Origin of the sequence: Streptomyces mauvecolor (assembly GCF_039532965.1) — a bacterium.
In the GTDB taxonomy this organism is placed as follows: Bacteria; Actinomycetota; Actinomycetes; order Streptomycetales; family Streptomycetaceae; genus Streptomyces; species Streptomyces violascens.
In genome coordinates, this window is sequence record NZ_BAAASQ010000012.1 from 1 (window position 1) to 57671 (window position 57671).

The 57671-nt window shown below is 71.8% G+C and carries 50 protein-coding genes (1 of these 50 running past the window's edge); 38 read left to right on the top strand and 12 right to left on the bottom strand.

Going from position 1 to position 57671, the window contains the following annotated elements; genetic code table 11:
* Nucleotides 1-56: 56 nt before the first annotated feature.
* Entirely contained in the window at nt 57-1691 is a 1635-nt protein-coding gene (locus ABD346_RS16820; RefSeq protein WP_344375630.1) for a PucR family transcriptional regulator, read from the bottom strand.
* A gap of 184 nt (nt 1692-1875) precedes the next feature.
* A complete protein-coding gene (locus ABD346_RS16825) occupies nt 1876-3681 on the bottom strand; it encodes a glycoside hydrolase family 15 protein (protein ID WP_381226281.1) in 1806 nt (601 codons plus the stop codon).
* Between the two features lie 424 nt (nt 3682-4105).
* Between ABD346_RS16825 and pyrG the strand changes: the two genes are divergently transcribed.
* The 13 genes from pyrG to ABD346_RS16890 all read left to right on the top strand — a co-directional run bounded on the left by pyrG (nt 4106) and on the right by ABD346_RS16890 (nt 18640).
* Nucleotides 4106-5782 carry a CTP synthase gene (pyrG, locus tag ABD346_RS16830; protein ID WP_344375632.1) on the top strand — a complete coding sequence of 559 codons (1677 nt, stop codon included), beginning with the start codon at nt 4106-4108 and terminating at the stop codon, nt 5780-5782.
* A 131-nt stretch (nt 5783-5913) separates the two neighbouring features.
* Nucleotides 5914-6540 (top strand): NUDIX domain-containing protein, encoded by a 627-nt coding sequence (locus ABD346_RS16835; RefSeq protein ID WP_344375633.1) that lies wholly within the window; start codon nt 5914-5916, stop codon nt 6538-6540.
* Between the two features lie 168 nt (nt 6541-6708).
* Nucleotides 6709-8736, top strand: a complete 2028-nt coding sequence (locus tag ABD346_RS16840; RefSeq protein WP_344375634.1) for a tetratricopeptide repeat protein — start codon at nt 6709-6711, stop codon at nt 8734-8736.
* A gap of 163 nt (nt 8737-8899) precedes the next feature.
* Nucleotides 8900-10015: an alanine dehydrogenase gene (gene ald / locus ABD346_RS16845; RefSeq protein ID WP_189962313.1), complete on the top strand. Its 1116-nt coding sequence runs from the start codon at nt 8900-8902 to the stop codon at nt 10013-10015.
* Nucleotides 10016-10419: 404 nt separating this feature from the next.
* A complete protein-coding gene (locus tag ABD346_RS16850; protein ID WP_053723364.1) occupies nt 10420-11538 on the top strand; it encodes a ParA family protein in 1119 nt (372 codons plus the stop codon).
* Nucleotides 11523-12068, top strand: a complete 546-nt coding sequence (locus tag ABD346_RS16855) for a hypothetical protein (RefSeq protein WP_344375636.1) — start codon at nt 11523-11525, stop codon at nt 12066-12068. Before ABD346_RS16850 ends, ABD346_RS16855 begins: the two co-directional genes overlap by 16 nt.
* A 54-nt stretch (nt 12069-12122) precedes the next feature.
* A complete protein-coding gene (locus tag ABD346_RS16860; RefSeq protein WP_344375637.1) occupies nt 12123-13208 on the top strand; it encodes a segregation and condensation protein A in 1086 nt (361 codons plus the stop codon).
* Nucleotides 13205-13825, top strand: coding sequence for an SMC-Scp complex subunit ScpB (scpB, locus tag ABD346_RS16865; protein WP_053723367.1), 621 nt, complete (start codon nt 13205-13207; stop codon nt 13823-13825). The genes ABD346_RS16860 and scpB overlap by 4 nt, the downstream gene beginning before the upstream one ends.
* Nucleotides 13825-14991: a pseudouridine synthase gene (locus ABD346_RS16870; protein WP_344375639.1), complete on the top strand. Its 1167-nt coding sequence runs from the start codon at nt 13825-13827 to the stop codon at nt 14989-14991. Before scpB ends, ABD346_RS16870 begins: the two co-directional genes overlap by 1 nt.
* Nucleotides 14992-15169: 178 nt before the next feature.
* Nucleotides 15170-15766: a nicotinamide riboside transporter PnuC gene (gene pnuC, locus ABD346_RS16875; protein ID WP_344375641.1), complete on the top strand. Its 597-nt coding sequence runs from the start codon at nt 15170-15172 to the stop codon at nt 15764-15766.
* Nucleotides 15763-16854, top strand: coding sequence for an AAA family ATPase (locus ABD346_RS16880; protein WP_344375642.1), 1092 nt, complete (start codon nt 15763-15765; stop codon nt 16852-16854). The genes pnuC and ABD346_RS16880 overlap by 4 nt, the downstream gene beginning before the upstream one ends.
* Nucleotides 16851-17630, top strand: coding sequence for an NUDIX hydrolase (locus ABD346_RS16885; RefSeq protein ID WP_344375644.1), 780 nt, complete (start codon nt 16851-16853; stop codon nt 17628-17630). Before ABD346_RS16880 ends, ABD346_RS16885 begins: the two co-directional genes overlap by 4 nt.
* On the top strand, nt 17627-18640 hold the full coding sequence (locus tag ABD346_RS16890) for an ADP-ribosylglycohydrolase family protein (protein WP_344375645.1): 1014 nt from the start codon (nt 17627-17629) through the stop codon (nt 18638-18640). The genes ABD346_RS16885 and ABD346_RS16890 overlap by 4 nt, the downstream gene beginning before the upstream one ends.
* A gap of 7 nt (nt 18641-18647) precedes the next feature.
* Here the strand turns inward: ABD346_RS16890 and ABD346_RS16895 are convergent, their stop codons facing one another.
* From ABD346_RS16895 to ABD346_RS16905, 3 genes are all read right to left on the bottom strand, one after another.
* Nucleotides 18648-19385 (bottom strand): nucleotidyltransferase domain-containing protein, encoded by a 738-nt coding sequence (locus ABD346_RS16895; protein ID WP_344375647.1) that lies wholly within the window; start codon nt 19383-19385, stop codon nt 18648-18650.
* A 17-nt stretch (nt 19386-19402) separates the two neighbouring features.
* Nucleotides 19403-19879: a Rieske (2Fe-2S) protein gene (locus ABD346_RS16900; protein ID WP_344375648.1), complete on the bottom strand. Its 477-nt coding sequence runs from the start codon at nt 19877-19879 to the stop codon at nt 19403-19405.
* 208 nt (nt 19880-20087) lie between these two features.
* Nucleotides 20088-20423 carry a DUF952 domain-containing protein gene (locus tag ABD346_RS16905; protein WP_344375650.1) on the bottom strand — a complete coding sequence of 112 codons (336 nt, stop codon included), beginning with the start codon at nt 20421-20423 and terminating at the stop codon, nt 20088-20090.
* Between the two features lie 237 nt (nt 20424-20660).
* On the opposite strand from ABD346_RS16905, the gene aroH reads away from it, so the two are divergent.
* The 5 genes from aroH (at nt 20661) to der (ending at nt 25127) form a co-directional block, all read left to right on the top strand.
* The gene (aroH, locus tag ABD346_RS16910) at nt 20661-21023 is read left to right on the top strand and encodes a chorismate mutase (RefSeq protein ID WP_053723523.1); all 363 of its coding nucleotides are present in this window, start codon (nt 20661-20663) and stop codon (nt 21021-21023) included.
* Complete coding sequence (locus ABD346_RS16915) at nt 21020-22105, top strand: prephenate dehydrogenase (protein ID WP_344375653.1); 1086 nt, start codon at nt 21020-21022, stop codon at nt 22103-22105. Before aroH ends, ABD346_RS16915 begins: the two co-directional genes overlap by 4 nt.
* A 100-nt stretch (nt 22106-22205) precedes the next feature.
* Nucleotides 22206-22913 (top strand): (d)CMP kinase, encoded by a 708-nt coding sequence (gene cmk / locus ABD346_RS16920; protein WP_344375655.1) that lies wholly within the window; start codon nt 22206-22208, stop codon nt 22911-22913.
* The gene (locus ABD346_RS16925; RefSeq protein WP_344375656.1) at nt 22871-23608 is read left to right on the top strand and encodes a lysophospholipid acyltransferase family protein; all 738 of its coding nucleotides are present in this window, start codon (nt 22871-22873) and stop codon (nt 23606-23608) included. The genes cmk and ABD346_RS16925 overlap by 43 nt, the downstream gene beginning before the upstream one ends.
* A gap of 70 nt (nt 23609-23678) precedes the next feature.
* Complete coding sequence (gene der, locus ABD346_RS16930) at nt 23679-25127, top strand: ribosome biogenesis GTPase Der (protein ID WP_344375657.1); 1449 nt, start codon at nt 23679-23681, stop codon at nt 25125-25127.
* Between the two features lie 34 nt (nt 25128-25161).
* Here the strand turns inward: der and ABD346_RS16935 are convergent, their stop codons facing one another.
* A complete protein-coding gene (locus ABD346_RS16935) occupies nt 25162-25557 on the bottom strand; it encodes a hypothetical protein (protein ID WP_344375659.1) in 396 nt (131 codons plus the stop codon).
* A 127-nt stretch (nt 25558-25684) separates the two neighbouring features.
* On the bottom strand, nt 25685-26458 hold the full coding sequence (locus ABD346_RS16940; RefSeq protein WP_344375660.1) for a hypothetical protein: 774 nt from the start codon (nt 26456-26458) through the stop codon (nt 25685-25687).
* A 505-nt stretch (nt 26459-26963) separates the two neighbouring features.
* Here ABD346_RS16940 and ABD346_RS16945 point away from each other — a divergent pair.
* The 3 genes from ABD346_RS16945 (at nt 26964) to ABD346_RS16955 (ending at nt 29994) form a co-directional block, all read left to right on the top strand.
* Entirely contained in the window at nt 26964-27647 is a 684-nt protein-coding gene (locus ABD346_RS16945; protein WP_344375662.1) for a transglycosylase family protein, read from the top strand.
* Between the two features lie 242 nt (nt 27648-27889).
* Nucleotides 27890-29170, top strand: coding sequence for a glycosyltransferase family 4 protein (locus tag ABD346_RS16950; RefSeq protein WP_344375663.1), 1281 nt, complete (start codon nt 27890-27892; stop codon nt 29168-29170).
* Nucleotides 29167-29994, top strand: a complete 828-nt coding sequence (locus ABD346_RS16955) for a transferase (protein WP_344375664.1) — start codon at nt 29167-29169, stop codon at nt 29992-29994. Before ABD346_RS16950 ends, ABD346_RS16955 begins: the two co-directional genes overlap by 4 nt.
* Here the strand turns inward: ABD346_RS16955 and ctaD are convergent.
* The gene (ctaD, locus tag ABD346_RS16960) at nt 29991-31697 is read right to left on the bottom strand and encodes an aa3-type cytochrome oxidase subunit I (RefSeq protein ID WP_344375666.1); all 1707 of its coding nucleotides are present in this window, start codon (nt 31695-31697) and stop codon (nt 29991-29993) included. The two genes, ABD346_RS16955 and ctaD, sit on opposite strands and share 4 nt — an antisense overlap.
* 459 nt (nt 31698-32156) lie before the next feature.
* Here ctaD and ABD346_RS16965 point away from each other — a divergent pair, with 459 nt between their 5' ends.
* On the top strand, nt 32157-32372 hold the full coding sequence (locus tag ABD346_RS16965; RefSeq protein WP_344375668.1) for an I78 family peptidase inhibitor: 216 nt from the start codon (nt 32157-32159) through the stop codon (nt 32370-32372).
* A gap of 93 nt (nt 32373-32465) precedes the next feature.
* Here ABD346_RS16965 and ABD346_RS16970 read toward each other — a convergent pair whose 3' ends face one another.
* Nucleotides 32466-33470 carry a phosphatase PAP2 family protein gene (locus ABD346_RS16970; RefSeq protein WP_344375670.1) on the bottom strand — a complete coding sequence of 335 codons (1005 nt, stop codon included), beginning with the start codon at nt 33468-33470 and terminating at the stop codon, nt 32466-32468.
* Nucleotides 33471-33971: 501 nt separating this feature from the next.
* Here ABD346_RS16970 and ABD346_RS16975 point away from each other — a divergent pair.
* Nucleotides 33972-35651 (top strand): MFS transporter, encoded by a 1680-nt coding sequence (locus ABD346_RS16975; protein ID WP_344375672.1) that lies wholly within the window; start codon nt 33972-33974, stop codon nt 35649-35651.
* Nucleotides 35652-35724: 73 nt separating this feature from the next.
* Nucleotides 35725-36918 (top strand): acyl-CoA dehydrogenase family protein, encoded by a 1194-nt coding sequence (locus ABD346_RS16980; RefSeq protein WP_344375674.1) that lies wholly within the window; start codon nt 35725-35727, stop codon nt 36916-36918.
* An 18-nt stretch (nt 36919-36936) separates the two neighbouring features.
* Here the strand turns inward: ABD346_RS16980 and ABD346_RS16985 are convergent, their stop codons facing one another.
* The gene (locus tag ABD346_RS16985; protein ID WP_344375676.1) at nt 36937-37374 is read right to left on the bottom strand and encodes a cell division protein SepF; all 438 of its coding nucleotides are present in this window, start codon (nt 37372-37374) and stop codon (nt 36937-36939) included.
* 323 nt (nt 37375-37697) lie between these two features.
* On the opposite strand from ABD346_RS16985, the gene ABD346_RS16990 reads away from it, so the two are divergent.
* Nucleotides 37698-38861, top strand: a complete 1164-nt coding sequence (locus ABD346_RS16990; protein WP_344375679.1) for a DUF5685 family protein — start codon at nt 37698-37700, stop codon at nt 38859-38861.
* Between the two features lie 11 nt (nt 38862-38872).
* Here ABD346_RS16990 and ABD346_RS16995 read toward each other — a convergent pair whose 3' ends face one another.
* Nucleotides 38873-39820 carry an ABC transporter substrate-binding protein gene (locus ABD346_RS16995; protein ID WP_344376252.1) on the bottom strand — a complete coding sequence of 316 codons (948 nt, stop codon included), beginning with the start codon at nt 39818-39820 and terminating at the stop codon, nt 38873-38875.
* Nucleotides 39821-40275: 455 nt separating this feature from the next.
* On the opposite strand from ABD346_RS16995, the gene ABD346_RS17000 reads away from it, so the two are divergent.
* The 8 genes from ABD346_RS17000 to ABD346_RS17035 all read left to right on the top strand — a co-directional run bounded on the left by ABD346_RS17000 (nt 40276) and on the right by ABD346_RS17035 (nt 48746).
* Nucleotides 40276-41130: an amino acid ABC transporter permease gene (locus ABD346_RS17000; RefSeq protein ID WP_344375681.1), complete on the top strand. Its 855-nt coding sequence runs from the start codon at nt 40276-40278 to the stop codon at nt 41128-41130.
* Nucleotides 41127-42920 carry an FAD/NAD(P)-binding protein gene (locus ABD346_RS17005; protein ID WP_344375682.1) on the top strand — a complete coding sequence of 598 codons (1794 nt, stop codon included), beginning with the start codon at nt 41127-41129 and terminating at the stop codon, nt 42918-42920. The genes ABD346_RS17000 and ABD346_RS17005 overlap by 4 nt, the downstream gene beginning before the upstream one ends.
* An 8-nt stretch (nt 42921-42928) precedes the next feature.
* The gene (locus tag ABD346_RS17010) at nt 42929-43762 is read left to right on the top strand and encodes an amino acid ABC transporter ATP-binding protein (protein ID WP_344376253.1); all 834 of its coding nucleotides are present in this window, start codon (nt 42929-42931) and stop codon (nt 43760-43762) included.
* An 87-nt stretch (nt 43763-43849) separates the two neighbouring features.
* Entirely contained in the window at nt 43850-44872 is a 1023-nt protein-coding gene (locus ABD346_RS17015; RefSeq protein ID WP_344375684.1) for an LLM class flavin-dependent oxidoreductase, read from the top strand.
* Nucleotides 44859-46178: an NtaA/DmoA family FMN-dependent monooxygenase gene (locus ABD346_RS17020; protein WP_344375686.1), complete on the top strand. Its 1320-nt coding sequence runs from the start codon at nt 44859-44861 to the stop codon at nt 46176-46178. The genes ABD346_RS17015 and ABD346_RS17020 overlap by 14 nt, the downstream gene beginning before the upstream one ends.
* Before the next feature lie 4 nt (nt 46179-46182).
* The gene (locus ABD346_RS17025) at nt 46183-46980 is read left to right on the top strand and encodes a DUF1684 domain-containing protein (RefSeq protein ID WP_344375688.1); all 798 of its coding nucleotides are present in this window, start codon (nt 46183-46185) and stop codon (nt 46978-46980) included.
* Between the two features lie 192 nt (nt 46981-47172).
* Nucleotides 47173-48078: a S1 family peptidase gene (locus ABD346_RS17030; RefSeq protein WP_344375689.1), complete on the top strand. Its 906-nt coding sequence runs from the start codon at nt 47173-47175 to the stop codon at nt 48076-48078.
* 188 nt (nt 48079-48266) lie between these two features.
* On the top strand, nt 48267-48746 hold the full coding sequence (locus ABD346_RS17035) for a hypothetical protein (protein ID WP_189961971.1): 480 nt from the start codon (nt 48267-48269) through the stop codon (nt 48744-48746).
* 15 nt (nt 48747-48761) lie between these two features.
* Here the strand turns inward: ABD346_RS17035 and ABD346_RS17040 are convergent, their stop codons facing one another.
* Entirely contained in the window at nt 48762-49658 is an 897-nt protein-coding gene (locus tag ABD346_RS17040; protein WP_344375691.1) for a DUF4231 domain-containing protein, read from the bottom strand.
* A 228-nt stretch (nt 49659-49886) separates the two neighbouring features.
* On the opposite strand from ABD346_RS17040, the gene ABD346_RS17045 reads away from it, so the two are divergent.
* From ABD346_RS17045 to fxsT, 5 genes are all read left to right on the top strand, one after another.
* The gene (locus tag ABD346_RS17045) at nt 49887-50051 is read left to right on the top strand and encodes an FXSXX-COOH protein (protein ID WP_344375693.1); all 165 of its coding nucleotides are present in this window, start codon (nt 49887-49889) and stop codon (nt 50049-50051) included.
* Nucleotides 50052-50190: 139 nt separating this feature from the next.
* Entirely contained in the window at nt 50191-52380 is a 2190-nt protein-coding gene (gene fxsBH, locus ABD346_RS17050; protein ID WP_344375694.1) for a radical SAM/SPASM protein FxsBH, inactivated beta-hydroxylase extension form, read from the top strand.
* Nucleotides 52361-53146 carry an AAC(3) family N-acetyltransferase gene (locus ABD346_RS17055; protein WP_344375696.1) on the top strand — a complete coding sequence of 262 codons (786 nt, stop codon included), beginning with the start codon at nt 52361-52363 and terminating at the stop codon, nt 53144-53146. Before fxsBH ends, ABD346_RS17055 begins: the two co-directional genes overlap by 20 nt.
* 3 nt (nt 53147-53149) lie before the next feature.
* A complete protein-coding gene (locus ABD346_RS17060) occupies nt 53150-54490 on the top strand; it encodes a TIR-like protein FxsC (RefSeq protein WP_344375698.1) in 1341 nt (446 codons plus the stop codon).
* Nucleotides 54474-57671, top strand: partial view of an FxSxx-COOH system tetratricopeptide repeat protein gene (fxsT, locus tag ABD346_RS17065; protein ID WP_344375699.1) — the 5' portion only. It continues 726 nt past the right edge of the window; the window shows 3198 of its 3924 coding nt (coding positions 1-3198); its start codon is at nt 54474-54476; its stop codon lies off the right edge, out of view. Before ABD346_RS17060 ends, fxsT begins: the two co-directional genes overlap by 17 nt.

Genomic DNA, 57671 nt, shown 5'->3' on the forward strand with positions numbered 1-57671 from the left:
AGGTCTTCGCCATGATCAAGACCAACCAGCGTTAACAACGCTCGTGATCAATACAGCTAGCCCGCCACGTGTCTGCGGGCCCGCAGCGCGAGCGACAGGGCGAGCACCGTCTGCGGGTCGTCCAGATCCGTGCCGAGCAGGTCCGCGATGCGGGCCAGGCGGTTGTACAGGGTCTGGCGGTTGAGATGGAGCTCGCGGGCGGTCTCCGCCTTGCGGCCCGCGTGCGCCAGATAGCTCTGCAGGGTGGGCAGCAGGGGCGGGCGTGAGGCGCGGTCGTGGGCCTGGAGCGGGCCGATCGCGCGCTCCACGAACGCCGCGAGGTCGGGGTGTTCGCGCAGCCGCCAGAGCAGCAGGTCGATGTCGAGGCGGCGGGCGTCGTACCAGCACCGCTCGGGCAGGCCCTGGGCGGCCGCCGCGGTTTCCGCCGCGTGCCTCAGGCCGGCCCCGGCCGCCGCCCAGCCGCCGGCCACCCCGACCACGACCACCGGCTGCGTCCCGGCCCGCGCGCCCATCAGCCCGGCCCGCTCGACGCCGGCCCGCAGAGCCGCCGCGACCCGGTCGGCCACCGCCGTACGTTCCGACTCCGAGCGCAGCCCGAGCAGCAGCGGCACCCGGCCCTCGACGGGGCGCACGCCGAGCAGGACCGGCACGCCGACCGAGGACAGCTCTTCGAGGACGGCGCGCGCCAGGACCGCCCAGTTGCCCGTCGGGGCGAGCTCGGAGGCCAGACGCATCACCACCGGGAGCAGCGGCCCCTCGCCGGGCTTGAAGCCGAGGACCTTGGCCTGGCCGGGCGCGTCCTCGGGGGTGATGCGGCCCTCGGCGAGGTCGGTCAGGAAGTCGCCCCGGCCGCGCGCGGCGAGCTCCTCCTCCTGGCGGGCCTGCATGAGGACGACGGCCAGAATGCCCGCGGCCCGCTCGGCCGCCATCCGGTGCACGGGAAGGAGCGGCGGGCCGACCGCGAGCAGCGCGAGGCGGGCCCGTACCGCGCCCGCGCCGTGGCCGCCGCCCGGCACGTCCACCAGGACCGCACCCGTCGGCGGCCCCGACGCGCGGGCCTCGCGCTGGCCGCGCAGCCCTTCCCAGACCTGGAGCGGGTCCGCGGCCGCCTCGCCCCCCTCGCAGGCCGCGGCGTACAGGAGCTGGCCGTCGGGGGTCTCCAGGAAGACCGGGTTGGCGGTGAAGTCGGCCAGAATGCCGAGGACTTGAGGGATCCCGCCGCCCCCGAGCAGCGCGCCCGTACACCGCTGGTGGACCTCCTCGGCGCGCTGGAGCAGGGCGTAGTGGCCGTTGACGATCTCGGTGTGGATCTCCTCGGTCACCGCGACGAACGGCACCTCGCGGTGCAGCTGGACGAGCGGGAGCCCCGCGGCCCGCGCGGTCTCGACGATGGTGGCCGGCAGCCGGGCGAAGCGCGGGCCGAGCTCGACCACCAAGGCGGCGATGCCCCGGTCCGCGAGCCTGCGCACGAAGGCGCGCTGCTCGGCGGGGCGGGTGCCGAGCCCGAGCCCGGTGGTCAGGAGGAGTTCGCCGCCCTTGAGCAGCGAGGCGATGTTGGGCACTTCGCCCGCGTGCACCCAGCGCACCGTTCGCTGGAGCCGCTCGGCGCCCGCCACGACCTCCGGGAGGCCGCCGCGCAGCCCCGGCAGCTCAAGGGCCCGCTGCACGGTGATTCCGCCCTGCGTGTCCACCGCACCCACCTCTCGTCCCGCGGGACCCGGAGCCCGACCCCGGGACGACACCGCATGCGCCGGACGCTACCTGCGGTTACGCGCCCGGACCCGCCCGTTGTGGCGTACGTCACCCCGATATGCGGACGGGCCGCCTCCGAGCACCCGTGGGAACTCGGGGACGACCCGTGGGCCGGTCCGTCCGTCAGCCGCCGTACGCGCCCGACGCGGTGAGGCGCAGGGCCGTGTCGATCAGCGGAACGTGGCTGAAGGCCTGCGGGAAGTTGCCGACCTGGCGCTGGAGGTGCGGATCCCACTCCTCCGCGAGCAGCCCGAGGTCGTTGCGCAGGGCCAGGAGCTTCTCGAAGAGCTTGCGGGCCTCGTCGACGCGGCCGATCATCGCGAGGTCGTCCGCCAGCCAGAACGAGCAGGCCAGGAACGCGCCCTCCTCGCCCAGGAGGCCGTCCAGGTTGTCCGCGTCGCCGCCCGTGGTCGGGTAGCGCAGGATGAACCCGTCCGGCGTGGACAGCTCGCGCTGGATCGCCTCGATGGTGCCGATCACGCGCTTGTCGTCCGGCGGCAGGAAGCCCATCTGCGGGATGAGCAGCAAGGAGGCGTCCAGCTCCTGCGAGCCGTAGGACTGCGTGAAGGTGTTGCGCTCCTTGTCGTAGCCCTTCTCGCAGACGTCCCGGTGGATGTCGTCGCGCAGCTCGCGCCACTTGTCGAGCGGGCCGTCCGCGTCGCCGGACTCGATGAGCTTGATCGTGCGGTCGACGGCGACCCAGGCCATCACCTTGGAGTGCACGAAGTGGCGGCGCGGGCCGCGCACCTCCCAGATGCCCTCGTCCGGCTGGTCCCAGTGGGTCTCCAGGTAGCGGATCAGCTTGAGCTGGAGCAGCGAGGCGTAGTCGTTGCGGGCCAGGCCCGTCATGTGCGCCAGGTGCAGCGCCTCGGTGACCTCGCCGTACACGTCGAGCTGGAGCTGGTGGGCGGCGCCGTTGCCGGCCCGCACCGGCGTCGAGTTCTCGTACCCCGGCAGCCAGTCGAGCTCGGTCTCGCCGAGCTCCCGCTCGCCCGCGATGCCGTACATGATCTGGAGGTTCTCGGGGTCGCCCGCGACCGAGCGGAGCAGCCACTCGCGCCAGGCGCGGGCCTCCTCGCGGTAGCCGGTGCGCAGTAGCGAGGACAGGGTGATCGCGGCGTCCCGCAGCCAGGTGTAGCGGTAGTCCCAGTTGCGCTCGCCGCCGATGTGCTCGGGCAGCGAGGTGGTGGGCGCGGCCACGATGCCGCCGGTCGGGGCGTAGGTGAGCGCCTTCAGCGTGATCAGGGAGCGGACCACGGCCTCGCGGTAGGGCCCGTGGTAGGTGCAGTGCTCCACCCACTCCCGCCAGAAGTCCTCGGTCGCCACCAGGGACGCCTCGGGCTCCGGCAGCGCGGGCTCCTCGCGGTGCGAGGGCTGCCAGCTGATGGTGAACGCGACCCGCTCGCCGGGCGAGACCGTGAAGTCGGAGTACGTGGTGAGGTCCTTGCCGTATGTCTCCGCCTCGGTGTCCAGCCACACCGAATCGGGGCCCGCCACGGCCACCGTACGGTTGTCGACCTTGTGCACCCACGGCGTGATCCGCCCGTAACTGAACCGCATGCGCAGCATGGAGCGCATCGGGACCCGGCCGGTGACGCCCTCCACGATGCGGATCAGCTGCGGGGCGCCGTCGCGCGGCGGCATGAAGTCGGTCACCCGGACCGTGCCGCGCGGGGTGTCCCACTCGGACTCCAGGATGAGCGAGTCGCCCCGGTAGCGGCGGCGGTCGGCCACCGGTGGCGTTTCATCGGCACCGTGTGCCGGGCCGACCCGCCAGAAGCCGTGTTCCTCGGTGCCGAGCAGTCCGGCGAAGACGGCGTGCGAGTCGAAGCGGGGCAGGCACAGCCAGTCCGCCGTGCCGTCCCGGCAGACCAGTGCCGCGGTCTGCATGTCTCCGATGAGTGCGTAATCCTCGATGCGCCCGGCCACGTGCAATCTCCAGTCGAACGGCCACGTCCGCCCCCTGGGGGCGCTTACAGCGACAGCGGTCAAGGGTTCGCCAACGAGCGCATGTTCCGGATGACGGACGGGGTGTTCCCGTGCTACCAGGTGGCTCGGCAAGCGAGTGTCCGAGCAGGATACGACGCACCCTGGTGATCCGCTTGAGCCTTCCTTGAACGCCGTTGGGCCGAATGGGTGAGGCTCGTACTCAGGGCTGACCGGCGCATACAGAGCGTGGCCGGACGCGGTCTCCCGTTGTCGCTGATACCCTGGTAGCCCGTGGCCGGGTGCTGAAAAAAGCCCCGAACCGCAGCGACGGCACCCCTGGAAACGCGTACGGATTCCGTACAAGATCCACACAGGGTGACCGGCACGCATTCCACACAGCGACCACGGGAGCCCCCTCTTGGCCATGCAGCCCAAGGCTTTGCGAAACAGCGCAGCCACGACGACCAAGCACATCTTCGTCACCGGGGGTGTCGCCTCTTCCCTCGGCAAGGGTCTGACTGCCTCCAGCCTGGGTGCGCTCCTCAAGGCGCGGGGCCTGCGGGTCACGATGCAGAAGCTCGACCCGTACCTGAACGTCGACCCGGGCACGATGAACCCGTTCCAGCACGGCGAGGTGTTCGTCACCAACGACGGCGCCGAGACCGACCTGGACATCGGCCACTACGAGCGCTTCCTCGACGTGGACCTCGACGGGTCCGCCAACGTGACGACCGGCCAGGTCTACTCGCAGGTCATCGCCAAGGAGCGGCGCGGCGAGTACCTGGGCGACACCGTGCAGGTCATCCCGCACATCACCAACGAGATCAAGCACCGCATCCGCCGGATGGCCACCGACGACGTCGACGTCGTCATCACCGAGGTCGGCGGCACGGTCGGCGACATCGAGTCGCTGCCGTTCCTGGAGACCGTCCGCCAGGTCCGCCACGAGGTCGGCCGCGACAACGTCTTCGTCGTGCACATCTCGCTGCTGCCCTACATCGGCCCCTCGGGCGAGCTGAAGACCAAGCCGACCCAGCACTCGGTCGCCGCCCTGCGCAACATCGGCATCCAGCCCGACGCGATCGTGCTGCGCGCCGACCGCGAGGTGCCGCTGTCCATCAAGCGCAAGATCTCGCTGATGTGCGACGTCGACGAGGCCGCCGTGGTCGCCGCCATCGACGCCAAGTCGATCTACGACATTCCCAAGGTGCTCCACACCGAGGGCCTGGACGCCTATGTCGTCCGCAAGCTGGACCTGCCGTTCCGCGACGTGGACTGGACGCAGTGGGACGACCTGCTCGACCGGGTCCACAACCCGCTGCACGAGGTGACCGTCGCGCTGGTCGGCAAGTACATCGACCTGCCCGACGCCTACCTCTCGATCACCGAGGCCATGCGGGCCGGTGGCTTCGCCAACAAGGCCCGCGTCAAGGTCAAGTGGGTCACCTCCGACGAGTGCAAGACCCCGGCCGGTGCCAAGAAGCACCTCGGCGACGTGGACGCGATCCTGGTCCCCGGCGGCTTCGGCGACCGCGGCGTCAACGGCAAGATCGGCGCGATCCAGTACGCCCGCGAGAACAAGGTGCCGCTGCTCGGCATCTGCCTCGGCCTGCAGTGCATCGTCATCGAGGCGGCCCGCAACCTGGCCGGCATCCCGGACGCCAACTCCACCGAGTTCGACGCGGCCACCGCCCACCCCGTCATCTCGACGATGGAGGAGCAGCTGGCCTACGTCGAGGGCGCGGGCGACCTGGGCGGAACGATGCGGCTCGGCCTGTACCCGGCGAAGCTCGCCGAGGGCTCCATCGTCCGCGAGGTCTACGACGACCAGCCCTACGTCGAGGAGCGCCACCGCCACCGCTACGAGGTGAACAACACCTACCGCGCGGAGCTGGAGAAGAAGGCGGGCATCGTCTTCTCGGGCACCTCCCCGGACAACAAGCTCGTCGAGTACGTCGAGTACCCGCGCGAGGTGCACCCCTACCTGGTCGCCACCCAGGCGCACCCGGAGCTGCGCTCGCGCCCGACGCGCCCGCACCCGCTCTTCGCGGGCCTGGTCAAGGCCGCCGTCGAGCGCAAGACGGGCAAGACCGGCAAGTAGTCGCCAGGATTCCCCAAGGGCTCGGCTACGCTCGACCAGGGGAGACCCCAATCGTTGCCGGGGTACGGACCCTTCCGAAGGGGCCGTACCCCGGTTCTGTTTTTGTGCGCGCACTGTGGGAGGACGCCGTCATGGCCATCGAGGACACCGCCGAACACTGGCAGGTCGTGGCGAGTGCCACCCCCTTCACCGGCCACAAGACCGGGGTGCGCACCGACGACGTCGTGATGCCCGACGGCGCGGTCCACCAGCGCGACTACCAGACCCACCCCGGCTCGGTGGCGATCGTCGCCCTGGACGACGAGGGCCGCGTCCTGGTGCTGCGCCAGTACCGCCACCCCGTACGCCAGAAGCTGTGGGAGATCCCGGCCGGGCTCCTGGACGTGCCCGGCGAGAACCCGCTGCACGCCGCCCAGCGCGAGCTGTACGAGGAGGCACACGTCAAGGCCGAGCAGTGGCACGTCCTGACCGACGTGTACACGAGCCCCGGCGGCAGCGACGAGGCCGTACGGATCTTCCTGGCGCGGGACCTGTCCGAGGCGGAGGGCGAGCGCTTCGAGGTCTCCGAGGAGGAGGCCGACATGGAGCTGGCCCGGGTCCCGGTCGCCGATCTCGTACGGGGCGCCCTCGCGGGGGAGCTGCACAACACCTGCCTGGTGGTCGGCGCCCTCGCGCTGGCAGCGGTCCTGAACGGCTACGGCGTCGACGCGCTGCGCCCGGCCGGGGCTCCCTGGCCGGCCCGCCCCTTCGAGGAGTGAGCCCGCCAGGCGGGTGACCGATCTGACAATCCGCTGATCCGATCGGGCGACATCGGACGGAAGCGGGCCCTGCTCCGCCCAAACGGTCACGAAGGGTGAACTACGCTCGGACCGACCGTGCGGAGACCCGCACGGTCTCCAGGTGCGCAGGCGGACGGAGCGTGGCCCGTGACGGATCAGGCGGTGGACGTGGGCGGCGCTGCCGCCGGGCGGCGCACGGGTCAATTCCTGGGCAGGCAGCGGGAGTTGAAGGAACTCCGGGCCGACATCGAACGGGCCGGACTCGACACCCTGTCGGGGAAGAAATCGCCCCGGGCCAGGGTCCTGCTGATCGCGGGCCGGCCCGGCTCCGGTCGCACCGCGCTCGCCTGCGAACTCGCCCGCCAGGTGGCCGGCGACTACCCCGACGGCGTCCTGCGGGCCGCGCTCACCGAACCCGGCGGGGTCCGCGTCCCGGCCGACCGGGTGGCCCGGGACCTGCTCGACGCCCTGAAGGTCCCGGCGCCGCCCGGAGCGGGCCAGGACGAGCTGACCCAACTCGTCCGCGGGGTGCTCGCGGACCGCCGCGCGATCGTGCTGCTCGACGACGCCGCCGACGCCGAACAGGTCGGCCCGCTCCTGCCCGACACCTCCCCGTCCCTGGTCGTGGCCACCGCCGAGGGGCCGCTCACCGGAATCCCGGATGTGCGCCCCTGCACGCTGGGCGGCCTCGACGTGAAGTCGGGCGTCGAACTCCTGGAGGGCTTCACCGGCGCGGTCCGCGTCACGGTGGACCCGCGCGCCGCCGAGACCCTCGTCGAGGCGTGCGGGGGACAGCCCGCGGCCCTCGTCCTGGTCGGCGGCTGGCTCCGCGCCCGCCCCAAGGCCGCCGTCGCCGACGTGGCCAAACAGCTGCGCACCATGTCCGACGACGGGGCCGAACTGCCCATCGCCGCACGGCCGTTGGCGCAGTCCTTCCGCCTCGTGTACGACTCCCTCACGCAGCCGGCCGCGCGGATGCTGCGACTGCTCTCCTTCGCCCCCGCCGGGATCGCCGACGCGCACACCGCCTCCGCGCTCGCCGGCTGCTCGGTCTCGGGGGCCCAGGCGGCTCTTGACGACTTCGTGGCGTGCGGACTGCTGCGGCGGGACCCGGACGCGCCCGAGCAGTACCGGCTGCCCGGCGCCCTGGCGCCGCTGCTGCGCGCGCTCTGCGAGAGCGTGGACCGGCCCGGCGAGATCCAGCTGGCCCGGGCCCGGATGCTGGAGCGGACCGTGCGGCTGCTCCAGTCCTGCCGGGCGGTCACCGAGCCGGAGGGCTCGCCCGCCCGCAAGAAGCTCGCGGGCCTGCCGCGCGCCCTGCGCTTCCCCAGTGCGGCCGTCGCCGACGCCTGGCTGAGCGGCCGCAGGCCCGCGCTGCTCGCGGCCGCCCGGCTCGCGGTGGAGGACGGCGAGCTCGACACCCTGGCCCGGCGCCTGGTGGCCGCGCTGGTCCGCGCGCTCGCCGCACACCGGGGCGCCGAGGCCGCGGCCCCCGACCTGTACGGCCTGCACCAGCTCGTCCTGGACGTCGCCGAGCGCCGCACACTGCACCGCGAGAAGGCCGCGGCCCTGCTCAACCTGGGCGACCTGGACGCCGAGGCCGGGCGGACGACCGGCGCCCTGGCCCGCTACCGGGCCGCCCTGGACGCGGGCCGCGCCGCGAACGACCCGTACGCGACCGGCCGGGCGATGGAATCCGTAGGCGGCGCCCACCAGGAGCTGGGCGACTGGCACCGGGCCGCCGACTGGTACGGGCGGGCCCTGTCCCAGCGGCTCGCGCGCGGCGAGCGGGCGGACCAGGCCCGCCTCTACGGGCGGCTCGCCACCGTGCACACGTACGCGGGCCGCTACGGCGAGGCGCTGCGCGGCTGGCGGGCCGCGGTGGCCGGATACCGGCGGCTCGGCGATCTCCCCAGCCAGGCAAGGGCGTTGAGCGAGGCGGCCCGGGTCCAGGAGTACGCGGGGCGCCCCGAGGAGTCGCTGCGCACCTGCCGCGAGGCGGTCGAGTCGGCGCGCAAGGCCGGTGATCTGCGTCTCGAGGCCGCGCTCCAGCTCAGGCTGGCCGACACCCTGGACCGGCTCGGCGACCCGGCCGCGGCCCGGCTGCACCGGGCCTCGGCCGACAGATTGCTGGAAGATGAGCCGTCAAGGGCAGGGGACCTGCGAAATCCGTAGTCCTTCGGCCAAAGATTGAAGCTTTGTAAGGGTAGACAGCGGGAAGACCTTCATTAGACTGGGTGAGCCGCAACTTCCTGCGGTGTCTCCCGGTGCGCCCGTGTGCGTCCGGGTATGCATGGCATTGCCCCCGTTTTCCCCTGAGTCAAGGACCGTGATCGACGTGAAGGTCGGTATCCCCCGCGAGGTCAAGAACAACGAGTTCCGGGTGGCCATCACCCCCGCCGGTGTGCACGAGCTCGTGCGCCACGGCCACCAGGTCTTCGTCGAGCAGAACGCCGGCGTCGGCTCCTCGATCACGGACGCCGAGTACGTCTCGGCCGGCGCGGAGATCCTCGCCACCGCTGACGAGGTCTGGGCCACCGCCGACCTGCTGCTGAAGGTCAAGGAGCCCATCGCGGAGGAGTACCACCGCCTCCGCAAGGACCAGACGCTCTTCACCTACCTGCACCTCGCCGCCTCCCGCGAGTGCACGGACGCCCTCCTGGAGTCCGGCACCACCGCGATCGCGTACGAGACCGTCGAGACGGCCAACCGCCAGCTGCCGCTGCTCGCCCCGATGTCCGAGGTCGCGGGCCGCCTGGCCCCGCAGGTCGGCGCCTACCACCTGATGCGCTCGGCCGGCGGCCGCGGCGTCCTGCCCGGCGGCGTCCCCGGCACCCACGCCGGCCGTGCCGTGGTCATCGGCGGCGGCGTCTCCGGCTGGAACGCGGCGCAGATCGCCGTCGGCATGGGCTTCCACGTGACCCTGCTCGACAAGGACATCAACAAGCTCCGCGAGGCCGACAAGATCTTCGGCACCAAGGTGCAGACGATCGTCTCCAACGCCTACGAGCTGGAGAAGGCCGTCATCGAGGCCGACCTCGTCATCGGCGCGGTGCTCATCCCCGGCGCCAAGGCCCCGAAGCTGGTCACCAACGAGCTCGTCGCCAAGATGAAGCCCGGAAGTGTCCTTGTCGACATTGCGATCGACCAGGGCGGCTGCTTCGAGGACTCGCGTCCGACCACCCACGCCGAGCCGACCTTCATGGTCCACAACTCGGTCTTCTACTGCGTCGCCAACATGCCGGGCGCGGTGCCGAACACCTCCACCTACGCCCTCACCAACGCCACGCTGCCCTACATCGTGTCGCTGGCGAACAACGGCTGGGTCGAGGCGCTGCGCCGCGACGCCGCGCTCGCGCTCGGCCTCAACACCCATGACGGCCAGGTCGTTTACGGCCCGGTCGCCGAGGCCCACGGCCTCGACCAGGTCGAGCTGCACGCGCTGCTCGGCTAGCGGAACGCCGGTCCGTCAACCCGGACCGTCAACCTCGTACATCCGGCCGGACCTTGTCGACCAAGGTCCGGCCGGATGTGTATCGCGACACTTCCGCCCACCTGTGCCAGGCTCGCTCAACTCGCCTCGAACGTAACCCTTTAACCGTTTCGCGCACCGGTGAAACGCGCGTCTGAGTGCCCGTACGCCCTTGACAGAGTGGTGTTCGGTTGCCGACACATCGGGCCGGGTCCGGCGGATTGTGTTGCTGCGGACCGGTGACACGCCATAGAGTCGCCAACCGTCGGCATGGTGCCACGCTGACCTATCGATAAAGTTTCCTGGTCACGTCCAAGGAGGTAAGACGACTTGTGAATGAGTCGACATTTACTCCCGGAGGTGGTCAGTCAGGAATCCCTGCGGGGATGTCCGTACGGGGCCAGAGCCCTTCGGGGCCCGAGGCTGTCGGCTCCGTCGCGGTCCGCACCTTCGAAACCACCCAGCACATGACGACAGCCCCACGGATGATGGACGGCCTACACGTGAACGCCACGGCCGGCAACGAGAGCGGCCGGGAGACCGCCGCTCTCGCCGACTTTGACGAAGTGCCCCAGGGGCACTTCTACGACCCCGACGCCGAGTACGAGCCCGACCCCGAGTACGCGGCCACCCTCGCACCCGACGCTGCCCGCCAGCGCCGCGAGCGGATCGGCCCGACCGGACGGCCGCTGCCGTACTTCCCGATCCCGGGTCCGCTGACCGACCACGGTCCCGCGAAGATCATCGCGATGTGCAACCAGAAGGGCGGCGTCGGCAAGACGACGTCGACCATCAACCTGGGTGCCGCGCTCGCGGAGTACGGACGCCGCGTGCTGCTCGTCGACTTCGACCCGCAGGGTGCCCTGTCGGTCGGCCTCGGCGTGAACCCGATGGAACTCGACCTCACCGTCTACAACCTGCTCATGGAGCGGGGCATGTCGGCCGACGAGGTGCTGCTCAAGACCGCGGTCCCCAACATGGACCTGCTGCCGAGCAACATCGACCTGTCCGCCGCCGAGGTGCAGTTGGTGAGCGAGGTCGCGCGCGAGTCCACGCTCCAGCGGGCGCTGAAGCCGCTGATGCAGGACTACGACTACATCGTGATCGACTGTCAGCCCTCTCTCGGCCTGCTCACCGTCAACGCCCTGACGGCGGCTCACAAGGTGATCGTGCCGCTGGAGTGCGAGTTCTTCGCGCTGCGCGGTGTCGCGCTGCTCACCGAGACGATCGAGAAGGTGCAGGAACGCCTCAACCCCGACCTGGAGTTGGACGGCATCCTCGCCACGATGTACGACTCCCGCACGGTGCACAGCCGGGAGGTCCTGGCCCGCGTGGTCGAGGCCTTCGACGACCACGTCTACCACACGGTCATCGGCCGGACCGTGCGCTTCCCGGAGACCACCGTCGCCGGTGAGCCGATCACGACGTACGCCTCCAACTCCGTCGGCGCGGCCGCCTACCGTCAGCTCGCCAGGGAGGTGCTCGCCCGGTGTCACGCCGAGTGAGTCTGCCCGGGGCCGACGAACTGTTCCGTACGACCGGGGGGATGGCGCTCTCGCCGTCCGCCCCGAGGCGAGGGGCCAACGGCGAGGCGAGGGTGCCGGCTCCGGCGGGCGAGAGCGAGCCCGTCGCGGACGCGCCCGCGCCCGAGGCGGAGCACACCGCCGCCGAGGAGGACTCCGGCTCGGCCGAACCGCGCAGCCGTGGCGCCGCCGACGCGGAGACCGCCAAGGCCCGGCGCACCCCCGCGCAGGGCGGCTCCTCCTCCGGCTCCGGCACCGCCCAGCAGCGGCGCCGCCAGCGGGCGGCCAACCGGCGGCCCAGCGGGCGCGAGCGGCACGACGAGAAGATCACCGTGTACGTCTCCGCGGAGGAGCTCATGGACCTGGAGCATGCGCGCCTGGTCCTGCGGGGGGAGCACGGGCTCGCGGTCGACCGCGGGCGGATCGTCCGCGAGGCCGTCGCCGTCGTCCTCGCCGACCTGGAGTCGCGCGGCGACGCGAGCATTCTCGTACGGCGTCTTCGGGGGCGGTAGCCGTTAGCCTGCGGCGGAGCCGCACCGCCCGCCTCTCCACCCCCTGGACCCCTCTTGCCGACTGCTGACGAGCCCCCTGCCCCCGCTGCGCGTGCGGGGCGCCGTGCGCTGGGGCGGGGGCCGGGTGAGCCCTTCCCCGCCCCGCCCCTTCCCGCTGTGACACTCAGCGGCTCCGCCGAGGGCCTCCGGGGGCAGGAAGAGTGCGCCGCCGCTGCGCCTTCGTCGGCGGCTGCGGACCGTCCTGGGCCGGTCGCGCGGTTTTCCGCGCCCCTCGCGGTGCAGCCCGAGGCCCCTGAGACCCCAGGGGCGCAGCCCGAGGCCGACGGTTCGGCAGCCGGTGACGGTCGGTTCACCGTTCGGCTGGCCAACTTCGAAGGGCCCTTCGACCTCCTGCTTCAGCTGATCTCCAAGCACAAGATGGACGTCACCGAGGTCGCCCTCTCCAAGGTCACCGACGAGTTCATGGCGCACATCCGGGGCATGGGGCCCGACTGGGATCTGGATCAGACCACCGAGTTCCTCGTGGTCGCCGCCACCCTGCTCGACCTCAAGGCCGCCCGGCTGCTGCCCGCCGCCGAAGTGGAGGACGAGGCCGATCTCGCGCTCCTGGAGGCGCGGGACCTGCTGTTCGCGCGGCTGCTGCAGTACCGGGCGTACAAGCGGATCGCCGACATCTTCAGTGAGCGGCTGGACGGGGAAGCGCGCCGCTACCCCCGTACCGTCGGCCTGGAGGCGCATCTCGCCGAGCTCCTGCCCGAGGTCGTCATCAGCATCGGTGCCGAGGGATTCGCCAAGCTGGCCGTGAAGGCCATGCAGCCCAAGGCCAAGCCGCAGGTGTACGTCGATCACATCCATGCCCCGCTGGTGTCCGTGCGGGAGCAGGCCGAGATCGTGGTGGCCCGGCTGCGGGAGGCCGGGGAGGTCAGCTTCCGGGTGCTGGCCGAGGACGCGCCGGACACGCTCACCGTGGTCGCCCGGTTCCTGGCCCTCCTGGAGCTGTACCGCGAGAAGGCCGTAGTCCTGGACCAGGACGAGGCACTGGGGGAGCTCATGGTGCGCTGGAGCGGCGGGGACGGGGACGGGGCGCCGACGGTGACCGACGAGTTCGACCAAGTGGTGACGGAGGAGGAGAACGCGTGACGGAGGAGCTGGAGCTGAAACCCGCCCTGGAAGCCGTCCTCATGGTCGTCGACGAGCCCGCCACCGAGGAGCACCTCGCGAAGGTCCTGGAGCGGCCCAGGCGAGCCGTGGCGGACGCCCTGCGGGAGCTGGCCGACGAGTACACCGTCCAGGGCCGCGGATTCGAGCTGAGGCTCGTGGCGGGCGGCTGGCGGTTCTACAGCCGGGCCGCCTACGCCGACGCCGTCGAGGGCTTCGTCCTGGACGGTCAGCAGGCCCGGCTCACCCAGGCGGCCCTGGAGACCCTGGCGGTCGTCGCGTACCGACAGCCGGTGAGCCGCTCGCGGGTCTCCGCGGTGCGCGGAGTCAACTGTGACGGGGTCATGCGGACCCTGCTCCAGCGGGGTCTGGTCGACGAGGCGGGCACGGAACCCGAAACAGGTGCGATCCTGTACAGGACGACGAACTACTTTCTGGAGCGGATGGGCCTGCGCGGCCTGGACGAGCTCCCGGAGCTGGCGCCCTTCCTCCCCGAGGCGGACGCGATCGAGGCCGAGACGCTGGAGGGTGTGCCGTCGTTCGACCCGGACGCGCCCGACGCGCCGGAAACCCCCGCAGACGACAAGACGGAAATGTGATGCGAAGCAGCAGCGGCAGGAACAGCAGCGGAAACAACGGCGGGAGCCGTGGTGGCAACAGCGGCGGCCGCGGCAGCAGCAGTGGCGGCGGCGGTGGCCGGGGCGGCAACCGCGGCGCCGGTGGCGGGCGCGACGACCAGCGCAAGGGCGGCGGCCCGCGCCAGAGCGGCAGCGGCAAGACCCCCCGCCCCCGCCCCGAGGAGCGCACCTACGACGTGGGCGGCGACGCCCCCCGCAGCGGCCGTGGCGCCGCCGCGCGCGGCGGCGCCAAGGGCGGCCCGAAGTCGCCCCAGGGCGGTACCCCGGTGCGCCGCGGCCCGCACGGCCAGCGTCTGGGCCAGGCCCGTCCGCGCGAGCTCGACGCCAAGATCGAGCAGCGCAACCGCGACCGGTACGCCGACAAGCCGGACGTGAAGATCCCCAAGACCTTCCCGGGCGCCGAGCAGGAGGGCGAGCGGCTGCAGAAGGTCCTCGCCCGGGCCGGCATGGGTTCGCGCCGCGCCTGCGAGGAGCTGATCGAGCAGGCCCGCGTCGAGGTCAACGGCGAGATCGTGCTCGAACAGGGCAAGCGCGTCGACCCCGAGAAGGACGAGATCAAGGTGGACGGCCTGACCGTCGCCACCCAGTCGTACCTGTTCTTCGCGCTGAACAAGCCGGCCGGCGTCGTCTCCACCATGGAGGACCCGGACGGCCGCCAGTGCCTCGGTGACTACGTCACCAACCGCGAGACCCGGCTCTTCCACGTCGGCCGGCTCGACACCGAGACCGAGGGCATCATCCTGCTCACCAACCACGGCGAGCTGGCCCACCGTCTGACCCACCCCAAGTACGGCGTGAAGAAGACCTACCTGGCCGCCATCACGGGCCCGCTGCCGCGCGAGATCGGCAAGCGCCTCAAGGAGGGCATCCAGCTGGAGGACGGCTACGCGCGGGCCGACGCCTTCCGCGTCGTCCAGCAGACCGGCAAGAACTACCTCGTCGAGATCGAGCTCCACGAGGGCCGCAAGCACATCGTGCGCCGCATGATGGCCGAGGCCGGCTTCCCGGTCGAGAAGCTGGTGCGGGTCTCCTTCGGCCCGATCGGGCTCGGCGACCAGAAGTCCGGCTGGCTGCGCCGCCTCACCAACACCGAGGTCGGCATGCTGATGCGCGAGGTCGACCTCTAGCCACCGCCAACACCCGCTGACAGAGCCCGGTTTCCCGTTGCGTACGGGGAGCCGGGCTCTTGCGTTGCGTGCGCCCCCGACCCTGCGGGGCCGCAAACCCCGTGCGCCCGCCCGAACAGCCTTGTGCGGTCGGCCGGAACACCTTTATAGTCAGAGTGACCATTAAGGGGGTACGGGCGTGAGCCTCACCTGGACCGAGATCCTCGGCTTCGCGACCGGCGCGCTGTGCGTCTGGCTGGTGGCCCGGCAGCACATCGCCAACTGGCCGGTGGGACTCGCCAACAACGTGTTCTTCATCGTGCTGTTCCTCCAGGCGGGCCTGTACGCGGACGCCGGACTCCAGGTCGTCTTCATCGCCCTCGCCGTGTACGGCTGGTGGACCTGGGCCCACGGGGGTGGATCAGGTTCCGGTGCGCTTCCGGTCCGGCGGACGACCCGCGCCGAGTGGCTGTGGCTGCTCGCGGCGGGGGCGGTGGGGACCGTCGCGCTCACCTTCCTGCTCGGCGCGGCCACCGATTCGACCGTCCCGTTCTGGGACGCGCTCACCACCGCCCTGTCGTTGACGGCGACGTACGGGCAGTGCAGGAAGCTCGTCGAGTCCTGGTGGCTGTGGATCGCGGCGGACGTGGTCTACATCCCGCTCTACGCCTACAAGGAGCTCTACCTGACCTCGCTCCTGTACGCCGGGTTCCTGACGCTGTGCCTGGTCGGACTGCGCGGCTGGCGGCGCGAGCTCGGCGCGCGCCCGGCCCGGCTCGCGGAGGTGGCGGCATGAAAGCCCGCGAACGCTACGAACACGGCCTGGTCCTCGGCAAGTTCTATCCGCCGCACGCCGGCCACCACCACCTCGTCCGCACCGCCGCCGACCGCTGCGAGCGGCTCACCGTGCTGGTGTGCGCGGCCTCCGTCGAGACGATTGGGCTGGCCGAGCGGGTCCAGTGGATGCGCGAGGTGCACCCGCAGGCCCGGGTCCTGGGTGCCGTCGACGACGTGGAGATGGACCTCGGCGACCCGGCGATATGGGACGCGCACATGGCCGTCTTCCGGGACGCCGTGCCCGAACGCGTCGACGCGGTCTTCACCTCCGAGCCGTACGGCGACGAACTCGCCCGGCGCTTCGGCGCCGAGCACGTCCTGGTCGACCTCGACCGCACCCTGTTCCCGGTCTCCGGCACGGCCGTGCGCAAGGACCCGGTGGGCACCTGGGACTTCCTCGCGCAGCCGGTACGGGCCGGGCTCGCCCGGCGCGTGGTCGTGCTCGGCGCCGAGTCGACCGGCACCACCACCATGGCCCGTGCGCTCGCCGGGCACTACCGGGAGCGTGGCGGCCCCTGGGCGGGCACCAGGTGGGTCGAGGAGTACGGGCGCGAATACAGCGAGGGCAAGCTAGCCGCGCTGCGCTCCCGCTACCCGCAGGCGCAGTGGGAGGACGTCGAGTTCGGCTCGGACGAGTTCCCGGTGATCGCCGAGCGGCAGAACGAGCGCGAGAACACCGCGGCCGGGCTCGGCTCGCCCGTGCTGTTCTGCGACACCGACTCCTTCGCCACCACCGTGTGGCACGAGCGCTACATGGGCCGCCGCAACCCGCGCGTCGAAGCCGTCGCCGAACGGGCCGCCGCCCACCACCTGTGGCTGCTCACCGACCACGAGGGCGTGCCCTTCGAGGACGACGGACTGCGCGACGGCGAGGAGCTGCGGCCCTGGATGACCGACCGGTTCCGGGCCGAACTGGCGCGTACCGGGCGGGAGTTCATCGAGCTGCGCGGCCCGCACGAGGAGCGGCTCGCCACCGCCGTGGCCGCTGTCGACGCACTCCTTGAGCGGGGCTGGGACCTCGCCGACCCGCTCCCGGAGCGACGATGACCGCCGTCGGCCCCCGGGCCCGGGAGGGGGGCGCCCGGGGGCCGGCGGGAAACGTGCCCGAGGGGTACGACCCGCACGCCTTCGAACCGTTCGCCGTCACCGTGGACCTCGCCGTCTTCACGGTCCGGGGCGGCGCCCTGCACGCGCTGCTCATCCGGCGCGGCCAGGAGCCGTACGCGGGGGCGTGGGCGCTGCCCGGCGGGTTCGTGCTGCCGCGCGAGTCCGCCGAGCTCGCGGCCCGGCGCGAACTGGCCGAGGAGACCGGCCTGCCCGACGACGTCGTGGCCGGGCTGCACCTGGAACAGCTGCGCACCTACAGCGAGCCGGACCGCGACCCCCGCATGCGGGTGGTGTCGGTGGCCTACACCGCGCTCGTGCCCGACCTGCCCGAACCGCGCGGCGGAGGCGACGCTGCGCACGCCGAGTGGATCGCCTTCGGCACCCGCGGACAGCTCGCCTTCGACCACGCCGACATCCTCGCCGACGCCCGCGAACGCGTCGGCGCCAAGCTCGAATACACCTGCCTCGCGACGTCGTTCTGCCCGCCCGAGTTCACCCTCGGCGAGCTGCGTCAGGTCTACGAGACGGTCTGGGGCACCGCCCTCGACCGCCCCAACTTCCGCCGCAAGGTCCTTGCCACGCCCGGCTTCGTCGAGCAGGTGGCAGGCGCCTCACGGCTGACCGGCGGCCGGGGCAAACCGGCCGCGCTCTACCGGGCGGGTCCGGCCACCGCGCTGCATCCGCCCCTTCTGCGCCCGGAGGGACGACAGACATGAACCGTGCTGCGAAACAGACGGCGACCGGTGCCTTGATCGGCCTCGCGCTGGGGGACGCCCTCGGCTTCCCGACCGAGTTCAGCGATGTGCCCGCGATCCTCGCCAAGTGCGGGCCGTGGCGCGAGATGGCGCTGCCGACCCCGGCGTTCGTCACCGACGACACCCAGATGACGCTCGCGCTCGGCCGCGGCATCCGCACCGCCATGGACCGCGGGCTGCTCGGCCCGGACCGGCTCGAAGGCCCGGTCCGCGCGGAGTTCGTCGACTGGTACCACTCGCCCGAGAACAACCGGGCCCCCGGCCGCACCTGCCTGGTGGCGTGCGCGAAGCTCGACAGCGGGCTGCCCTGGCAGCAGGCAAGCCAGCTCGGCTCCAAGGGCTGCGGCGCCAACATGCGGGTCGCTCCGATCGGGCTCGTGCCGGGTCTGAGCGAGGAACAGCGGGCGGGCGCCGCCCAGTTGCAGTCCGCCCTCACCCACGGCCACCCGACCGCGCTGGCCGCCAGTGACCTCACCGCGCGGGCGGTGTACCTGCTCGCCCAGGGCGCCGACCCGACGGGCCTGGTCGGCCAGCTGCGCTCGTACGCGTACGAGAACCGCAACCGGTATCACGACCGCTGGCTGGGCGACCTGTGGACGCACGCGCAGGACCCGACGCCCGGCCACTTCATCGCGCGCGGCTGGGACGAGTGCCTCGACGCGCTCGACCGGGTGCTCAAGGCGCTGCGCAACCCCTCGCCCGAGACCGACCCCTGCCTGGAGACCGGCGACGGCTGGATCGCCGAGGAGGCCTTCGCCACGGGCCTGCTCTGCTTCCTGCTCTTCCCCGACGAACCGCTCACGGCGCTGCGCCGGGCCGCCTGCACCCAGGGCGACTCGGACTCCATCGCCTGCCTGACCGGCGCATTCGCGGGCGCCCACCTGGGAGCCACGGCCTGGCCCAAGGAGTGGGCCGAACGCATCGAATACCGCAGCGAACTCCTGACCCTGGGGGCGCTCTGGGATGCCTGAGCCCGCGCTACCGCCCGGCGCCACCGGGCACGACGCGCTGCACGACTTCGTCGTACGCGTCCGCCTTCAGGGCTGAGTCACGGCGTACCCGGAACAGGAACTCCGCCACCCGGGCCCGGTCGGGCTCGGGTGGCAGGGGAGAGGTGGCGGCCGCCTCGTCGGACTCGGTGGCCAGGCGGGTCATCCAGGACTCCACCTGCGGCCAGGAGAACTCGCCCCGCCTGACCGCGAGCAGCCGCTCGCGCTCGGCGCCGACACCGATGGTGAGCTCGCCGGTGCGCAGCAGATCGCGGCAGCTCGTCAGCAGCCGCAGCAGATGCATGGCGTGCTTCCACCGCGGCGCGCCGTGCTGTCGCACATCCGCGTCGAGCTTCTTGCGCTGGCTCAGCGCGTACCGGGCGAATGTCACATGAGCCTGCCGGGAGAGGAACGCCTCGCGCAGGGCCAGGAGTTCCCGCCCGGTGTCGTCGATGTGCTCGACGAGCGGGGAGTGCAGGCACTCCAGGATGTTCGGATTGGGGCGCAGGGCCAGCTCGCAGAACCGCTCCAGCTCCCAGCTGAACTGCTCGTCGGCGGGGCCCTCGACATGCGTCGGGGGCTTCTCGAAGCGCCAGAACAGCGGGGTCGGCGCCAGGTAGATCCCGCGCACGTCGGTGTCGCTGCCCTCGGTCGCGAGGCCGAAGGCGCGCGAGCCCATGACGCATGAGTAGACGGTGTGGCCGGCGACGAGTTCCTCTGGCGTCATGGCTCCATGATCGCTGGTCAGGGCATCAGGATCGAACCGTTTTCGACGGTGATCTGCTGCCCGGGCAGCGGACGCGTGGCGGGCCCGTTGGCGACGGAGGCGTCCGCGATCCGGAACTTGCTGCCGTGGCAGGGGCAGTTGATGGTGCCCCCGGACACGCTGGAGACCGTGCAGCCCTGATGGGTGCAGATCGCCGAGAAGCCCTTGAAGGTGCCCGCCTCCGGCTGGGTGACGACGACCTTCTGGTCCGCGAAGACCGTGCCGCCGCCGACCGGGATGTCCGAGGTCTGGGCGAGGACCTTGCCGCCCTGGGCGGGCGGGCTCGACTGTGCGACGGGGGTGGCGGGCGGGTTCTGCCGGCCCGCGGCGGCCGAACCGGTGGCCGCCGGCGGGGGCGTCGAACCGCCGCCGTCCCCGGAGTTCGAACAGCCCGCCAGGGCCGCCGCTCCGGCCGCGGCCACGAGTACCGTTCTGCGGCTGTTGACTGCGTCCATCGTGTGCTCCTCAAGTCGTCACGCCGAATGTGAAGCCGTCATGCGGACGCCCGGAGGGCCGGGAGGTCTTCCTCCCGTCCGCCCGGAAGCATGTGCGGCAGGAGCATCCTGACGTCGAATGACGCCGGGACGAAGCACCGACGGCCCGGATGTTCCCGCGCGCACTCACTCAGCCCCCACCCCCGGGCCGGGAACAGGCCCGCCGGGGTCACATCCGGGTCGTGAGGCCCAGCGCGCGCCCCTCGGCGTCCCGGCGCACTTCGAGGACCGCCGTCACGGCCGCCCGCTCGACGGGCCCGTACACATGCGGGAACAGGACGTCCCCGGTGCCCTCCCAGCGGACCTCCGCGGCCAGCGCCGATTCGTCGATGCGCAGGACCAGGAGCGGGCCGGGCACCTCGCGGTAGTGGGCGTCGGCGACGGACAGCGCGGAGGCCTCGTCGGCCGAGCAGTGCACAAAGCCCTCGGCGGTCAGCGAGGGCGGGGCGTAGGGCAGGCCGGGGGCGGCCGACCACTCGTCCAGGGGAACCACGTGCAGGATCATCCGTCGGTTCTACCGCAGACCCGCCCCGGACGGCTCCCCGGGACGCGGTTCGCCCAAGTGGCGGAGCCGAGCCGACGAGGTCCCCGGACGGCCCGATCCGGCAGCGGAACCCGTGGCGCGGACGGCACGCGGCGGCCGTCCCCGTCTCGCAGTGCGGCCGCCGCGTCCGCGATGTCGGTGGCGCTGACTACGCTGAACGGGAACGAAGGTCGAAGGCTGAAGTCCGAGGAGTACGTCGTGGCGGTACGAGCGGTCCGCGGGGCCGTCCAGCTGGAGCGGGACGAGGCCGGGCACATGGACGAGCAGGTCGGCGCGCTGCTCACCGAGATCCTGGAGCGCAACGGGCTGACTCCGGACGACCTCATCAGCATCTGGTTCACGGCCACCCCGGATCTGCACAGCGACTTCCCGGCCGCCGCCGCGCGCCAGCTGGGCATCACCGACGTCCCGCTGATCTGTGCGCAGGAGCTCGACATAGCCGGGGCCATGCCCCGCGTGGTGCGGATCCTCGCGCACGTCGAGACCTACCTCGACAAGGCCGAGATCGCCCACGTCTACCTCGGCTCCGCCGCCGCCCTGCGCAAGGACATCGCCCAGTGAGAACCGCCCTCGTCATCGGTACCGGCCTGATCGGCACCTCCGCCGCCCTGGCGCTCGCGAGCCGCGGGATCACCGTGCACCTCGCCGACCACGACCCGGGCCAGGCCCGTACCGCCGCCGCGCTCGGCGCCGGCACGGACGAGCCGCCCGAGGGCCGGGTCGACCTCGCGGTCGTGGCCGTGCCGCCCGCACACGTGGCCGAGACCCTGGCCGGGGCGATACGGGACGGGATCGCCCGCGCGTACATCGACGTGGCCAGCGTCAAGGGCGGCCCGCGCCGCGAGCTGCTCGCGCTCGGCTGCGACCTGAGCGCGTACATCGGCACGCACCCCATGGCGGGCAAGGAGCGCTCGGGCCCGCTCGCCGCCACCGCCGACCTCTTCGAGGGCCGGCCCTGGGTGCTCACGCCGACCCGGGACACCGACACCGAGGTGCTCAACCTGGCGCTCGAACTGGTCGCGCTCTGCCGCGCCGTGCCGGTCGTCATGGACGCCGACGCCCACGACCGGGCCGTGGCCCTGGTCTCGCACACCCCGCAGCTGGTCTCCTCCATGGTCGCCGCCCGCCTCGAAGAGGCCGACGAGACGGCGGTACGGCTGTGCGGCCAGGGCATTCGGGACGTGACCCGCATCGCGGCCTCCGATCCCGGGATGTGGGTCGAGATCCTCTCCGCCAACCCGGGCCCGGTCGCCGACGTCCTGTCCGGGATCGCCGCCGACCTCGACGAGACGGTGCGCGCCCTGCGCTCCCTGGAGTCCGCCGACGAGGACAAGCGGCGCGGCGGCGCCGCCGGCATCGAGGACGTGCTGCGCCGCGGCAACGCGGGCCGCGTCAGGGTGCCGGGCAAGCACGGCGCGGCGCCCGCCACGTACGAGATCGTCGCCGTGCTCCTGAGCGACGAGCCGGGCGGTCTCGCGCGGCTGTTCGCGGACGCGGGCCGGGCCGGGGTCAACATCGAGGACGTCCGCATCGAGCACGCCACCGGCCAGCAGGCGGGTCTGGTCCAGCTCATGGTCGAGCCGGCCGCGGCCCCCGGCCTGACCGCCGCGCTGAGGGAGCGGGGCTGGTCGATCCGGCAGTGAGGCGATGGGGCACCCGGGCGGGACGGGGGGCTCGCACGAGCCAGTAACCTTGTACGGGGCGGATTTGCGCCCCGAGCAAACCCCGCCCCGTACCAGGAAGGTGTCCGTCACCGTGGAAAGCGCCGCCCGGACCGCTCCGGCAGCAGTGATTGTCGCCATCGACGGCCCCTCCGGCACCGGCAAGTCCAGCACCTCCAAGGCGGTCGCCGCCAAGCTGGGGCTGAGCTACCTGGACACCGGAGCCCAGTACCGGGCGATCACCTGGTGGATGATCAGCAACGGGATCGACATCGACGACCCGGCGGAGATCGCCGTCGCGGCCGCCAAGCCCGTGATCGTCTCCGGCACCGACCCGTCGGCGCCGACCATCACCGTCGACGGCGAGGACGCCTCCGGGCCGATCCGCACCCAGGACGTCACGTCCAAGGTGAGCGCGGTCAGCGCCGTCCCCGAGGTGCGGGCCCTGATCACGCAGCTCCAGCGCGACATCGCGGCGGGCGCCGGGCAGGGCATCGTGGTCGAGGGCCGTGACATCGGCACGACCGTGCTGCCCGACGCCGACCTGAAGGTGTTCCTCACCGCCTCCCCCGAGGCGCGCGCGGCCCGCCGCAGCGGCGAGATCAAGGGCTCCGACGTGGCGGCCACCCGGGAAGCCCTGATCAAGCGGGACGCGGCCGACTCCGGCCGCAAGACGTCCCCGCTGGCCAAGGCCGACGACGCGGTCGAGGTGGACACCACCGAGCTCACCCTGGACCAGGTCATCGAGTGCGTGGTCACCCTCATCGAGGAGAAGCAGGCCACCAAGTGAGTGCCCTCCCGTCGCCCGGCCGCCACCCCTCATCGAGACGCTTCGCGCCGCAGCGGCCCGTCTCGGAGCGTGGCGCCGACATCGGGCGCCGGATCGGTGTCGGCCTGATGTACGGGCTGTGGAAGCCGCGGGTGCTCGGCGCCTGGCGGGTTCCGGCGAGCGGTCCGGTGATCCTCGCCGTCAACCACTCCCACAACATCGACGGCCCGATGGTCATGGGCACCGCCCCCCGCGGCACCCATTTCCTGATCAAGAAGGAAGCCTTCGTCGGGCCGCTCGGCCGGTTCCTCGAAGGCATCGGGCAGCTCAAGGTGGACCGGGCGGTCGCCGACCGCACCGCGATCACCGACGCGCTGGCCGTGCTCGACCAGGGCGGCGTCCTCGGGATCTTCCCCGAGGGCACCCGGGGCGACGGCGACTTCGCCTCGCTGCGGGCGGGCCTCGCCTACTTCGCCGTACGGTCGGGTGCGCCCATCGTCCCGGTCGCGGTGCTGGGAAGCACCGAGCGCCGCGGACGGTTGATAAAGGGGCTGCCGCCGCTGCGCAGCCGCGTCGACGTCGTCTTCGGGGACGCGTTCACGGCCGGCGACGGCAGCGGACGGCGCACCCGCAAAGCCCTGGACGAGGCCACCGTCCGCATCCAGGACCGGCTCACCGGCCACCTGGAGAACGCCAGGCGCCTGACCGGGCGCTAGGCCAGACTTTCAGTAGTGGACCGCCCGATCGCGATCCACCGATCACCACGATGAACGAGGTACGGACTTCATGAACGACCAGCACGAACACGGAGCGCTCGGCGACGCCGAGTACGCGGAGTTCATGGAGCTCGCCGCCGAAGAGGGCTTCGACGTCGAGGACGTCGAGGCCGCCATCGACGAGGCCGGCCACGGCCCGCTGCCGGCCCTCGCCGTCGTCGGCCGCCCGAACGTCGGCAAGTCGACTCTGGTGAACCGCATCATCGGCCGCCGCGAGGCCGTCGTCCAGGACAAGCCCGGCGTCACCCGTGACCGCGTCACCTACGAGGCCGAGTGGGCCGGCCGCCGCTTCAAGGTCGTCGACACCGGCGGCTGGGAGCAGGACGTCCTCGGCCTCGACGCCTCCGTCGCCGCCCAGGCCGAGTACGCCATCGAGGCCGCCGACGCCGTCGTCTTCGTCGTCGACGCCACCGTGGGTGCCACCGACACCGACGAAGCCGTCGTCAAGCTGCTTCGCCGGGCCGGCAAGCCCGTCGTGCTCGCCGCGAACAAGGTCGACGGCATGTCCGGCGAGTCCGACGCCGCCGTCCTGTGGTCGCTCGGCCTCGGCGAGCCCTTCCCGATCTCCGCGCTGCACGGCCGCGGCACCGGCGACCTGCTCGACGAGATCCTCAAGGCGCTGCCCGAGGCCCCGCCGCAGCGCTTCGGCACCGCGGTGGGCGGCCCGCGCCGCATCGCCCTCATCGGCCGTCCGAACGTCGGCAAGTCCTCGCTCCTGAACCAGGTCGCGAAGGAGGAGCGGGTCGTCGTCAACGAGCTGTCCGGCACCACCCGCGACCCGGTCGACGAACTCATCGAACTCGGCGGAATCACCTGGAAGTTCGTCGACACGGCCGGCATCCGCCGCCGCGTCCACCTCCAGGAGGGCGCCGACTACTACGCCTCGCTGCGTACCGCCGCCGCCGTCGAGAAGGCGGAGGTCGCGGTCGTCCTCATCGACACCAGCGAGTCGATCTCCGTGCAGGACCAGCGGATCATCACGATGGCCGTCGACGCCGGGCGCGCGCTGGTCATCGCGTACAACAAGTGGGACACCCTCGACGAGGAGCGGCGCTACTACCTGGAGCGCGAGATCGAGACGGAGATGCAGCAGGTCGCCTGGGCGCCCCGGGTCAACGTCTCCGCCCTGACCGGCCGCCACATGGAGAAGCTGGTCCCGGCGATCGAGACGGCGCTCGCGGGCTGGGAGACCCGGATCCCGACCGGGCGTCTCAACGCCTTCCTGGGCGAGCTCGTGGCCGGCCACCCGCACCCGATCCGCGGCGGAAAGCAGCCGCGCATCCTGTTCGGTACGCAGGCGGGCACCAAGCCGCCCCGGTTCGTGCTCTTCGCCTCCGGCTTCATCGAGGCCGGCTACCGGCGCTTCATCGAGCGCCGGCTGCGCGAGGAGTTCGGCTTCGAGGGCACCCCGATCCACATCTCGGTGCGGGTGCGCGAGAAGCGCGGCCGTAAGAAGTAACCCCCTTGCGGGAGCGGGCCCTTCGCGAGGAGGGCTAGAGGCCCCTTCGGGGGCCGGGCGGCAGTGCTGCCGGGACCTGGTGCCCGGCGTACTGCCGCCCGTGTGCGTTCATGGCGGGGTGCAGATGCCAGTTCCCGGCGTATGTGACGGGGAAGTGCTGGGTCTGGTGGCCGGTCTGCTGGCCGGCGCGGTTGCCGCCGTGCACCGCGGTGAACCCGCCGCCGAGCGCTCCGAACGCGGTGAACCCGAGATCCTCCTCGCCCGACCGGTCACCGGGGAGGGTGCGGAAGGACCTGAGGTACTCCGAGTACAGCGCGTCGTAGATCGGCGTGGGGGACGTGGGGGAGTGGGCTCCCGATGCGTCGCCCGAGGGGCGCATCGCAGGGATCTGGGCCTGGTACGGCTGGCGGGGCGGGTCATATGTGTGCACGTATGTGCCAACGACCCCGTACGGCCGGGGATGCGGGGTGTTTCGGCTTATCGGTAGCGCGGGGCCGGATGGCCCACGCCCCTTCCGCGCCCACCCCGTACCGGCCGGGGCGGGCGCGCGGGACGTCTCAGGTGCCGGCCAGCGGCATCGCGGCGGCCACCAGGCGGCCGTCGGCGGCGGCTTTCTCCAGGGCGTCCCTGAGCAGGTCCTCGCGCGGCTGCTGGCCGATCATGCCGACCGGGGCCGCGAAGACGAGGACGCGCTGGGACTTGTTGGCGGCGGCCCGCCAGCCGTCCGTCACCTGGAGCGGCTGGTGCGCCTGCCACCACGAGACCGAGCTGCTGCCGCCGCCGGTGCCGGGCTGCAGGACCGCGTGCAGCTGGCCCATCGCGAGCAGCACGGACCAGCCCGGAAGGACCGAGGGCAGCCGCCCCATGTCGGTCACCGGCACGAAGCCCTGCTCGATGAGGAGCGGGAGGAACTCGTCGGTGGTGCCGCCGGAGCCCGGCCGGGCGATCGGGCCCGTCGGCTCGACGACGAGCGCGGGGTGCAGATCGCCCTCGATCAGCACCAGACCGCTGGTGATGCCGAGGACCGCCTGCTCGGGCGCCCCGCCGGCCGGCTCCGCGCCCGTGATGGAGCGTACGGCGCCCTGGAGCTGCTCCTCGGCGACCTGGACGACCTGGGAGGGGATGCAGCTGGCGTGGGCGAACGCGAGGACGGCGGTCTCCTCGCCGACGAACAGGACGGTGCTGGTGCGCTCCTGCTCGGAGTCGCCCGGCGTGCGGCAGGAGGTGCAGTCGTAGCTGCCCGGGGCGTTCTCGCCGGCGAGCAGCCGCTCGGCTTCTTCGTCGCCGATCTCGGCGCGGACGTCCTCACTGACGTCGAGCATGCGCGGCACGGGTGGCTCCTAGGAACTGAGTGGATGCGCCGGGCGGTTCCCGGCTTCTCTCGTACAAACGACAACGGGCGATCTGTGGCCGGGGTCACGCGCGAAGGCGAACGGAATCGAACCGTCCCCAGCGGAGGGTGAATTCACCCGCGGAACCCTTCACTCCCTGTCAACACCTGTGGGTCGCATGGAAGTTGACCCGGTGAGCTGAGTCACAGATCACTTCAATGACAGGTCGACAAATGGCGATATCCGCGCATCAAGTGGGTGTCCGGAAATCGCCGATACTCCCGGTAACTGGCAACTGGCCTCGAATGACGAGGCGTTGGTTGATGCCGGAGCGTGCGGGTCCCTAGATTCCACCGCCGTGTGCATCGAGCACCGCCCGGGAACGCCCGCCGGCCGCACAGCCAGCTATGACCTTCCGGTGGGCGGGGGCGGCACGGAACGAGGCGCCGGACGCGCCGGAGGCCGCGCCGCCCAGGGGGACCCCGGGTCCTTCGAGAGGGATTTCATGTCTGTTGGTACCAGTGGTTCCAGCTCCATACGCAGGCGTGGGACGGCAGTGCTGATCGGGGCCGCAGCCGTGGCACCGCTCGCCCTGCTCGGCGTCGCCGGTCCGGCCTCCGCGGCGGACAGCGGTGTGTGGGACCGCATCGCCCAGTGCGAAAGCGGTGGAAACTGGCACATCAACACCGGAAACGGCTACTACGGCGGGCTCCAGTTCGCCGCCGGGACGTGGCGGGCGCACGGCGGCGGGGCGTACGCCTCCACCGCCGACAAGGCCAGCAGGGCCCAGCAGATCGCCATCGCCACCAAGGTCCAGCGCTCGCAGGGCTGGGGTGCCTGGCCGGCCTGCTCGCGCCAGGCGGGGGCGTACGGCAGCGCCCCCGCGGCGGGCGAGCCCGCCCAGAAGCCCGCCCACAAGCCCGCACAGAAGAAGGCCGGGAGCAGCCCGCAGCAGGCCGCCCCGAAGCCGCACAAGGCGCCCGCGCCACAGCCGCGTACCGCCCCGCTCCGCACCGAGAGCGCGCCCGCCGCCCCGGCCGGCGGCTCCTACACGGTCAGGAGCGGCGACACCCTGTCCGCCATCGCGGCGGCGCACGGCACCGGGTGGGAGGCGCTGTACGCGGCCAACAGGGCCGTCATCGGGGGTGACCCGGATCTCATCCTCCCGGGGCAGCAGCTGAAGATCTGAGGCCCAGAGCCCCGTCCGGCCGCCCGGACGGGGCTCGCCGCTGCCCGGAAAGCGCCCCCGCCGCCGCCCTCCGCCCGTCACCGGGTGGACCTGCGGTGACCAAGCCTTGGAGTACAGGTGACGGTCAACCCAAGTACAGTCCGTTCGTGACCAAAGGGTTTCGGTCCCGACCGACCCGACCGGTCGAATGATCAAGAGCATGATCGACCGATCGATCGAACGACCAAGGGGACGCGTAGCGCATGCACATCTCATTCCTGCTGCACAACGCGTACAGCCTGGGCGGCACCATACGGTCGACCTTCAACCTCGCCGGTGAGCTCGCCCGGCGGCACGACGTCGAGATCGTCTCCGTCTTCCGCCACCACGACGAGCCCACCCTGCCCGCGCCCGAGGGCGTGCGCCTGCGGCACCTCGTCGATCTGCGCAAGAACAGCCCGGGATACGAGGGCGACCACCCCCAGCACCACCGGCCGGCCAAGGTCTTCCCGCGCGGCGACGGCCGCCACAGCCAGTACAGCCGGCTCACCGACGCCCGGATCGGCGACCACCTGCGGACGGTCGAGGCCGACGTCGTCGTCGGCACCCGGCCGGGCCTCAACGTGCACATCGCCCGCGAGACCCGGCCCGGCGTGGTCCGCGTCGGCCAGGAACACCTGACCCTCCCCGGACACAGCTACCGCCTGCGCAGCGAGATCGCCCACTCCTATCCGCTGCTCGACGCGATCACCACCGTCACCCGGGCCGACGCGGCGGCCTACCGGGAGCTGCGGCTGGCGGACGTACGCATCGACGCGGTGCCCAACGGCATACCCGCGCCCCGTGTCGAGCCCGCCTCCGGCGACGGCAAGCTGGTCGTGGCGGCCGGGCGGCTCACCCCGGTCAAGCGGTACGACCTGCTGGTGAAGGCGTTCGCGCAGGTCGTCGCGGTACGGCCGGACTGGAAGCTGCGCATCTACGGCTCCGGCGACGCCTTCGGCAACGAACGCGAAGCCCTGCGGAACCTCATCGACGATCTTGACCTCTACAACCATGTGTTCCTCATGGGCCTGGCAGGCGATCTCGACAGCGAGTGGGTCAAGGGTTCCCTCGCGGCCGTCACCTCCAGCCACGAGTCCTTCGGCATGACCATCGTCGAGGCGATGCGCTGTGGACTCCCCGTCGTCTCCACGGACTGCCCACAGGGACCACGCGAAATCATCGACGACGGGGTGGACGGCCGGCTCGTGGAGACCGGCAACACCGACGCGGTGGCCGCGGCCCTGCTCGAACTGATCCAGGACGACGGACTGCGCCACCGCATGGCCAAGGCGGCCCTGGAGAGCTCCGAGCGCTTCGACCCGGCCAGGATCGCCGAACGCCACGAGGCGATCTTCGACGAACTGCACGCCCAGGGCGGCGGCAGCCGCTCCGCCGGGGCGCTGCGCGGCTCGCTGCACCGGGCCCGCAGCACCGCCCTCGACGGGGCCTACGCCCTGCGTCACAAGGCCGCCTCCGTGCTCCGGAAAGGGCAGACCGCATGACCACCACCGCCGAGTCACCGGACACGGGCAGCGCCTCCGCGGCCCCGCGTGCCGACTGCATAGCCGACTCCGCGGGCGGGGTGACCTTCGACATCACGGGCGCCGGAGAGCCGGGTGCCGCGCTCGTCCTGCGCCGCCGCGGCACGAACCCCGGACCTGATGTGCTGCTGCCCCTCACCCCGGCGGCCGAGGGTCTGCTCCGGGCGGTGCTGCCCAGCACGGTCGACCTCGCCGAGGGCGTGTGGGACGCCCACCTGCGCTTCGGTGAGGGCGCCGAGCAGCGCCTCGAACCGGGCACCCGGGATCTGCGCGCCCTCGTGGACCGCGAGCCGGGACCGGACGCCGACCGGGTCGCGGTGCGCATCCCCTACCCGGGCCGCTCCGGCGAGCTCGTGGTCCGCAGCTGGCTGCGCAGACCGCACGCCGAGACCGGCACGATCGGCTTCGGTGCGGGTGGCGTCACGGTGCACGGGCGGCTGTACGGAGTGGAGCTCGGCCCCGGCGCGACCGTCGAGGCGCGGCTGCGCGGCGGGGGCGGCCGCGTCCACCGGGTCCCCGCGACCGCGGACGGCAACGGCTTCGCCTTCACGCTTCCGTACGCCCCGCTCGCGGAGGGCCTGGACGCCAAGGAATGGCTCTGGGACCTGTGGCTGCTCACCGGCGACGGCCGCCCCGCCGTGCGCCTGGCCCGCATCCTGGACGACGTCCCGCTGAAGCAGGCGATCTTCGTGTACCCGGGGTCGACGGTCGGCGCCGGAGTGGTCCGCCCGTACTACACGGGCGCGAACGACCTGAGCGTCCGCGTGGACGCGGTACGGGGCTAGGCCTCGGGCTCCCTCGTGGAGGGCACCGCCACCGGCTCCTCCCCGGGCGGCAGGTCGTCGCGGAACGGGGCGAACTCCGGGTGGTGCAGGTCGAAGGCCGGGGACTCGGTACGGATGCGCGGGATGGTCACGAAGTTGTGCCGGGGCGGCGGGCAGGACGTGGCCCACTCCAGCGAGCGGCCGAACCCCCACGGGTCGTCGACCTCCACCTTCTTGCCGTACCGCGCGGTCTTCCAGACGTTGTAGAAGAAGGGCAGCGTGGACATGCCGAGCAGGAACGCGCCGATCGACGAGATCATGTTGAGCGCCGTGAAGCCGTCCGCCGCCAGGTAGTCCGCGTACCGCCGGGGCATGCCCTCCGCGCCCAGCCAGTGCTGGACCAGGAACGTGATGTGGAAGCCGATGAACAGCGTCCAGAAGTGGATCTTGCCGAGCCGCTCGTCGAGCATCCTGCCGGTCAGTTTCGGCCACCAGAAGTAGAAGCCGCCGAACGTCGCGAAGACCACCGTGCCGAACACCACGTAGTGGAAGTGCGCCACCACGAAGTACGAGTCGGTGACGTGGAAGTCCAGCGGGGGCGAGGCCAGGATGACGCCCGTGAGGCCGCCGAACAGGAAGCTCACCAGGAAGCCGACCGCCCACAGCATGGGTGTCTCGAAGCTCAGTGAGCCCTTGAGCATGGTGCCGGTCCAGTTGAAGAACTTCACCCCGGTGGGCACCGCGATCAGGAAGGACATGAACGAGAAGAACGGAAGCAACACCGCTCCGGTCGCGAACATGTGGTGGGCCCACACCACGATGGACAGGCCGGTGATGGCCGCCGTCGCCCCGACCAGGGTCATGTAGCCGAAGATCGGCTTGCGCGAGAAGACCGGGATGATCTCCGTGATGATGCCGAAGAACGGCAGCGCGATGATGTAGACCTCGGGATGGCCGAAGAACCAGAAGAGGTGCTGCCACAGCAGCGCTCCTCCGTTCTGCGCCTCGAAGACCACCGAGCCGAACCTGCGGTCCGCCTCCAGGACGAGCAGCGCGGCCGCCAGCACCGGGAACGCGATGAGCACCAGGATCGAGGTGAACAGGACGTTCCAGGTGAAGACCGGCATCCGGAACATCGTCATGCCGGGGGCGCGCATCCCGATGATGGTGGTCACGAAGTTGACCGAGCCCAGGATGGTGCCGAAGCCGGAGAGCGCGAGCCCCATGATCCAGAGGTCGGCGCCCGCACCGGGGGAGCGGGTCAGCGAGTTGAGCGGGGCGTAGGCGAACCAGCCGAAGCTCGCGGGCCCGGTCGGCAGCAGCACCGAGCCGAGCACGATGAGACCGCCGAAGAGGAACAGCCAGTACGCGAGCATGTTCAGGCGCGGGAAGGCCACGTCGGGGGAGCCGATCTGCAACGGCATGATCGCGTTGGCGAACCCCGCGAAGGTCGGCGTCGCGAAGAGCAGCAGCATGATCGTGCCGTGCATGGTGAAGAGCTGGTTGTACTCCTCGTTCGTCATGATCTGCAGTCCCGGGCGGGCCAGTTCCGCCCGCATCAGGAGGGCCATCACACCCGCGACGAGGAAGAAGACGAACGACGTGATCAGGTAGAGGTGCCCGATCTTCTTGTGGTCGGTGGTGGTCAGCCAGTCCACGATCACCGCGCCCGGCCGGGCGGCCCGCGCGGGCTTTGCCGCCGGGGTCATCGTCTCCGTACCCATTGCACCCCCAGAGGTGTCTGGCGTCAGGCCAGGGGCCATGATGCTCGCGGTCGGGCCCGCCGCAACAGGGGGCGTACGCCATCCGGCCGAGCTTCGAAGGGCCCCGGTCACGGGTTGCGGGTAGGGATTGTGTAAGGGTGCGGTGAATTACCTATGCGCCGTCAATTCCCTTCCCGTCGGACTGCCGGGCGGGAATTCCCCCCGTGTCCGGCGTAAGAATTCTGTCAATTCCAGTAATGCGTTCGACCGGCCGGAAGTGTGGCGTGCGATAACCGGGCAAGGGGTCAGGAACTGCCCGTACGAGTGACAGAGTTCGAAGCGCACCCGAGCCCGGATCCTGTGACAGAAGTGTGACTGGCGGGGTACCGGGGGCGGACAACGGGCGGGTTCCCACCCGGCCCACGGGCCTCTGCGGCCCCCCGCTTCCGTCGTCGGGGCGGCACGCCTACGGTGGGTGGCATGGCACCGATACCGTCCCACCCCGCACATCCCGACGACGCCCCCGAGTCCTACGTCGGCCTAGACGCCGAGGGCGCCGAGCGGCTCGCCAGGTCGCGCGGCTGGTCCACCGTCAGGTCGCTTCCGCCGGGCTCGATCATCACCATGGAGTATCTGGCGGGGCGGCTGAACTTCGAGGTCGAGGACGGCACCGTGACCCGCTGCTGGCACGGCTGAGCCCGCCCCTGGGCGCGCGTACGACGAAGGCCCCCGGTGAACCACCGGGGGCCTTCGCGCTGTGTGCGTACCGTGCGGGTCGTCCGCGGGGCCTCAGCCGCCCAGGGGGCGGGCCGGGGCGGTGCGCGGCGTCCGCTCGGTGTGCGGGGGGCGCCGGGTGCCTGCCGGGACGACCGGGGGCCGCTCCGAACGGGCCGGCTGGTAGGGCCTGGCGGGGAGCGGCCGGCCGGGACCGCGCCCGCTCGCGACGCCGACCGGCTCGCGCACGGGGGCGTCGTCCTCCTCGTGCCCGCGCTGGGGCGGCATGGCCGGCACCGCGGGGACCGGCACCGGGGCCGGGGCCGGGGCGCTCGCGCGGGACCGCCTGCGCTCGCGCACCTTCTCGCGCACGGCGAAGACGAAGGCCTCCGCGCGGGCGATCAGCGGCTCGAACCAGGGCAGGGCGAGCAGGATCAGCAGCCCGGCCGCCCAGCCGAGGAGCACGTCGCTCACCCAGTGCGTGCCGAGGTAGACCGTGGTCGCCCCGACGCCCAGGGCCACCATGGCCGAAATGACCGAGAGCCAGCGCCGGGCGCGCGGCGTGGTGGCGAGGTAGGCGAGGATGCCCCAGGTCACGACCGCGTTGGCGGTGTGCCCCGAGGGAAATATGTCGCCGCCGGCGAACAGCTCGGCGGACCCGATCTGCGTCGCGTAGTGCGGGCCGAGCCGGCCGAGGCCGAGCTTGACCGAACCGACCGTCATGTTGAGCAGCAGAAGGGCCGCCCCGAGGGTCAGGAGCGGCCGGAGTGTGTGCTGGCGCCAGGAGCGCCAGCCGAGCCAGGCCATCACCATCACCGCGGTGGGTCCGCGCTGGCCGAGGACCACGAAGTAGTCCAGGAAGGCGTGCAGCTGCGGCCACTGCTCGTACGGCCGGTACAGCATGACCTTCCAGTCCAGCTCGACGAGCCAGGAGGAGCCCAGCACAGCAACGACGATGGCGAGGTAGAACGCCATCGTCGCGCCGAAGAGGACCACGCGGTGACGGCTCATCCGCGGGATCTCTATCTTCGGTGGCTCGGGCTCCCGGTCCAGGCGGGCGAAGATTCGGTCAGTACGCACTCAATCGACGTTACAGCGAGTGAGTGAGCGCCCAGGCCGATCCGGGGCCTTTGTGATGACGATGTGATGTGGAGTATGTCTCACGCCCACCTTTATTCCCGGGCGCCATGGAATACCCCGGGGCCTTGTCCTCTATTCATTCGACTCGGCGCAGGAAGGCTTGTTTGTATCCGTCGGAATTCTGTTTGCCGGGTGGGGGAGCGGAATTAATGCTTCAGTCACCGGTCGAGTACGGAGCGTAAAGATCACCCCATGGGTGGAACCCGCGTGGCACACGCCACACCTCGGCGGGGTTCGCCGTGAGAGGTGGACCACGCGCCACTCGGGTGAACTCGCGTAGTCTGACGAATCACTCGCCCGTCGATGCCGGGCCTCGGGGATCCCGATCAGGGCTGGTCACTGGTCCACCGGGCCCACCGACCGCGAGAGTGGTGACGGCATGGTCCGTTGCGACCGCACCGTCCCGGACCCGGAGGGTCCGCAGTACTGGGAGGTACGTACATGACAGGGACGACCATGACCGGTGCGCGACCCGGTGTTCGCGCCGGCGGCGCCAACCGCTGGGTCATCCTCGTCGTCCTCTGTGTGAGCCTGCTGTTCGTGGCGCTCGACGCCACCGTCCTGCATGTCGCGATTCCTTCGGTCACCGAGGACCTGCGGCCCGGCTCCGTGGAACTCCTCTGGATCGTCGACGCCTACCCGCTGGTCTGCGCCGCCCTCCTCATCCTCTTCGGCACCCTGGGCGACCGGGTCGGCCGGCGCCGGGTGCTGCTGCTCGGCTACGCGATCTTCGGCGCCGCCTCCGCGGTCGCGGCGCTCGCCGAATCGGCGCCCGTGCTGATCGCGGCCCGCGCGCTGCTCGGCATCGGCGGCGCGATGATCATGCCCGCCACGCTGTCCATCCTGCGCGTCGTCTTCCCCGACCGCCGCGAGCGGGCCACCGCCATCGGCATCTGGACGGCGGTCGCCGCGATCGGTGCCGCCGTCGGACCGGTTCTCGGCGGCTTCCTCGTCCAGCACTTCTGGTGGGGCTCGGTCTTCCTGATCAACATCCCGCTGATGGCGCTGATCCTGCCGATCGGGCGCTGGATCGTGCCCGAGTCCAAGGGCAGCTCCGACGGGCCCTGGGACGTGCTCGGCGCGCTGATGGCGGCCGGCGGCATACTCGCCGTGGTGTTCGGCGTGAAGCGGCTCGGCGCCGGACACGGCATATTCGACGGCCGCACCCTGGCCGCCCTCTGCCTCGGCACCGCCCTGCTCATCGTCTTCGTCCGCAGGCAGCGCCGCCGCGCGCACCCGCTCATCGACATCAGGCTGTTCTCCCGGCCCGCCTTCGCCACCTCGGTCGGCTGCATCATCGTCGCCATGCTGGCCCTGGTGGGCCTGGAGCTCATAGCCGTCCAGTACCTCCAGCTGGTACTCGGCCTCTCCCCGCTCGAGACCGGCATGCGCATGCTGCCGCTCACCTTCGCCGCGATGGCGGCGGGCGCGACCGGCTCGTACACCCTGCGCAGGCTCGGCCCGCGCCGCATGGTGTGTACGGGCTTCGTCCTGACCGCGGGCGCGGTGCTGCTGCTCGTCCTCATGGGGCAGACCGACTGGCCGTCGCTGATGTTCGTCTCGTTCGTCATGCTCGGCTTCGGGCTCCAGACCACGCTCTTCGCGGCGTACGAATCGATGCTCAGCGAGGCCCCGCCCGAGCGGGCCGGCGGCGCCGCGGCCATCGGCGAGACCTCCTACCAGCTCGGCGCCGGCATGGGCATCGCGCTGCTCGGCAGCGTCATGAACGCCGCCTACGCGCCGGGCCTCGCATCGGTCGGCGGGGTCCCCGCCAAGGCGTCGGCCGCCGCCTCCAACTCGCTCGGCGAGGCCTACGACGTCGCCGGCCGCCTCGGCGGCCCGGCCGGCGAGGCGCTGCGCACCGCCGCCCGGAACTCCTTCGTGCACGGCCTGCACGTCACGCTGTTCGTCAGCGCCGGGCTGCTGCTCCTCGGTGCGGTGGCCGGGCTGCGGCTGCCGCGGATCATGGACTGCTCGGTGGCCGGGCAGGAGCGGGAACCCGAGCCGGAGGCCGCGTTCGAGCCCGAGCCGCGCAAGGCGCAGCAACTGAGCGTCAAGCTGCCGTCCCCGGCGCGGCCCGGAGATGTGGCGACCGTGGAGTCTGGACGCACGGGACACTGACCCGTAACGTCAGCGCTCAGGTAATAACTAACACTGCTAGTTTTAGTTGAGCGAGAGCCGCGGAGGCGCCCTCATGTCCGCTCCTTCCTCCAAGCTGCCCCCCTTCGACCCGGCCGACCCGCTCGGCATCGACGACCTGCTGAGCCCCGAGGACCTCGCGATCCGCGACACGGTCCGCTCCTGGGCCGCCGACCGGGTCCTGCCGCACATCGCCGAGTGGTACGAGAACGGCGAGCTGCCCGGCATCCGTGAACTGGCCCGCGAACTCGGCTCGATCGGCGCCCTCGGCATGTCCCTGACCGGCTACGGCTGCGCGGGCGCAACCGCCGTCCAGTACGGGCTCGCCTGTCTGGAGCTGGAGGCCGCCGACTCCGGCATCCGCTCCCTCGTCTCCGTGCAGGGTTCGCTCGCCATGTACGCGATCCGGCGGTTCGGCTCCGAGGAGCAGAAGCAGCGCTGGCTGCCGGGGATGGCGGCGGGCGAGATCATCGGCTGCTTCGGCCTCACCGAACCCGACCACGGCTCCGACCCGGCCGGCATGCGTACGTACGCCAAGAAGGACGGCACCGACTGGGTGCTGAACGGCCGCAAGATGTGGATCACCAACGGCTCGGTGGCGGGCGTCGCGGTGATCTGGGCCCAGACCGACGACGGCATCCGCGGCTTCGCCGTGCCGACCGACACCCCCGGCTTCTCCGCCCCCGAGATCAAGCACAAGTGGTCGCTGCGGGCCAGCGTCACCAGCGAGCTGGTCATGGACGAGGTGCGGCTGCCCGCCGACGCCGTACTCCCGGACGTCACCGGCCTCAAGGGCCCGCTCAGCTGCCTCTCGCACGCGCGGTACGGAATCGTGTGGGGCGCGATGGGCGCGGCCCGCGCCTCGTTCGAAGCGGCGGTCGACTACGCCAGGACCCGGGAACAGTTCGGAAAGCCCATCGGCGGCTTCCAGTTGACCCAGGCCAAGCTCGCCGACATGGCGCTCGAACTGCACAAGGGGATCCTGCTCGCCCACCATCTCGGCCGCCGCATGGACGCGGGGCGGCTCCGCCCGGAACAGGTCAGCTTCGGCAAGCTCAACAACGTACGGGAGGCGATCGAGATCTGCCGCACCTCGCGCACGATCCTCGGCGCCAACGGGATCTCCCTCGAATACCCCGTGATGCGGCACGCCACCAACCTGGAATCGGTGCTGACCTACGAGGGCACCGTCGAAATGCACCAGCTGGTGCTGGGCAAGGCGCTCACCGGACTCGACGCGTTCAGGTAATCCGGCGAGCGCCCTGCCTCAGCTCTGATTGAAGAAGCCACCGGTCCGGCGGCCGGCGGGCTCGCCGTTGACGATCTGAGTGTCGACGGGGGTCAGCAGGAAGACCCTCGTCGCCACGCGCTCGATGGAGCCGCGCAGACCGAAGGTGAGTCCGGCCGCGAAGTCGACGACGCGCTTGGCGTCACCGGCGTCCATGGACGTCAGGTTCACGATGACCGGCACGCCCTCACGGAACAGCTCCCCGATGCCCCGCGCGTCCCGGAAGCCGTCCGGCGTGACGGTGGCGATGCGGCGGCCCTGGTCCTCGGCTGTCTCGGAGGCCACCCGCACACGAGGGTCGGTCACCCAGGCCTCGCCGGACTCGGCGGCACCTTCGGTGTACTCGTCGTCGTAGTAGCGGTCGTCGTTGTCCTCGACAAGTCCCAGCCAGGCACTCGCCTTGCGCACCGATCCCATGGACGCCTCCTCTCACAGCGGTCTTCTTCATGCCACGTCTTCAGTTCCGCATCCCTATGGTCGTCCATGATGCGGATACCGCGCCAAGTGGATAGTCGCCGCGCAGGTGATTCGTGACGGTACTGGCACAGATCATGTGGCGATTCGTCAGGAATCCTCCGGGATGGGCACGGTACGCGAAACCGGGCGTAACAAAATTATGTATGTCCCTCCACATGAGTGACACAGGGCTCGTACGGGTGAACGGATCACTCGATACGATGCCTGCCGCACTGAAGAACGATGCGTTGGGCGGGGTGCTCAACGTCACTCGGGGGAGAGCTGTGTTCGGAATCGTCAGGCCCTGTTCGCACCGGCTCACCGAGGGCCTGAAGACCGAGTGGATGGCCCATCTCTGCGGGCTCTGCCTGGCACTTCGCTCCGACCACGGGCAGCTCGCCCGGGTCGTGACCAACTACGACGGCCTGATCGTCTCGGTTCTGACGGAGGCTCAGGCCGAGCGGAGCACCGGCCGGCGGCGCACCGCCGGGCCCTGTCCGCTGCGCGCGATGCGGACCGCGCCCGTCGCCCAGGGCGAGGGCGCCCGGCTCGCCGCGGCCGTCTCGCTCGTCCTCGCCTCGGCGAAGGTCCGCGACCACGTGGCCGACAGGGACGGCCTGTTGGGGCGCAAGCCGGTCGCGGTGGCGGCCCGCCGCATAGCCAGGAGCTGGGACCGGGCGGGCGCGCGCACCGGCGCCTCGCTCGGCTTCGACACGGCCGTGCTCGTGGACGCCGTCGACCGGCAGGGCGGCATCGAGGCGCTCGCCGGGCCCGGCACCTCGCTCCTCACCGTCACCGAGCCCACCGAGACGGCCACCGCGGCCGCCTTCGCGCACACCGCCGTACTCGCCGGGAAACCGCACAACATGGCGCCGCTCGCCGAGGCCGGCCGGCTCTTCGGCCGGCTCGCGCATCTCCTGGACGCCGTGGAGGACCGGGAAACAGACGCCGCGGCAGGTGCCTGGAACCCGCTCGCGGCCACCGGCACCGATCTCGTCGAAGCACGCAGGCTCGCCGACGACGCGGTGCACGGCATCCGGCTCGCCCTGCGCGAGGTCGACTTCGTCGACAGCAAACTCGTCCACGTCCTGCTCGCCCACGAGCTGACCCGGTCCGTGAACCGCTCGTTCCGCACGACGGAGTGCGGGCACGCCCATGACGCGGCCGGGCCGCAGGCGTCGTACGGCCCCTACGGCCCGCCGCCCCAGCACGGCGGCAACCCGTACGGCTTTCCTCCGGAGCCCCCGCGCCCTCAGCCGCGCGGCTTCTTCGCGGGCTGCGCCGCGTTCCTCGGGCTCTGCTGCACCTGCAAGATGTGCTGCGCGGACGAGTACGAGGGGCCCTGGTCGCGCAAGAAGCGCGAGGGGTGCTGCAGCGACTGCGACTGTGACTGCTGCGATTGCTGTGACGCATGCGAGTGCTGCGAGTGCTGCAGCTGCGACTGCTGACGGACCGCCGGTTATGTGTGCTCCGGCGGTGAGATCTCCGACCGCTCTATGCCCGACTCCGTCGTGCCCCACTTCGCCAGGATTCTGTCGTACGTCCCGTCCTTCTTCAGCTTGTTCACCGCGGCCTGGAAGGCGGGGGCCAAAGGGGTGCCCTTCTTGAAGGCGAAGCCCACGTCCAGGCGGTGGAACTCGTTGAGGAACTTCAGTCCCTCCTGCCGGTCCACCGCGTACCGCAGGCCGTTGATCGTCGACATGACGACATCGCTGCGGCCCTGCCGGAGCGAGATCCACAGCGCACCCTGGTCGCTGTAGGTCTGCACCGCGTACGGTTTCTTGCCGGCGGCCCCGCACTTGGGCTTGTTCTTCTCCAGGGTCGCCTCGAACGTGGTGCCCGCACTGGTCGCCACGTTCAGCCCGCAGAGCTGGGCGAGATCGGTGACGTTGCCGAGCCTGCTGTCCTTGCGGACGGCGAAACCCTGGCCGTCGTTGATGTATGTGACGAAGTCGATCGTCCGGCGGCGCTCGTCGGTGACGCCGAAGTTTCCGGTGCCCAGGTCGTACTTGCCGCTGTCGAGCGCGGGCAGGATCACCTCGAAGGAGGCCACCTCGCGCTTCAGCCTCAGGCCGAGCACCCTGGCGGCGGCGTCCGCGAAGTCGACGTCCTGCCCGGCCACCGTCTTCCCGTCCTCCAGGTAGGTGGCCCCCGGAGGAGTCCCGACGCTGGTGGCGACGGTGAGGGTGCCCGCCTTGCGGACGCTCTCGGGCAGCAGCGCCGCGGCGGCCTCGTCCTTCCGGACGGCCGACACCACATCGGCGGTGGGGACCTTTCCCTTCTGGCCGGCGGGCGCGGCATTGCCGGCCGCCCCCACGTCCGCCGGGTCCCCGGACCCGCACGCGGTGAGGCCGAGTGCCGCCGCGGTGATCAGGGCGAACGCGGCGTAGTTGCGCGATCTGCTCAGGCTTCGGGACCTGCTCATGACGGGGTGCGCTCCAGAGATTTCGGGCAGGCGGAAGTGCCAGGAGTGATACGAGGCATGACGAGGGGAGGGGTGCGCGAGTGATCAGTGAGGTGAAGGCGCGAGGAAGCGGCGCGAAGGCGCACGCAGGACGCGGAAGAAGCAGCCGTGCGGGGGGTCAGCTCAACAGGAGGAGGACCACACTCGACCGAAGTCGATGTGGGAGCGCGTGACCAGCCACTGCTGCGGATGCATGGCCCAAGTGGAACAGGCATCCGTTTCCGCGTCAACTGCGCTGAGACGTAACGCTCACAGTGCGGACAAGCTTGACAACCTCCAGCATGCAGCGCATAGCCTCGGAGACGGAAACCGTGCTGAGGGGCTCGGTTCCGCACCGCGCGCCATGTGTTCGTGAAGGCCAATCCCGTGTTCGATCCCTGTATCCACGGAGCCTTCGCATGTCCCTCACCCTGTCCGAAAGCCCGTCCATAGCTCCCGAGGACGGCACCCCCGACACCCCGCGCATCGTCCCCCTGCGCCGAACCGGCCAGCGGGCAGCGGCCGTTGTCGTGCTCGTGCTGCTCGGCCTCGTGCTCACCTCCGTCGCGCGCAACGATGCCTTCCAGTGGGGCGTGGTCGCCGACTACTTCGCCACCACCGCCGTACTGCGCGGACTCTGGCTCACCCTGTGGCTCACCGCCGCCGTGATGGCGCTCGGGTTCGCGCTCGGCACGCTGCTCGCCGTCATGAGGCTGTCCGCCAACCCCGTTCTGAGGGCGGTGAGCTGGGGCTACGTCTGGCTGTTCCGGTCGACGCCGATCCTGGTGCAGCTGCTGTTCTGGTTCAACATCGGAGCGCTGTACCCGCAGATCCTCGGCGTCCGCACGGTCGACCTGATGGGCCCGGTCACCGTCGCCGTCGTCGGGCTCACCCTGCACGAGGCCGCGTACGCCGCCGAAGTCGTGCGCGGCGGCATCCTCTCCGTCGAGCGCGGCCAGATCGAGGCCGCCCAGTCGCTCGGCCTCGGACCCTGGCGCCGGCTGCGCCGCATCGTCCTGCCGCAGGCCATGCGCTCCATCGTGCCGCCCGCCGGGAACATGCTGATCGGCACCCTCAAGGGCACCTCGATCGTCTCCATCATCGCCGTCAACGACCTGTTGTACTCCGTGCAGTTGGTCTACCACCGCACCTACCAGGTGGTCCCGCTGCTCCTCGTCGCCACCCTCTGGTACGTCGTGGTGACCTCACTCCTGTCCATCGGCCAGTACTACGTCGAGCGGTACTACGCACGCGGCCAGGCGGGTGCCCGGTGAGCGCGTCGGTCGTGGTGGTGGGAGCCGGTCCGCGAGGGACCGGTTTCCTGGAGCGGCTCGCCGCCAACATCCCTTCCCTGTACGGGGACCGGGCCCTGGACGTCCATCTGGTGGACCCGCATCCCGCGGGCGCCGGACGGATCTGGCGGGCCGACCAGTCGCCGCTGCTCTTGATGAACTCCATGGCCGAGGACGTCACCATGTTCACCGACGACACCGTCCAGCAGGACGGCCCGGTGCGGCCGGGGCCCACCCTCGCCGAATGGTCCGGCCTGGACGCCCGCACCTTCCCCAGCCGGCGGGCGCAGGGCGAGTACCTGCGCTGGGTGTACGAGGACGCCGTGGCCGCGCTGCCGCCCACCGTCACCGTGCACGAGCACCGCACCCGGGCCACCCGGGTCGGCGGGCCGCGCGAGGGGCGGCAGCGGGTGTGGCTGGAGGGCCGCACGCAGCCGCTCGTCGCCGACCTGGTGGTGCTCGCCCTCGGCCACCTGGATGCCGAACCCGACGAAGAACAGAGGGAGTTGGCCGACTTCGCCGACCGGCACGGACTGGTGCACCTGCCGCCCGCCTTCACCGCCGACAGCGACCTGTCGGCCCTGCACCCCGGCGAACCCGTCATCGTCCGCGGCTTCGGACTCGCCTTCGTCGACCTCATGGCCCTGCTCACCGAGGGCCGCGGCGGCCGCTACGACGCGGACGGCGCCTACCACCCCTCGGGCCGGGAACCCGTCCTGCACGTCGGATCCCGGCGCGGGGTGCCCTACCGCTCCAAGATCGGCTACACCTGGACCGGCGAACGCCCGCCGCTGCCCCGCTTCTTCGGGCCCGCCGAGGTCGACGCACTCCTGAGCCGCCCGCACCGGCCCGACTTCCGGCGCGACCTCTGGCCCCTGATCGACAAGGAGCTGGGCTTCGCCCACTACCACCGCCTGTTCACCGCCCACCCCGAGCGCACCGCCGTCGACTGGCCCGGCTTCGAGGAGAAGTACGCCGCCGCCGACCCCGGCAGCCCCGCCTTACAGGCCCTGATCGCAGCCTCCGTCCCCGACCCCGCCGACCGCCTCGACCTCGAAGCCCTGGACCACCCGCTCGACGGGCTCCGCTTCACCTCGTACGAGAGCCTCCAGGGCGGCCTCCGCTCGTACATCCGGGCTGATCTCACGAGACGCCATGATGCGCGTCACAGTGAGGACTTGGGGGTGTTTCTCGGGCTCCTCTCGGTCTACGGGCAGCTGCTGCGCGTCGGGGACGTGGGCGGCTGGTGGCACGGGTTCTTCAGCTTTCTCGCCTCCGGGCCGCCCGGGCCCCGGCTGCGCCAACTGCTCGCGCTGTCCGACGCGGGCGTCGTGCGCTTCCTCGGGGCGGGCGTCACCGTCGAGGCCGACGAAACCAGGGGCGTCTTCCGGGCGGGCAGTGCCAGCGTGCCCGGGCGGTGGATCGAGGCGGCGGCCCTCGTCGAGGCCCGGCTGCCCGAGCCCAGCGCGGACCGGCCCGGCAGCCCGCTGCTGCGCGCGCTGTACGAGGAGGGGGCGGGCGCGGCCGACACCGGGCTGCTCCAGGTGGACCCCGCCGACGGCCGCATCACCGGACGCGACGGCCGGGCCCATCCGCGCCGGTTCGCGCTGGGCCCCTTCACCGTCGCCCGCGCGTCGGGGGCGTTCACCAGGCCCCGCACCGGAGGCGCCGCCTTCCGGCAGAACGACGCCACGGCGCGCGCCGCGCTGACCTTCCTGCGCGACCTCGCGCCCGCCGACGAACGCCACTATGCGAAGGGAGGCGTGCGGTGAGCACGTCCATGGTCGAAGTCCGCTCCGTGCACAAGAGCTTCGGCTCCCTCGACGTCCTGCGGGGCATCGACCTGGACGTCCGGGCCGGCGAGGTCACCGTCGTGCTCGGGCCGTCCGGCTCCGGCAAGTCGACGCTGCTGCGCACCATCAACCACCTGGAGAAGGTGGACAGCGGATCGATCACCGTCGACGGCACGCTCATCGGCTACCGGCGCGAGAACAAGGCTTCGGCCCGAAGGGCCTTTGGCAAGGGCGGCGGCGGGCGACGGGCGGGCAAGCTGTACGAGCTGCGGGAACGCGATGTCCTCAGGCAGCGCACCCGGATCGGCTTCGTCTTCCAGAACTTCAACCTCTTCCCGCACCTGACCGTCCTCGACAACGTCGTCGAGGCGCCGGTCGCGGCACTGAAGCGGCCCCGGAAGGACGCGGTGGCCGCGGCGCGGAAGCTGCTCGCCCGGGTCGGTCTGGCCGACAAGACGGACGCGTACCCCAGGCAGCTCTCCGGCGGACAGCAGCAGCGCGTCGCCATCGCCCGCGCGCTCGCCCTCGAACCCAAGCTGCTGCTCTTCGACGAGCCGACATCGGCGCTCGACCCCGAGCTGGTGGGCGAAGTCCTCGACGTCATGCAGGACTTGGCGGCCTCGGGCACCACCATGATCGTCGTCACGCACGAGATCGGCTTCGCGCGCGAGGTCGCGGACACGGTGGTGTTCATGGACGGCGGGGTGATCGTCGAGCAGGGCCCGCCCGCCGAGGTGCTGGATGCGCCGCGGCACGAGCGGACGCGGGCGTTTCTCTCCAGAGGGGCCGACTCTCCGGTCCTGCCAAGTCCAGAGAAATGACCCGGGATCCGTGGGGGCCCTGCCTCCGGACCCGCCGCTCCTCACACGCCCAAGGGGCCGACCGGCACCCTCCAGAAAGGTTCACCCATGTCCGCACCCCTGGTCCGCAGTCCCGTGCACCTCGCTGTCTCTCTCGACGGGGCGGGGCGCTACGACCCCGGGTATTTCGTTCAGCTCGCGCGCCTCGCCGAGCAGGGGACGCTCGACTTCGTCACGCTCGGGGACTCCTTCGCGAAGGCGGGACTCGACGCGCTCGCCGTGCTGTCCCGGGTCGCGCCCGCCACCGGGCGGATCGGGCTCGTGCCGGTGGTGAACACCACGCACACCGAGCCGTTCCACGTGTCCTCGGCCGTGGCCACCCTCGACTGGGTGAGCCGCGGCCGGGCCGGGTGGAGTCCCGGGGTGTCCACCTCCGAGGCCGAGGCACGGCTCTTCGGGCGGCGGCCGGCCGCCCGCGCCGCCGAGGTGTGGCACGAGGCACGCGAAGTCGCCGATGTGGCGGCCAGGTTGTGGGACTCCTGGGAGGACGACGCCGAGATACGCGACGAGCCGACCGGGCGGTTCATCGACCGAGACAAGCTGCACTACGTCGATTTCGAGGGGCGCACCTTCTCGGTGCGCGGGCCGGCCATCGTGCCCCGGCCGCCCCAGGGGCACCCCGTCACCGTGGTCGACGCGACCGCCGCCGAGCCGAGGGCCGCCGCCGTACGGCACGCCGATGTCGCGCTCGTCCGCACCCAGGATCCGCTCGCCGCCCGCACCGCCCGCGGGGAGCTGCGCGACCGGGCCCGTGCGCACAGCAGGGACCCCGAGCGGCTGCGGGTGCTCGGCTCGGTCCCGGTGGCGCTGTCCACCACCGCCGACGCCGTGGAGCTGGCCGGTCTCATCGGCGACTGGCACGAGGAGGGCGCCGTCGACGGCTTCCACCTGCGCCTCGCCGACCCCGAGCGCGATCTCGCGCTCCTCGTGAAGGCCACCGTCCCGGTCCTCCAGCACCGCGGTCTGCTGCGGCGCTTCTATCCCGGCGCCACCCTTCGCGAACACCTGGGCCTGGCGCGGCCCGTCAACCAGTACGCCACCGCAGGGGGAGGCCGCCATGAGCGCGACTGAGAACACGAGCGCGACCAAGAAGCAGATCCACCTCGCCGCCCATTTCCCCGGCGTCAACAACACCACCGTGTGGGCCGACCCGCGCTCCAGGTCGCAGATCGACTTCTCCTCCTTCGAGCACCTCGCCCGGACCGCCGAACGCGGCAAGTTCGACTTCTTCTTCCTGGCCGAAGGGCTCCGGCTGCGCGAGCACAAGGGACGTATCCACGACCTCGACGTCGTCGGGCGGCCCGAGTCGATCACCCTGCTCAACGCGCTCGCCGCCGTCACCGACCGGCTCGGGCTCGCCGCCACCGTGAACGCGACCTTCAACGAGCCGTACGAGACTGCCCGCCGCTTCGCCTCGCTCGACCACCTCAGCGGCGGCCGGGCGGCCTGGAACGTGGTCACCTCGCCCGACGCCTTCACCGGCGAGAACTTCCGCCGCGGCGGCTTCCTCGACCGGGGGGACCGGTACACCCGTGCTTCCGAATTCGTCGCCACGGCGCGGGAGTTGTGGGATTCCTGGGGGCCGGACGGGGTGCCGCGGCCGTTCGCCCACCATGGGCAGCACTTCTCCATCGAGGGGAAGTTCGGGGTGCCGCGCTCCCCGCAGGGGCACCCGGTCGTCATCCAGGCCGGCGACTCCGGCGAGGGACGCGAGTTCGCGGCCTCGGCCGCCGACGTCATCTTCACCCGGCACGGCACCCTGGAGGCGGGCCGGGCCTTCTACGCCGATGTGAAGGGGCGTCTCGCCCAGTACGGCAGGGAGCCCGACGACCTCAAGATCATGCCCGGGGTCACCTTCGTGCTCGGCGACACCGCGGCCGAGGCCCAGGAGAAGGCCGCCGAGATCCGCCACCAGCAGGTCTCGCCGCAGAACGCGATCCTCGCCCTCGAACAGATCTGGGGCCGCGACCTGTCCGCCCACGACCCCGACGGCCCGCTGCCCGCCATCGACCCCGATCCGGACTCCCAGCTCGTCCAGGGCCGGGTGAAGATCACCAACGCCTTGGAGATCGCCGCCAAGTGGCGGGCCCTGTCCGAGGCCAAGGGGCTCTCCATCCGGCAGACCGTCATCGAGACCACCGGCCGCCAGTCCTTCATCGGCACCCCGGACACGGTCGCCGCGGAGCTCGACGCGTTCGTGCAGGGCGGCGCCGCCGACGGCTTCATCCTCGTCCCCCATCTCACCCCCGGCGGCCTGGACGACTTCGTCGACCAGGTGGTGCCACGGCTCCAGGAACGCGGCGCGTTCCGCACGGAATACACCGGGTCCACGCTGCGCTCGCACCTCGGACTGCGTACCCCGGTATGGAAAGGTTGATCACATGAGCACGCAAGCACCGCAGGATCCCCGGTCCGACCACGCCCTCGACTGGAAGAAGTGGCACGAGCACCGCATCGCCTCGGTCTCCGCGCCCTACGGACCGCTCGCCCTGACCGGCACCCACTGGCTCGCGGACGGCGTGCCCGAGGAGCTCGGCCGGTGGCGCGAGGACGGCGACGAGGTGGTGATCACCGCGGGCGGGGAGCACCGACTCGGCCTGGACGGCGCTCCGTTGACCGGTGAGGTGCGGCTCGGCGCGGATGTCGGTCCAGCCGGCGAGTCCCGGCTCGCGCAGGGCGACCGCAGGCTCGTCGTGCTGCGCCGCGAGGGGCTGTGGGCGGTACGGGTGTGGGACCCGGCGTCCCCCGCGCGCCAGGCCTTCGCGGGCATCGACGCCACCCCGTACGAGGAGCGGTTCCGGCTGCCCGGCACGTTCCGCCCGTACGAGCGGCAGCGGGTGAAGGTTCCCAACGCCGACGGGGTCGAGCGCGGGCTCGAACTCGCCGGGGAGATCGCCTTCACGCTCGGCGGGCAGGAGCACACCCTCCAGGTCTCGGTCGAAGCCGACGGTTCGCTGTGGGCCGTGTTCGCCGACGGGACCAGTGGGAAGTCCACCTTCCGGTTCCGCTTCCTGCGGCCCGAGGCACCGGCTCCCGATGGTGCGGTGACCGTCGACTTCAACCGGGCGCAGCTGCCGCCCTGTGCCTTCGCCGACCACTTCATCTGCCCCTTCCCGCCCCCGGGCAACACCCTTCCCATCGACATCCCGGCGGGGGAGCGGAACATCCGCACCAACTGACCCCGGCGCGCGCATCCTCGCGGAGCCCGGCCTGAAGGCGCCCTTGCGCGCACCGGCCGGGCCCCCGAATACTCCTCCGCAGCGCTTGTCAGGATCACGGCTTGCGCCTACTTGTGCTGCCGTCGTCCTTGGCTGCGCCTCACGGGGCCCCTCCTTTCACGGGCCCCTCGATTCCCCTCGGGAGGAAAAGAAGTGAGGATCAAGCGCACCACCCCCACACGCCCCACCGGTCTCGCGAGACGCACCAGGCTCGCGGCCGTCGCCACCGGCCTGCTCGCCGCGGTGGCCATAGCCGTCCCCCACGCGAGTGCCACCCCGTCCCACTCCTTCGGCGTCGCCGCCCTGACCGCCGCCAGCGACGCCGTGCGCGGAGCGGACGTCACCGGAACCGCCTGGAGCGTCGACAGCGCCACCGGCAAGGTCGTCGTCACCGCGGACTCGACCGTCTCGGCGGCGGATCTGGCCAAGATCGAGCGCGCGGCCGGGGCCAACGCGGGCGCCCTGCGCATCGAGCGGACCCCCGGCAGGTTCACCAAGCTGCTCTCCGGCGGTGACGCCATCTACACCACCAGCTGGCGCTGCTCGCTGGGCTTCAACGTCAAGAAGGGCTCCACGTACTACTTCCTGACGGCCGGTCACTGCACCCAGGGCAAGCCGAACTACTACACCAGCTCGTCGCACTCGACGAGCATCGGCCCGACCGTGGGCACCAGCTTCCCGGGCAACGACTACGGCCTCGTGCAGTACACCAACACCTCGCTCGCGCACCCGAGCGCGGTGGGCAGCCAGCGCATCACCAGCGCCGCCAACCCGACGGTCGGCCAGACGGTCACCCGGCGCGGCTCGACCACCGGCATCCACAGCGGCAAGGTCACCGCGCTCAACCAGACGGTCAACTACGGCAACGGCGACATCGTCTCCGGCCTCATCCGGACCACCGTGTGCGCCGAGCCCGGCGACTCCGGCGGCCCGCTCTACGCCGGCTCCACCGCGCTCGGCCTCACCTCGGGCGGCAGCGGCAACTGCACCTCCGGCGGAACGACCTTCTTCCAGCCGGTGGTCGAAGCCATGAACGCCTATGGCGTGAGCCTTTTCTGACGCTACGTCACTGAAATTGTGGCGGTACATCACCGAACGCCGGCCGACCACAGGCCAAGGCCCCCGTCCCGGACAACCGGACGGGGGCTTCCGGCTGGACGCGATGCGCTGTTTTGAGAGGATGTGCAGGGGCACGACGTAGAACAGGTCCGTCAGTGACCGGCGCCGGACACACGGGGTGAGACGCATTGAAGCGCATCGGAGTGACCGGTCACCGCGACATCCCGCCCGACGCCTTCGAGGAGATCCGCGACCGGCTGCGCGCCCTGCTCTGCGGCCACGACGGCTCCCTGGAGGCGCTCTCCAGCCTGGCCACCGGCGCGGACCAGCTCTTCGCCGACATCGCCCTGGACTGCGGGGCCGCGCTCACCGTGGTGATCCCGAGCGGCGACTACGAGGCGGGCTTCGCGGACGCGGCCGAACTGGCCCGCTACCGGGGCCTGAAGCGGCGCGCCAGCCAGGAGATCGCGCTCGGCTACCCGCACTCCACGGACGAGGCCTACTACGCCGCCGGGGCCTACATCGCGGACAACTGCGACCGGCTCGTCGCCGTCTGGGACGGCCTGCCGGCCCGCGGTCTCGGCGGCACCGGCGACATCGTGCAGTACGCCCGGGGCCTCGGCCGGCCCGTCACCGTCATCTGGCGGGACGGCAGCCGCAGGGCGTAGCGGGGGTGGCGGGGCTCAGCTGCGCAGCCGGGCGAGCCAGTCGGTGTGCTGGGGCGAGACGATGCGCTCGGTCTCGTACACGGCCTGCGGCCACTGCCGTTCGGTCACCATGTTCTCCATCGCCACATGCATCTCCATGAGGTCCTGCTCGACCAGCGAGTGTGCCGAGATCAGCGGCTGGTGGCGGCGGATCTCGCTCCAGGCGAGACAGGCCGCGGCCGATGCCGACAGAACACCTGCCATGTTTACGTTCTCCGCGACCGAGAAGGTTTGGAGAGTGGCGAAAAAAAGAGCGAGGAGGGTCAACAGTGTGATCGCTGTCGACCAGAGCCTGGTCGCGCGCCGCGAGGTCTCCTGGCGGCGCCGGTACCAGTTGCGCTGCTCGATGAGCCGGTCGCGTACGTATGTCTCCTTGCGTACGTTGAACGACTTGCCGCGTAACTCCCGCATGCTCGGGGTCACCAGGCCTCCCGGGGCGAGCCCGCCGTCGTCGCGGGGGTCGCGCCAGCCGACCTTCTTCAGCTCCCGCAGGCCCTCCTCGACGCGGGTCACGAACAGGGCGTCCGGGTCGGAGGCGCCCAGGTCGAAGGGGGCTCCGTGAACGGCGTAGCGCCAGCACATCGACTTGATGAACTCGGCGGCGGAACGGTTGAGCTGCCAGTGCGAGGCGGCGTGCCGCCGGGCCGCCCCGAAGCTCGCGAGCAGCACTCCCGCGTAGGCGAGCGCACTCAGCGCGCTGAGTACCTGGAAGTCCTCGCCGATTCTGACCTGCGGCAGCGCCGCCGCGAGGGCGCCGACGACGAGGAGCGAGAGCTGGGTGCGGGTCAGCTTGACCGCCGACTGCTGTCGGCCGATCGCCAGCGCGTCCGCGTGGTGGAAGAGGCCCGGCAGATCCGCGTTCCGGAAGACCATGCTCTGCAATGGGCCGGGAATCGCCGTCACATGCACCCCCGTCTGCGATTTTGCCTTCATTCTTTCGTAGGGATGGCAGGTGTGCGCTCTGTTTGCGTGCTCCATCCACTGGTGGGGATGAGAGTAAAGTCGTCCCGCCGGTACTGCAACGGTGCATGTGCCGGTACCACTGTCCACGTGCGGTTATCACTCACCCCAGGGACGAACGTGAACCCCTCCGTAAACTCAGTGAATTCAGCCTCATTCGCCGCTGCGAAGAAGGACCGGGTACCGCTGGCCGAACTGGCCGAGAAGGCCGCGGGCCGGGTCCGGGGGAGGAGCCTCGGCAGGGTCCCGGCCGCCCGGGAAGGCCACCGCCCGATCGCGGCCCCCACCTTCAACTCCTCGCTCTGACACGGGAGTTGACGAGTCCACCCCGCCGGGTGCGCCCGGCGGGGGCCATGGGGCACCAGGGGAGGTCGGGGGCTCCGGGACATGTCCGGAGAACTCCCGGGCCGGGCCCCGGAATTCCCGTCCTCGCTAAACTGGCGGAATGACAGGACCGCTGGTCCCATTCCGCGAGATCGTGCTCAAGGTGCACAGCAGGTGCGACCTGGCCTGTGACCATTGTTATGTGTACGAAGCCGCAGACCAGAGCTGGCGCAAGCAGCCCCGGGCGGTCTCCGACGACGTCATTTCGGGCACTGCCCGACGGCTGGCCGAGCACGCCGAAAAGCACCGCCTGAGTTCCGTTTCGGTGATTCTGCACGGCGGCGAACCGCTGCTCGCCGGGCCCGAACGGCTGCGCCGGGTCTGCGAGGTGCTGACCGCCGCCGTCGCACCGGTCGCGGAGCTCGAACTGCGCATCCACACCAACGGCGTGCTGCTCGGCCCGCGCCACCTCGACCTGTTCGAGGAGTTCGGCGTGAAGGTCGGCATCTCGCTCGACGGCGACCGCGCCGCCAACGACCGCCACCGGCGCTACGCCGACGGCCGCAGCAGCCATGCGCAGGTCCTGGCCGCCGTCGAGCTGCTCCAGCAGCCGCGCCACCGGAAGCTGTTCGCCGGTCTGCTCTGCACCGTCGACCTCGCCAACGACCCGGTCGCCGTGCACGACGCGCTCGTGGCGCTCGACCCGCCCCGCATCGACTACCTCCTGCCGCACGCCACCTGGGAGACCCCGCCCGCGCGCCCCGACGCGATCTCGGCCCCGTACGCCGACTGGCTGCTCGCCGTCTTCGACCGCTGGGACGAGCAGGGCCGGACCGTGCCGGTGCGGCTCTTCGACTCGGTGCTCTCCACCCTGCACGGCGGCCCCAGCCTCACCGAGTCCCTGGGGCTCGCCCCCACCGACATCGTCGTGGTCGAGACCGACGGCTCGCTCGAACAGGTCGACTCGCTGAAGTCCGCCTACGAAGGCGCCGCCGCCACCGGATTCTCGGTGTTCCGGGACGACTTCGACGCGGTCGCCGCCCACCCGGGAGTGCGCGCCCGCCAGCGCGGCCTCGCCGGGGTCGGCGAACAGTGCCGCCGCTGCCCGGTCGTCCGCTCCTGCGGAGGCGGCCACTACACCCACCGCTACCGAGCGGGCCACGGCTTCGCCAACCCGTCGGTGTACTGCCCCGATCTGATGGCGCTGGTACGCGGCATCGAGGCCCGCACGCCGGTCCCCGAACTCCCCACGCCTCACCGACTCGCCGACGCCGGCCTGGAGTCGAACCGCCTCCTGCTCGCCGAACTGCATACCGCGCTCGGCGGGCGGGGCGGCGCCGAGTGGGCCCGCATCTGGGAGCTCACCACCGCCGTCGACGGGCCGGGGCTCGACACGGTCCTGGCCCACCCCTACGCCCGCGGCCGGCTCCTCGCCGCGCTGGAGGCGCTCGACGCGGGACGCCCCGACGCGGTGACAAGAGCCCTGCGGCTGGCCGCGCACATGGCGGCCGCGGCCGTGCACGACGGCGCCGGCCCCACCGTCCCCGTCCGCTGGTCCGACGGCCGGCTCCACCTGCCGACCCTGGGCGAACTGCGCCTGCCCGCCGCCGAGGGCGTGGCCGAGGTCGCCGCCGCGGGGAGCGGCTTCCGGGTGCGGCACGCGAGCGGCGAGCGTCACATCGTCCACCTGGCCGAACCGGCCCCGGACTGGCTTCCGTTGAGGAGGGTCGACGGCCTGGTCCTGGACGACCTCGACCCGTACCGCGACTGCTTCGACAGCCCCGTACTGCCCCGATTGGGGCCGCGCGAGGCGGCGGAGTGGGGCCGCGGAGTGGCGCGAGCCCGGGCGCGCCTCGCCGAGACCGTCCCGCGGTACGCCGACGTGCTTGACGCGATCACCACGCTCACCCCGCTCGCTCAAGGAGCGGGACCGGTGGTCGGGCGGCACGGTTTCGGCGCGCTCGGCCTTCCCCTCGGTCTCGCGGGCGAACCGCTCGCCCTGGCCCTGCTGCGCGGGGGGCGCAGGGCGGCCCTGCGCGCCCTCCTCGACGTCGAGGACCTGTACGACATGGACGGGGCGTGGCAGCATCCGACGCCCTGGGGACCGCTCCCGGTCTCCCGGCTGCTCGCCGAGACGTACGAAGGGGTCGCGGTCGCCGCGTACGGCGGTGGTGCGCCGGCCCTGGCGGAGCTCGGCCGGGCGCTGGAAGCTCTGGAGCGGGCCGCCGAACTCACCATCACCGGAAAGCATCTGGTGCGCACCCTGCGCCAGGAATGGGAAGAGGCATCGCGTGGGCGAGAACACCACTGAGGTCCCGGCGGAGCCCGGCCCGGCCGGGCAACTGCGCGCCCTCGGCGTGGAGGAGGGCGGCGTCCTGCTCGTGCACGCCTCGCTGCGCGGCACCGGGCTCCGTGCCGAGGAACTCCTGGACGCGCTGCGCACGGTGCTCGGACCCGAAGGGACGCTGGTGGTCCCCGCGTTCACCCCGGAGAACTCCGACACCTCGCCCGCCCACCTCGCCCTGGTGAGCCGGGCCCCCGACCCGGCCGCGTTCCGGGCCGCGATGCCCCCCTTCGACCCGGACCGCACCCCGTGCCCGCGCATGGGGCGGTTCGCCGAGCGGGTCAGGACCACCGAGGGCGCCGCCCGCAGCGACCACCCGCAGACCTCCTTCGCGGCGCTCGGCGCCCGGGCCGCCGACCTCATTAAGGGCCATGCGCTCGACTGCCACTTCGGCGAGGAGTCGCCGCTGCCCAAGCTGATCGCCGCCGGGGCGCAGGTCCTGATGGTCAACGTCGGCTTCGCCGTGTGCACCGCCTTCCACTTCGCCGAATACCTGGTGCCGCCGCGCCCGGTGCGCACCTACCGGGCGGTGATCAGGGACGAGCGGGGCGGGTCCACCTGGTTCGCGTACCAGGACGCCGTGCTCGACGACAGCGACTTCGCCCGGATCGGCGCCGACTTCCCCGCCGAGCACGTGCGCGGCGGACCGCTGGGGCGGCGCGGAGCGCGGCTCTTCCCGATCAGGGCGGCGGTCGAGCACGCGACCGCCTGGATGGCCGAGAAACGGTACTGACCGATGACCGGGAAGGAGGGTGAGGCTCCCGTGCCCGACGGGCCGTACTTCTTTCTCAGTTACGCTCCCGCCACGGGCCGCGGCGGGAGCGGGCCCGACCCCGACATGTGGGTGGGACGGCTCTTCGAGGACCTGTGCCGGGGCGTGGCGGAGCTGACCGCGCTGCCCGCCGGCACACCCCCCGGCTTCATGGACCGCGGGCCGCGCCCGGGCGGCGCCTGGTCCGAACAGCTCGGCCGCAGCCTCGCCTCCTGCCGGGTGTTCGTGCCGCTCTTCTCGCCCCGCTACTTCGCGAGCGAGTGGTGCGGCAAGGAGTGGTACGCCTTCGCGCAGCGCGCCATCCGTCACCGGGCGGCCACCAACCGGCCCGCCGACGCCATCGTCCCGGCACTGTGGATACCCGTTCCGCCCCGCCAACTCCCGTTACCCGCCGAACAGTTGGGGTTCGACCATCGCGACGTGGGGGAGCGGTACGCCGCCGACGGGCTCTACGGTCTGATCAAACTCCGGCTGTTCGCCGAGGAGTACCGGCGGGCGGTGCACTGCCTCGCCCGGCACATCGTCGGCGCGGCCCACACCGGCCGCGTCGGCCCCGGCCGCCCTCTCGACCACCGCACGCTCCCCAGCGCCTTCGGCACCGCCGCGGGCCCCCGCGCGCTGCGGGTCACCGTCGCCGCCCCCACCCGCGACGAGCTCCCCGAGGGGCGCGACGGCGTCTACTACGGGCAGAGCCCGCTCGACTGGAACCCCTACCACCCGGACACACAGCGGCCGTTGGCCCTGGTCGCGGACGACATCGCGGGCTCGCTCAACTACCGGCCCACCGTCGCCTCCTTCGACGACGAGAGCCCGCCGGGCGAGGAGAGCGGGCCCCCGAGCGGCCCCGAGGTCCTGCTCGTCGACCGCTGGGCACTCCTGGACGAGAACCGGCGCGCCCGGCTCGCCGCCCTCGACGCGGCGGACCGGCCCTGGATCAGCGTGGTGGTCCCGTGGAACCGGGACGACCCGCAGAGCCGGGCCGCGGCGGACGAGCTCACCGCCCGCACGGCGGCTACGCTGCCCAGCAGAGTGAGCCACGGGCGGCCCGCCTGCCGGGCCGCGGCCCGGGGCGTGGAGTCCATCGACGCCTTCGAGGAGCTGCTGCCGCACGTGGTCGAGGCGGCCGCCCAGCAATACCTGAGACACGCACCGGCCCACCCCCCGGCCGGCCGCGCACCCACCCAACGGCCGCGCCTGATCGGCCCGATGGACCACGGCCCCCAGGCCGGGCACCGCACCGTACAACCGCACGACGCCCTCGATGGGGCACCCGATGTGGAGGACACGGATGACAGCCAGCCGTGACGGACGTGTCGTCACGTTCTACTCGTACAAGGGCGGTACCGGGCGCACCATGGCGCTCGCCAACACCGCCCTGATCCTCGCCGCGAACGGCAAGCGGGTGCTCGCGGTGGACTGGGACCTGGAGGCGCCGGGCCTGCACCGCTTCTTCCACCCCTTCCTCGACCCGGCCACCCTCGGCGCCACCAGCGGCGTCATCGACCTGGTCAGCGAGTACGCCTGGGCCGCCACCAACCCCGAACACCCCGACAAGGACTGGTACGTGGCGCTGGCCCGCATCCAGCCGCACGCCGTGTCCCTGGTGCCGGACCACCTGGGCTGGCAGTTCCCCGACGGCGGCACCCTCGACTTCGTGTCGGCGGGCCGGCAGAACCGCGAGTACTCCGCGACCGTCTCCACCTTCGACTGGGACAACCTCTACGGCCGGCTCGGCGGCGGCACCTTCTTCGACGCCCTCCAGGCCGACATGAAGGCCAACTACGACTACATCCTGATCGACAGCCGCACCGGACTCAGCGACGTCGCCGACATCTGCACCGTCCACCTGCCCGACATCCTCGTCGACTGCTTCACCCTCAGCGACCAGTCCATCGACGGCGCCGCCGCCGTCGCCCGCCAGATCGCCGAGGGCTACGGCGCCCGCAGCATCCGCGTACTGCCCGTGCCCATGCGCATCGACGAGGGCGAGAAGGAGAAGGCGGACGCCGGACGGGCGCTGGCCCGGCTCAAGTTCGACGGCTTCCCCGCCGGGCTCGCGGGCGACCGGCTCGCCGCGTACTGGGGCTCGGTGGAGATCCCGTACCGCCCCTACTACGCGTACGAGGAATCGCTCGCCACCTTCGGTGACGAGGCCGGGCTCTCCAACTCGCTGCTCTCCGCCTTCGAACGGCTCACCGCGGTCATCACCGACGGCGAGGTCACCTCCATGCCCGGCGTGGGCGACGAGGCCCGGCTGCGGATCAAGGAGGCCTTCACCCGCCGCCGCCCCGCACAGCCCGTCGACGTCCACCTCTCGTACGCGGCCGAGAACCGGATGTGGGCGGACTGGATCGAGGCGGTCCTGAGCCGGGCCGGCTTCCGGGTCCACCCGCGCGACGTCGCCGACCCGGCGCCCGACCGCGCCGAACCCGCCGCCGACAACGGGCGGACCGTGGTGGTGCTCTCGGCCGCCTACCTCAAGTCGGCCCGGGCGATGGGCGTCTGGCAGGAGGCGGCCTCCGCCGACCCGACCGGGCTTCGCCGCACGATGCTGTCGCTGCGCGTCGACGACGTACGCCTGCCGGGTGCCTACCTGGACCGCAACCCGGTGGACCTGTTCCGGCTCGACCAGGCGCACGCCACCGAGGCCCTGCTGCGCGCCCTGGACCGGCCGGGCCAGAGCGGCGGCGAGAGCGGCGGCCCGCGGTTCCCGGGCACCGTGCCGCGGATCTGGAACGCGCCGCCGCGCAACCCCGAGTTCACCGGCCGCTCCGAGGCCCTGGAGCGGATGCGCGACCAGCTCGGCAGCGGCCTCGCGGTCGTCCTGCCGCAGCCGCAGACCCTGTACGGACTCGGCGGCGTCGGCAAGACCCAGGTGGCGCTCGAATACGCGCACCGGTTCATGGCCGACTACGACCTGGTCTGGTGGATCAACTGCGCCCGCCCCGGCGACGTGGCCGCGGGCCTCGCCGAACTGGGCGGGCGCCTCGGCGGCCAGGGCGGCGACGACATCGGGGTGGCCTCCCGCGAGGCCGTCGACCTGCTGCGGCGCGGGGTGCCCACCGAACGCTGGCTGCTGGTCTTCGACAACGCGGACGACCCCGAGGCGCTCAGGCGGTTCATCCCGCCGGGCGGCCCCGGCCACATCCTGGTCACCTCGCGCAACCAGGACTGGTCGCAGTACGGCGACGCGCTGTCCGTCGACGTGTTCCGGCGCGAGGAGTCCGTCGAGCACCTCCGGCGGCGGGCGCCCGGCCTGTCCGTCGACGAGGCGGACCGGGTCGCGGCCGCGCTCGGCGACCTGCCGCTGGCCGTCGAACAGGCGGCCGCCTGGATCGCGGAGACCGCCACCCCGGTCGCCGACTACCTCGACCAGCTCGCCGAGCAGACGGCCGGCGTCCTGTCGCTCAACCAGCCGGTCGGCTACCCCGAACCGGTCGCCGCCACCTGGAACGTCTCCATCGAACTCCTCAAGGAGCGCTCGCCGGCCGCGGTGCGCCTCCTCCAGCTCTGCGCCTTCTTCGCCCCCGAGCCGATCTCGGCCGGCCTCCTCTACAGCCAGGAGATGATCGACGCGCTCAAGCCGTACGACCCCTCGCTCCAGGAGAAGCTGGTGCTCGGCCGCATCATCCGCGAGATCGGCCGGTTCGCGCTCGCCAAGGTCGACCCGGTCAAGGGCTCCATCCAGGTGCACCGGCTCGTCCAGGCCGTGGTCCGCTCGCAGCTGAGCGAACAGGAGCGGCACAAGGCGCAGCACACCGTCCACCGGATCCTGGCCGGCGCCCGCCCCGACGCCGACGAGCCGATCGACGACCCGGACACCTGGCCGCGGTTCGCCGGCATCTGGCCGCACCTGGGCCCCTCCGAGGCCCGCCGGTGCACCGAGCCCGAACCCCGCAGGCTTTTGATCGACCGGATGCGGTACCTGTGGAAGCGCGGGGAGTTCACCGCGGCCTCCGCGCTCGGCGAAGAGCTGCGCGAACAGTGGCGCGAAGAACTCGGCTGCAACGACATCCAGTACCTCTACCTGCGCTTCCACATCTCCAACGTCTGCCGCTCGCAAGGGCGTTACGCCGCGGCCCTCGAACTGGACGAGGAGACCCTGGAGCGCCAGCGCGCCACGCTGGGGCCCGAGCACCCGCACACGTACATGACCACCAGCGCGCTGGCCATGGACCTCGGCGCGCTGGGCCGGTACGCCCGGGCCATGGACCTGGCGACCGAGGCGTACGACGGCTTCCGCACGATCTTCGACGACTCGCACCCGAGAACGCTGGCCGCGGCCAACAACCTGGCCCTCACCCTGCGCATGACCGGCCAGTACGCCAGTGCCAGGGCGCTCGACCAGGAGGTGTACGACCGCCGCACCGACGTCCTCGGCCCGGAGCACCCCTACACGCTCTCCTCGGCGATATGCCTGGCCCGCGACCTGCGGGAGGTCGGCCGGTACGAGGACTCGGTGATGCTCCTGGAGCGTACGTACGCG

What these genes read in the sequence shown, in the direction of transcription:
- pyrG (WP_344375632.1), top strand. Translation starts at nt 4,106, where the DNA reads ATGCAGCCCAAGGCTTTGCGAAACAGCGCAGCCACGACGACCAAGCAC.
- ABD346_RS16835 (WP_344375633.1), top strand. Translation starts at nt 5,914, where the DNA reads ATGGCCATCGAGGACACCGCCGAACACTGGCAGGTCGTGGCGAGTGCC.
- ABD346_RS16850 (WP_053723364.1), top strand. Translation starts at nt 10,420, where the DNA reads ATGTCCGTACGGGGCCAGAGCCCTTCGGGGCCCGAGGCTGTCGGCTCC.
- ABD346_RS16870 (WP_344375639.1), top strand. Translation starts at nt 13,825, where the DNA reads ATGCGAAGCAGCAGCGGCAGGAACAGCAGCGGAAACAACGGCGGGAGC.
- ABD346_RS16880 (WP_344375642.1), top strand. Translation starts at nt 15,763, where the DNA reads ATGAAAGCCCGCGAACGCTACGAACACGGCCTGGTCCTCGGCAAGTTC.
- ABD346_RS16885 (WP_344375644.1), top strand. Translation starts at nt 16,851, where the DNA reads ATGACCGCCGTCGGCCCCCGGGCCCGGGAGGGGGGCGCCCGGGGGCCG.
- ABD346_RS16890 (WP_344375645.1), top strand. Translation starts at nt 17,627, where the DNA reads ATGAACCGTGCTGCGAAACAGACGGCGACCGGTGCCTTGATCGGCCTC.
- ABD346_RS16895 (WP_344375647.1), bottom strand. Translation starts at nt 19,385, where the DNA reads ATGACGCCAGAGGAACTCGTCGCCGGCCACACCGTCTACTCATGCGTC.
- ABD346_RS16900 (WP_344375648.1), bottom strand. Translation starts at nt 19,879, where the DNA reads ATGGACGCAGTCAACAGCCGCAGAACGGTACTCGTGGCCGCGGCCGGA.
- ABD346_RS16905 (WP_344375650.1), bottom strand. Translation starts at nt 20,423, where the DNA reads ATGATCCTGCACGTGGTTCCCCTGGACGAGTGGTCGGCCGCCCCCGGC.
- der (WP_344375657.1), top strand. Translation starts at nt 23,679, where the DNA reads ATGAACGACCAGCACGAACACGGAGCGCTCGGCGACGCCGAGTACGCG.
- ABD346_RS16945 (WP_344375662.1), top strand. Translation starts at nt 26,964, where the DNA reads ATGTCTGTTGGTACCAGTGGTTCCAGCTCCATACGCAGGCGTGGGACG.
- ABD346_RS16950 (WP_344375663.1), top strand. Translation starts at nt 27,890, where the DNA reads ATGCACATCTCATTCCTGCTGCACAACGCGTACAGCCTGGGCGGCACC.
- ABD346_RS16955 (WP_344375664.1), top strand. Translation starts at nt 29,167, where the DNA reads ATGACCACCACCGCCGAGTCACCGGACACGGGCAGCGCCTCCGCGGCC.
- ctaD (WP_344375666.1), bottom strand. Translation starts at nt 31,697, where the DNA reads ATGGGTACGGAGACGATGACCCCGGCGGCAAAGCCCGCGCGGGCCGCC.
- ABD346_RS16965 (WP_344375668.1), top strand. Translation starts at nt 32,157, where the DNA reads ATGGCACCGATACCGTCCCACCCCGCACATCCCGACGACGCCCCCGAG.
- ABD346_RS16975 (WP_344375672.1), top strand. Translation starts at nt 33,972, where the DNA reads ATGACAGGGACGACCATGACCGGTGCGCGACCCGGTGTTCGCGCCGGC.
- ABD346_RS16980 (WP_344375674.1), top strand. Translation starts at nt 35,725, where the DNA reads ATGTCCGCTCCTTCCTCCAAGCTGCCCCCCTTCGACCCGGCCGACCCG.
- ABD346_RS16985 (WP_344375676.1), bottom strand. Translation starts at nt 37,374, where the DNA reads ATGGGATCGGTGCGCAAGGCGAGTGCCTGGCTGGGACTTGTCGAGGAC.
- ABD346_RS17000 (WP_344375681.1), top strand. Translation starts at nt 40,276, where the DNA reads ATGTCCCTCACCCTGTCCGAAAGCCCGTCCATAGCTCCCGAGGACGGC.
- ABD346_RS17010 (WP_344376253.1), top strand. Translation starts at nt 42,929, where the DNA reads ATGGTCGAAGTCCGCTCCGTGCACAAGAGCTTCGGCTCCCTCGACGTC.
- ABD346_RS17015 (WP_344375684.1), top strand. Translation starts at nt 43,850, where the DNA reads ATGTCCGCACCCCTGGTCCGCAGTCCCGTGCACCTCGCTGTCTCTCTC.
- ABD346_RS17020 (WP_344375686.1), top strand. Translation starts at nt 44,859, where the DNA reads ATGAGCGCGACTGAGAACACGAGCGCGACCAAGAAGCAGATCCACCTC.
- ABD346_RS17025 (WP_344375688.1), top strand. Translation starts at nt 46,183, where the DNA reads ATGAGCACGCAAGCACCGCAGGATCCCCGGTCCGACCACGCCCTCGAC.
- ABD346_RS17040 (WP_344375691.1), bottom strand. Translation starts at nt 49,658, where the DNA reads ATGGTCTTCCGGAACGCGGATCTGCCGGGCCTCTTCCACCACGCGGAC.
- fxsBH (WP_344375694.1), top strand. Translation starts at nt 50,191, where the DNA reads ATGACAGGACCGCTGGTCCCATTCCGCGAGATCGTGCTCAAGGTGCAC.
- ABD346_RS17060 (WP_344375698.1), top strand. Translation starts at nt 53,150, where the DNA reads ATGACCGGGAAGGAGGGTGAGGCTCCCGTGCCCGACGGGCCGTACTTC.